This window comes from Streptococcus oralis ATCC 35037, assembly GCF_900637025.1.
Taxonomy (GTDB): Bacteria; Bacillota; Bacilli; order Lactobacillales; family Streptococcaceae; genus Streptococcus; species Streptococcus oralis.
On the sequence record NZ_LR134336.1, the window covers coordinates 486,030 to 543,700 of the forward strand.

Annotated in this window: 55 protein-coding genes, 1 tRNA gene and 1 pseudogene (2 of these 57 cut by a window edge); 44 read left to right on the plus strand and 13 right to left on the minus strand. The window is 40.6% G+C overall.

All coding sequences use genetic code 11. From position 1 onward, the window contains the following. Both EL140_RS02430 and EL140_RS02435 read right to left on the minus strand, forming a co-directional pair. Nucleotides 1–25, minus strand: the start of a protein-coding gene (locus EL140_RS02430; protein ID WP_004181102.1) for a DUF1307 domain-containing protein. 527 nt of this gene lie to the left of the window's left edge; only the first 25 of its 552 coding nucleotides appear in the window; its start codon is at nucleotides 23–25; its stop codon lies beyond the left edge, outside the window. A 290-nt stretch (nucleotides 26–315) separates the two neighbouring features. Beyond that, a complete protein-coding gene (locus EL140_RS02435) occupies nucleotides 316–867 on the minus strand; it encodes a DUF1307 domain-containing protein (protein WP_000844325.1) in 552 nt (183 codons plus the stop codon). A gap of 136 nt (nucleotides 868–1,003) precedes the next feature. Between EL140_RS02435 and EL140_RS02440 the strand changes: the two are divergent. The 17 genes and pseudogenes from EL140_RS02440 (at nucleotide 1,004) to EL140_RS02520 (ending at nucleotide 14,279) form a co-directional block, all read left to right on the plus strand. Further along, nucleotides 1,004–2,041: pseudogene (locus EL140_RS02440) on the plus strand (M42 family metallopeptidase). A 1-nt stretch (nucleotide 2,042) separates the two neighbouring features. Beyond that, on the plus strand, nucleotides 2,043–2,504 hold the full coding sequence (locus tag EL140_RS02445) for an HIT family protein (protein WP_000335642.1): 462 nt from the start codon (nucleotides 2,043–2,045) through the stop codon (nucleotides 2,502–2,504). A 13-nt stretch (nucleotides 2,505–2,517) separates the two neighbouring features. Next, nucleotides 2,518–3,234: an LD-carboxypeptidase LdcB/DacB gene (ldcB, locus tag EL140_RS02450; RefSeq protein ID WP_000747737.1), complete on the plus strand. Its 717-nt coding sequence runs from the start codon at nucleotides 2,518–2,520 to the stop codon at nucleotides 3,232–3,234. A gap of 122 nt (nucleotides 3,235–3,356) precedes the next feature. Then, nucleotides 3,357–3,782 (plus strand): 50S ribosomal protein L11, encoded by a 426-nt coding sequence (rplK, locus tag EL140_RS02455; protein WP_001085808.1) that lies wholly within the window; start codon nucleotides 3,357–3,359, stop codon nucleotides 3,780–3,782. Between the two features lie 97 nt (nucleotides 3,783–3,879). Then, on the plus strand, nucleotides 3,880–4,569 hold the full coding sequence (rplA, locus tag EL140_RS02460) for a 50S ribosomal protein L1 (protein WP_001085675.1): 690 nt from the start codon (nucleotides 3,880–3,882) through the stop codon (nucleotides 4,567–4,569). A gap of 483 nt (nucleotides 4,570–5,052) precedes the next feature. Then, nucleotides 5,053–5,811 carry a class I SAM-dependent methyltransferase gene (locus EL140_RS02465; RefSeq protein ID WP_001287223.1) on the plus strand — a complete coding sequence of 253 codons (759 nt, stop codon included), beginning with the start codon at nucleotides 5,053–5,055 and terminating at the stop codon, nucleotides 5,809–5,811. A gap of 86 nt (nucleotides 5,812–5,897) precedes the next feature. Beyond that, entirely contained in the window at nucleotides 5,898–6,410 is a 513-nt protein-coding gene (locus EL140_RS02470; protein WP_001049316.1) for an adenine phosphoribosyltransferase, read from the plus strand. Nucleotides 6,411–6,591: 181 nt separating this feature from the next. After that, nucleotides 6,592–7,536: a homoserine O-acetyltransferase MetA gene (gene metA / locus EL140_RS02475; protein WP_001122698.1), complete on the plus strand. Its 945-nt coding sequence runs from the start codon at nucleotides 6,592–6,594 to the stop codon at nucleotides 7,534–7,536. Between the two features lie 8 nt (nucleotides 7,537–7,544). After that, nucleotides 7,545–8,222, plus strand: coding sequence for a DnaD domain-containing protein (locus EL140_RS02480; protein WP_000220747.1), 678 nt, complete (start codon nucleotides 7,545–7,547; stop codon nucleotides 8,220–8,222). Nucleotides 8,223–8,318: 96 nt separating this feature from the next. Beyond that, nucleotides 8,319–9,077, plus strand: coding sequence for a triose-phosphate isomerase (gene tpiA / locus EL140_RS02485; protein ID WP_000087899.1), 759 nt, complete (start codon nucleotides 8,319–8,321; stop codon nucleotides 9,075–9,077). A 192-nt stretch (nucleotides 9,078–9,269) separates the two neighbouring features. After that, on the plus strand, nucleotides 9,270–9,788 hold the full coding sequence (locus EL140_RS02490) for a Dps family protein (RefSeq protein WP_000229895.1): 519 nt from the start codon (nucleotides 9,270–9,272) through the stop codon (nucleotides 9,786–9,788). Nucleotides 9,789–9,999: 211 nt separating this feature from the next. Continuing rightward, nucleotides 10,000–10,338 (plus strand): zinc ribbon domain-containing protein YjdM, encoded by a 339-nt coding sequence (locus EL140_RS02495; protein ID WP_001061580.1) that lies wholly within the window; start codon nucleotides 10,000–10,002, stop codon nucleotides 10,336–10,338. A gap of 2 nt (nucleotides 10,339–10,340) precedes the next feature. After that, nucleotides 10,341–10,964 carry a Pr6Pr family membrane protein gene (locus tag EL140_RS02500; RefSeq protein ID WP_000775204.1) on the plus strand — a complete coding sequence of 208 codons (624 nt, stop codon included), beginning with the start codon at nucleotides 10,341–10,343 and terminating at the stop codon, nucleotides 10,962–10,964. Between the two features lie 112 nt (nucleotides 10,965–11,076). Continuing rightward, complete coding sequence (locus EL140_RS02505; protein WP_000816259.1) at nucleotides 11,077–12,228, plus strand: MFS transporter; 1,152 nt, start codon at nucleotides 11,077–11,079, stop codon at nucleotides 12,226–12,228. Nucleotides 12,229–12,327: 99 nt separating this feature from the next. Further along, the gene (truA, locus tag EL140_RS02510) at nucleotides 12,328–13,077 is read left to right on the plus strand and encodes a tRNA pseudouridine(38-40) synthase TruA (RefSeq protein ID WP_000199174.1); all 750 of its coding nucleotides are present in this window, start codon (nucleotides 12,328–12,330) and stop codon (nucleotides 13,075–13,077) included. Then, nucleotides 13,067–13,840 carry a bifunctional hydroxymethylpyrimidine kinase/phosphomethylpyrimidine kinase gene (locus EL140_RS02515; RefSeq protein ID WP_000794789.1) on the plus strand — a complete coding sequence of 258 codons (774 nt, stop codon included), beginning with the start codon at nucleotides 13,067–13,069 and terminating at the stop codon, nucleotides 13,838–13,840. The genes truA and EL140_RS02515 overlap by 11 nt, the downstream gene beginning before the upstream one ends. Then, entirely contained in the window at nucleotides 13,818–14,279 is a 462-nt protein-coding gene (locus tag EL140_RS02520; protein WP_000814995.1) for an ECF transporter S component, read from the plus strand. The genes EL140_RS02515 and EL140_RS02520 overlap by 23 nt, the downstream gene beginning before the upstream one ends. 42 nt (nucleotides 14,280–14,321) lie before the next feature. Here the strand turns inward: EL140_RS02520 and EL140_RS02525 are convergent, their stop codons facing one another. The 4 genes from EL140_RS02525 to EL140_RS02540 all read right to left on the minus strand — a co-directional run bounded on the left by EL140_RS02525 (nucleotide 14,322) and on the right by EL140_RS02540 (nucleotide 19,073). Continuing rightward, nucleotides 14,322–15,404, minus strand: a complete 1,083-nt coding sequence (locus tag EL140_RS02525; RefSeq protein WP_000040925.1) for a M24 family metallopeptidase — start codon at nucleotides 15,402–15,404, stop codon at nucleotides 14,322–14,324. A 127-nt stretch (nucleotides 15,405–15,531) separates the two neighbouring features. Then, nucleotides 15,532–16,314, minus strand: coding sequence for a lipid II isoglutaminyl synthase subunit GatD (gene gatD, locus EL140_RS02530; RefSeq protein WP_000263174.1), 783 nt, complete (start codon nucleotides 16,312–16,314; stop codon nucleotides 15,532–15,534). After that, the gene (gene murT / locus EL140_RS02535; RefSeq protein WP_000769287.1) at nucleotides 16,314–17,657 is read right to left on the minus strand and encodes a lipid II isoglutaminyl synthase subunit MurT; all 1,344 of its coding nucleotides are present in this window, start codon (nucleotides 17,655–17,657) and stop codon (nucleotides 16,314–16,316) included. The genes gatD and murT overlap by 1 nt, the downstream gene beginning before the upstream one ends. A gap of 99 nt (nucleotides 17,658–17,756) precedes the next feature. After that, a complete protein-coding gene (locus tag EL140_RS02540) occupies nucleotides 17,757–19,073 on the minus strand; it encodes an FAD-containing oxidoreductase (protein WP_000958950.1) in 1,317 nt (438 codons plus the stop codon). Nucleotides 19,074–19,421: 348 nt separating this feature from the next. Between EL140_RS02540 and cshA the strand changes: the two genes are divergently transcribed. The 17 genes from cshA to EL140_RS02625 all read left to right on the plus strand — a co-directional run bounded on the left by cshA (nucleotide 19,422) and on the right by EL140_RS02625 (nucleotide 42,512). Further along, nucleotides 19,422–20,996 carry a degradosome RNA helicase CshA gene (gene cshA, locus EL140_RS02545; protein WP_000671080.1) on the plus strand — a complete coding sequence of 525 codons (1,575 nt, stop codon included), beginning with the start codon at nucleotides 19,422–19,424 and terminating at the stop codon, nucleotides 20,994–20,996. A 284-nt stretch (nucleotides 20,997–21,280) separates the two neighbouring features. Beyond that, a complete protein-coding gene (codY, locus tag EL140_RS02550) occupies nucleotides 21,281–22,069 on the plus strand; it encodes a GTP-sensing pleiotropic transcriptional regulator CodY (RefSeq protein ID WP_000940726.1) in 789 nt (262 codons plus the stop codon). Continuing rightward, the gene (locus EL140_RS02555) at nucleotides 22,069–22,644 is read left to right on the plus strand and encodes a cysteine hydrolase family protein (RefSeq protein ID WP_001029650.1); all 576 of its coding nucleotides are present in this window, start codon (nucleotides 22,069–22,071) and stop codon (nucleotides 22,642–22,644) included. The genes codY and EL140_RS02555 overlap by 1 nt, the downstream gene beginning before the upstream one ends. An 80-nt stretch (nucleotides 22,645–22,724) precedes the next feature. Continuing rightward, nucleotides 22,725–22,810, plus strand: a tRNA-Leu gene (locus EL140_RS02560). Between the two features lie 392 nt (nucleotides 22,811–23,202). Next, on the plus strand, nucleotides 23,203–24,480 hold the full coding sequence (locus EL140_RS02565) for an ABC transporter permease (protein ID WP_001068259.1): 1,278 nt from the start codon (nucleotides 23,203–23,205) through the stop codon (nucleotides 24,478–24,480). A gap of 12 nt (nucleotides 24,481–24,492) precedes the next feature. Further along, nucleotides 24,493–25,140 carry an ABC transporter ATP-binding subunit Vex2 gene (gene vex2, locus EL140_RS02570; protein WP_000173735.1) on the plus strand — a complete coding sequence of 216 codons (648 nt, stop codon included), beginning with the start codon at nucleotides 24,493–24,495 and terminating at the stop codon, nucleotides 25,138–25,140. A 50-nt stretch (nucleotides 25,141–25,190) separates the two neighbouring features. After that, on the plus strand, nucleotides 25,191–26,570 hold the full coding sequence (vex3, locus tag EL140_RS02575; RefSeq protein WP_000903000.1) for an ABC transporter permease subunit Vex3: 1,380 nt from the start codon (nucleotides 25,191–25,193) through the stop codon (nucleotides 26,568–26,570). 142 nt (nucleotides 26,571–26,712) lie between these two features. Next, nucleotides 26,713–27,369 carry a response regulator transcription factor VncR gene (vncR, locus tag EL140_RS02580; protein WP_000697949.1) on the plus strand — a complete coding sequence of 219 codons (657 nt, stop codon included), beginning with the start codon at nucleotides 26,713–26,715 and terminating at the stop codon, nucleotides 27,367–27,369. Next, nucleotides 27,366–28,694, plus strand: a complete 1,329-nt coding sequence (gene vncS, locus EL140_RS02585; RefSeq protein WP_000831365.1) for a sensor histidine kinase VncS — start codon at nucleotides 27,366–27,368, stop codon at nucleotides 28,692–28,694. The genes vncR and vncS overlap by 4 nt, the downstream gene beginning before the upstream one ends. A 139-nt stretch (nucleotides 28,695–28,833) precedes the next feature. Then, nucleotides 28,834–29,715 carry a class II fructose-bisphosphate aldolase gene (locus EL140_RS02590; RefSeq protein WP_001018996.1) on the plus strand — a complete coding sequence of 294 codons (882 nt, stop codon included), beginning with the start codon at nucleotides 28,834–28,836 and terminating at the stop codon, nucleotides 29,713–29,715. Between the two features lie 129 nt (nucleotides 29,716–29,844). After that, the gene (locus EL140_RS02595; protein WP_000698052.1) at nucleotides 29,845–30,777 is read left to right on the plus strand and encodes an alpha/beta hydrolase; all 933 of its coding nucleotides are present in this window, start codon (nucleotides 29,845–29,847) and stop codon (nucleotides 30,775–30,777) included. A 372-nt stretch (nucleotides 30,778–31,149) separates the two neighbouring features. After that, nucleotides 31,150–32,142 carry an ABC transporter ATP-binding protein gene (locus tag EL140_RS02600; protein ID WP_001240821.1) on the plus strand — a complete coding sequence of 331 codons (993 nt, stop codon included), beginning with the start codon at nucleotides 31,150–31,152 and terminating at the stop codon, nucleotides 32,140–32,142. 1 nt (nucleotide 32,143) lies between these two features. Further along, nucleotides 32,144–32,962 (plus strand): ABC transporter permease, encoded by an 819-nt coding sequence (locus tag EL140_RS02605; RefSeq protein ID WP_000240161.1) that lies wholly within the window; start codon nucleotides 32,144–32,146, stop codon nucleotides 32,960–32,962. A 1-nt stretch (nucleotide 32,963) separates the two neighbouring features. Then, entirely contained in the window at nucleotides 32,964–33,749 is a 786-nt protein-coding gene (locus EL140_RS02610) for an ABC transporter permease (RefSeq protein ID WP_000760737.1), read from the plus strand. A 429-nt stretch (nucleotides 33,750–34,178) separates the two neighbouring features. After that, nucleotides 34,179–40,667: a S8 family peptidase gene (locus tag EL140_RS02615; RefSeq protein WP_000750015.1), complete on the plus strand. Its 6,489-nt coding sequence runs from the start codon at nucleotides 34,179–34,181 to the stop codon at nucleotides 40,665–40,667. A 407-nt stretch (nucleotides 40,668–41,074) separates the two neighbouring features. Next, entirely contained in the window at nucleotides 41,075–41,974 is a 900-nt protein-coding gene (locus tag EL140_RS02620; protein WP_001034439.1) for a DUF6287 domain-containing protein, read from the plus strand. Nucleotides 41,975–42,200: 226 nt separating this feature from the next. Next, complete coding sequence (locus EL140_RS02625) at nucleotides 42,201–42,512, plus strand: LiaF transmembrane domain-containing protein (RefSeq protein ID WP_000734659.1); 312 nt, start codon at nucleotides 42,201–42,203, stop codon at nucleotides 42,510–42,512. Between the two features lie 31 nt (nucleotides 42,513–42,543). Here EL140_RS02625 and EL140_RS02630 read toward each other — a convergent pair whose 3' ends face one another. Further along, complete coding sequence (locus EL140_RS02630) at nucleotides 42,544–44,343, minus strand: N-acetylmuramoyl-L-alanine amidase (RefSeq protein WP_000722519.1); 1,800 nt, start codon at nucleotides 44,341–44,343, stop codon at nucleotides 42,544–42,546. A gap of 45 nt (nucleotides 44,344–44,388) precedes the next feature. Further along, the gene (locus EL140_RS02635; RefSeq protein ID WP_001222580.1) at nucleotides 44,389–45,297 is read right to left on the minus strand and encodes a LysR family transcriptional regulator; all 909 of its coding nucleotides are present in this window, start codon (nucleotides 45,295–45,297) and stop codon (nucleotides 44,389–44,391) included. 102 nt (nucleotides 45,298–45,399) lie between these two features. On the opposite strand from EL140_RS02635, the gene EL140_RS02640 reads away from it, so the two are divergent. The 3 genes from EL140_RS02640 to EL140_RS02650 all read left to right on the plus strand — a co-directional run bounded on the left by EL140_RS02640 (nucleotide 45,400) and on the right by EL140_RS02650 (nucleotide 46,357). After that, nucleotides 45,400–45,633 carry a YqgQ family protein gene (locus EL140_RS02640; RefSeq protein ID WP_002874361.1) on the plus strand — a complete coding sequence of 78 codons (234 nt, stop codon included), beginning with the start codon at nucleotides 45,400–45,402 and terminating at the stop codon, nucleotides 45,631–45,633. Next, nucleotides 45,630–46,010, plus strand: coding sequence for a rhodanese-like domain-containing protein (locus EL140_RS02645; protein WP_000158116.1), 381 nt, complete (start codon nucleotides 45,630–45,632; stop codon nucleotides 46,008–46,010). The genes EL140_RS02640 and EL140_RS02645 overlap by 4 nt, the downstream gene beginning before the upstream one ends. Before the next feature lie 86 nt (nucleotides 46,011–46,096). Next, nucleotides 46,097–46,357 (plus strand): hypothetical protein, encoded by a 261-nt coding sequence (locus EL140_RS02650; RefSeq protein ID WP_001088145.1) that lies wholly within the window; start codon nucleotides 46,097–46,099, stop codon nucleotides 46,355–46,357. 40 nt (nucleotides 46,358–46,397) lie between these two features. Here the strand turns inward: EL140_RS02650 and EL140_RS02655 are convergent, their stop codons facing one another. Continuing rightward, nucleotides 46,398–47,123 (minus strand): 16S rRNA pseudouridine(516) synthase, encoded by a 726-nt coding sequence (locus tag EL140_RS02655; RefSeq protein WP_001235083.1) that lies wholly within the window; start codon nucleotides 47,121–47,123, stop codon nucleotides 46,398–46,400. 158 nt (nucleotides 47,124–47,281) lie between these two features. Between EL140_RS02655 and typA the strand changes: the two genes are divergently transcribed. The 7 genes from typA (at nucleotide 47,282) to pyrE (ending at nucleotide 54,696) form a co-directional block, all read left to right on the plus strand. After that, complete coding sequence (gene typA, locus EL140_RS02660; RefSeq protein WP_000164125.1) at nucleotides 47,282–49,123, plus strand: translational GTPase TypA; 1,842 nt, start codon at nucleotides 47,282–47,284, stop codon at nucleotides 49,121–49,123. Nucleotides 49,124–49,142: 19 nt separating this feature from the next. Continuing rightward, on the plus strand, nucleotides 49,143–49,397 hold the full coding sequence (locus tag EL140_RS02665; RefSeq protein WP_000262665.1) for a DUF3165 family protein: 255 nt from the start codon (nucleotides 49,143–49,145) through the stop codon (nucleotides 49,395–49,397). A 117-nt stretch (nucleotides 49,398–49,514) separates the two neighbouring features. Further along, nucleotides 49,515–50,867 carry a UDP-N-acetylmuramoyl-L-alanine--D-glutamate ligase gene (murD, locus tag EL140_RS02670; protein ID WP_000863074.1) on the plus strand — a complete coding sequence of 451 codons (1,353 nt, stop codon included), beginning with the start codon at nucleotides 49,515–49,517 and terminating at the stop codon, nucleotides 50,865–50,867. A gap of 1 nt (nucleotide 50,868) precedes the next feature. Further along, complete coding sequence (locus EL140_RS02675; protein WP_000724814.1) at nucleotides 50,869–51,927, plus strand: UDP-N-acetylglucosamine--N-acetylmuramyl-(pentapeptide) pyrophosphoryl-undecaprenol N-acetylglucosamine transferase; 1,059 nt, start codon at nucleotides 50,869–50,871, stop codon at nucleotides 51,925–51,927. Between the two features lie 9 nt (nucleotides 51,928–51,936). After that, nucleotides 51,937–53,100: a cell division protein FtsQ/DivIB gene (locus EL140_RS02680; protein WP_000031123.1), complete on the plus strand. Its 1,164-nt coding sequence runs from the start codon at nucleotides 51,937–51,939 to the stop codon at nucleotides 53,098–53,100. A gap of 228 nt (nucleotides 53,101–53,328) precedes the next feature. Beyond that, nucleotides 53,329–54,030, plus strand: a complete 702-nt coding sequence (gene pyrF, locus EL140_RS02685) for an orotidine-5'-phosphate decarboxylase (RefSeq protein ID WP_001206743.1) — start codon at nucleotides 53,329–53,331, stop codon at nucleotides 54,028–54,030. Nucleotides 54,031–54,063: 33 nt separating this feature from the next. Continuing rightward, a complete protein-coding gene (pyrE, locus tag EL140_RS02690; protein WP_000170907.1) occupies nucleotides 54,064–54,696 on the plus strand; it encodes an orotate phosphoribosyltransferase in 633 nt (210 codons plus the stop codon). Nucleotides 54,697–54,758: 62 nt separating this feature from the next. Here pyrE and EL140_RS02695 read toward each other — a convergent pair whose 3' ends face one another. The 4 genes in view from EL140_RS02695 to EL140_RS02710 are tightly spaced (at most 11 nt apart) and all read right to left on the minus strand, a layout consistent with a single transcriptional unit that may run on beyond the window. After that, nucleotides 54,759–55,625, minus strand: a complete 867-nt coding sequence (locus EL140_RS02695; protein WP_000771282.1) for a cysteine ABC transporter substrate-binding protein — start codon at nucleotides 55,623–55,625, stop codon at nucleotides 54,759–54,761. 11 nt (nucleotides 55,626–55,636) lie between these two features. Beyond that, the gene (locus EL140_RS02700; protein ID WP_000004993.1) at nucleotides 55,637–56,395 is read right to left on the minus strand and encodes an amino acid ABC transporter ATP-binding protein; all 759 of its coding nucleotides are present in this window, start codon (nucleotides 56,393–56,395) and stop codon (nucleotides 55,637–55,639) included. Beyond that, complete coding sequence (locus EL140_RS02705) at nucleotides 56,396–57,073, minus strand: amino acid ABC transporter permease (RefSeq protein WP_002874363.1); 678 nt, start codon at nucleotides 57,071–57,073, stop codon at nucleotides 56,396–56,398. It lies immediately after the preceding gene. After that, nucleotides 57,033–57,671 carry the 3' portion of an amino acid ABC transporter permease gene (locus EL140_RS02710; RefSeq protein WP_002875160.1) on the minus strand. 42 nt of this gene lie beyond the right edge of the window, so 639 of the gene's 681 nt are visible here — the last part of the coding sequence; the start codon falls outside the window, past its right edge — the gene reads right to left on this strand; it ends in the stop codon at nucleotides 57,033–57,035. The genes EL140_RS02705 and EL140_RS02710 overlap by 41 nt, the downstream gene beginning before the upstream one ends.

Here is a 57,671-nt window from a genome sequence, read left to right on the forward strand (position 1 = left end):
GAGATGTTTTAAAGTAAGATTTCATATCCATTGCTTTCCTTTCCTTTCATAATCAAAGTATTTGTATTATAACACGAATGGAGGATGCAAGCAATCAGAAGAAGCTAGTAAACAATTCCATTGACAGTAAAAAGATATGCTTGGTTTTTCCTTCTTGGCTAACTTTTAGCTCTTAATCTCTATTTCATTTGATCAAGGACTTCATTTTGATTGATTCCCTCGTGATATAAAAAACACCCCAAAGATAGCTTGGTGACTATCGTATGGGGTGGCCATTATAAGGTCAGGTTTTTGTCTGCTTTTAAGGATGAAAGATTAGTTGCTTTCTTCAATGAATCCCATTCCTTCTAGTGCTTTTTTAGAGTTTGAGAAGCTGACACGATTGCCGATACCAGAATATTCTTCAGGAAGTGCTTTTCTAAGTTCGCTAATGCTTGCAACTGAGAAGTCTACTTCGAGATCTTGAACAACTTTTCCATCTTTGATTTCAATCGTTTGCTTAACACCTTTGAGTCCATTATAACCTTTGTACTTTTCTTCGATAAAACTCTTGACATCTTCTGGAGTTGCACCAAGGATTTCAGGATCAGCAATGTTATGAGCTGATTGCTTGATAACATTGTCGCCGTCTACAGTATAAACCAAGGTAGAAGTGATTCCAGAATTGCTTTTGTTGACAAAGGTATGTGTTTTAGTTGTTTCTTTCTTTTCAGAAGATTGTTCAGTGCTTTGTTTGCTTTCACTTGACTGAGTTGTTTTGTCTTCTTTGCTACTGCTGTTGGTAGGTGTTGATGCTTGTTTGGAACATCCGAGCAGGAGGACAAGTGAAGCCGCAAGGGCAAGTGAGGTTTTAAAGTAAGATTTCATATCCTTTACTTTCCTTTCATAATCAAAGTATTTGTATTATAACATGGATCCATAGTGAAATCAACTAGAAGGATAAGACCCTTTTCCAAAGGGATCCGGCTAGAAAAGTGATATAATGGTAGGAAGAGGTGAAGAAATGAATCAAACTGTAAACTATATCAAAGAATTAACCGCTATTGCATCTCCAACAGGCTTTACTCGTGAGATTTCAGACTACCTAGTCCATACTTTAGAAGAGCTTGGTTACCAGCCTGTTCGAACAGCTAAGGGTGGTGTCAATGTAACAATCAAAGGTCAAAACGACGAACAACATCGCTATGTAACTGCCCATGTGGACACACTCGGAGCCATTGTTCGTGCTGTCAAACCTGACGGTCGTCTCAAATTGGACCGGATCGGTGGTTTTCCTTGGAACATGATTGAGGGAGAAAACTGTACTGTTCATGTGGCTAGTACAGGTAAAACGGTATCTGGAACGATCCTCATCCACCAGACATCTTGCCATGTCTACAAAGATGCAGGAACTGCAGAACGCACGCAGGACAATATGGAAGTTCGTTTGGACGAAAAAGTGACCAATGAAAAAGAAACGCGTGCCTTGGGTATTGAGGTCGGTGATTTTATCAGCTTTGATCCACGTACTGTCGTGACAGAGACTGGTTTTATCAAGTCCCGTCACTTGGACGACAAAGTCAGCGCAGCAATTTTGCTCAATCTTCTTCGTGTTTATAAGGAAGAGGGGATTGAATTGCCAGTAACAACTCATTTTGCTTTTTCAGTCTTTGAAGAGGTGGGTCATGGTGCTAACTCCAATATTCCAGCTCAGGTAGTAGAATATCTAGCTGTAGATATGGGAGCCATGGGCGATGACCAGCAAACAGACGAATATACAGTGTCTATCTGTGTCAAGGACGCTTCAGGTCCCTATCACTATGACTTCCGTCAACACTTAGTAGCTTTGGCGAAGGAGCAAGATATTCCATTTAAGCTGGATATCTATCCATTTTATGGATCGGACGCTTCAGCAGCTATGTCAGCAGGAGCAGAGGTCAAACACGCCCTCCTTGGAGCTGGTATTGAATCCAGTCACTCTTACGAATGAACACACATTGATTCGGTCGTAGCGACTGAGCGTATGGTTGATGCCTATCTCAAGAGTGCATTGGTAGACTAATATGTGCTTGATTTGTCAAAGAATTGAATGGATCAAGGAAGGGGAAAATCCCTACTTTGTAAAAGAACTAGAAACAGGATATGTAGTTATTGGAGACCACCAATACTTTAAGGGCTATACCTTATTTTTAGCAAAAGATCATGTCACAGAACTCCACCATATGGAGACTTCTGTAAAACTTCGCTTTTTAGAGGAAATGAGTTTGGTCCAAGAAGCAGTCGCCAAAGCATTTGAGGCTGAAAAGATGAATATTGAACTCCTAGGAAATGGTGATGCCCACGCTCATTGGCATCTCTTTCCACGAAGAATAGGTGATATGAAGGGTCATGGATTGAATGGCCGTGGGCCAGTCTGGTGGGTGCCCTGGGAAGAAATGGCGGCAGAAGATTGCCAAGTGAAATCCCATGAGTTGGAACAAATGATTAAAGCCTTATCCGATGAATTAGAGAAGCACTTGGTCTAAGAGAGGAAGAAAAATGAAAAAAAGATACATCGTTTTATCTGGTTTGCTGGCAGTAACCCTAGCAGCATGTTCGCAAGAAAAACCTAAAAATGAAGAAAACACTCAAAAAACGGAACAAACTAGTCAACCTGAAGGAACTGTAGGAAGCAAATCCCAAGCCTCTAGTCAGAAGAAGGCAGAAGTTGTCAATAAGGGAGACTACTATAGTATTCAAGGAAAGTACGATGAAATCGTCATAGCTAATAAGCACTATCCTTTGTCAAAAGACTATAATCCAGGAGAAAATCCAACAGCTAAAGCAGAGTTGCTGAAGCTCATTGCAGCAATGCAAGCAGCTGGCTACCCAATCAGCGATCACTACAGTGGTTTTAGAAGTTATGAAACTCAAACCAAACTTTATCAAGACTATGTGAATAAAGACGGTAAGAAAGCTGCTGATCGCTACTCAGCTCGCCCAGGTTATAGTGAACACCAAACAGGTCTTGCATTTGACCTTATTGGGACAGATGGAGATTTAGTTACTGAAGAAAAGGCGGCCCAGTGGCTCTTGGATCATGCGGCTGACTATGGCTTTGTTGTTCGCTATCTCAAAGGCAAGGAAAAAGAGACTGGCTACATGGCGGAAGAATGGCATCTTCGCTACGTCGGAAAAGAAGCCAAAGAAATTGCTGCAAGTGGTCTCAGTTTGGAAGAGTACTATGGCTTTGAAGGTGGAGATTATGTCGATTAAAAAAGTAATTTTTCTCTTGCATTTTTAGATAAATAGTGTATAATGGAAAGGTATGTGTAAAGCATACTTGTGGGAGGTAAAAATCTCTAATTACCGCCAAAACCACAAAGGAGGATTTAAAAATGGCTAAAAAAGTCGAAAAACTTGTAAAATTGCAAATCCCTGCTGGTAAAGCTACACCAGCTCCACCAGTTGGACCTGCTCTTGGTCAAGCTGGTATCAACATCATGGGATTCACAAAAGAGTTCAACGCTCGTACAGCTGACCAAGCTGGTATGATCATTCCAGTTGTTATCTCAGTATACGAAGACAAATCATTTACTTTCGTTACAAAAACACCACCAGCTGCTGTTCTTTTGAAAAAAGCTGCAGGTGTTGAAAAAGGATCAGGTACACCTAACAAAACTAAAGTTGCTACAGTTACTCGTGCACAAGTACAAGAAATTGCAGAAACTAAGATGCCAGATTTGAACGCAGCAAACATTGAGTCTGCAATGCGTATGATCGAAGGTACTGCTCGTTCTATGGGATTCACTGTTGTTGACTAATCAATAACACCCCCAATATAACCCGCAAGACTTCATCATTTCGAGAAGTGACGTGGGAGATGAAAATCGATTGAACCACTTACAAGGAGAATAGAAAATGGCTAAAAAAAGCAAACAACTTCGTGCTGCTCTTGAAAAAATCGACAGCACAAAAGCATACAGTGTAGAAGAAGCTGTAGCACTTGCAAAAGAAACTAACTTTGCAAAATTTGACGCAACTGTAGAAGTTGCTTACAACTTGAATATCGACGTAAAAAAAGCTGACCAACAAATCCGTGGCGCAATGGTATTGCCAAACGGTACTGGTAAAACTTCACGCGTTCTTGTTTTCGCACGTGGTGCAAAAGCTGAAGAAGCAAAAGCTGCTGGTGCAGACTTTGTTGGTGAAGATGACCTTGTTGCAAAAATCAACGACGGTTGGTTGGACTTTGACGTAGTTATCGCTACACCTGACATGATGGCTCTTGTTGGACGTCTTGGACGTGTCCTTGGACCACGTAACTTGATGCCAAACCCTAAAACTGGTACTGTAACAATGGATGTTGCTAAAGCAGTTGAAGAGTCTAAAGGTGGTAAAATCACTTACCGTGCTGACCGTGCAGGTAACGTTCAAGCAATCATCGGTAAAGTATCATTTGAAGCTGAAAAATTGGTTGAAAACTTCAAAGCTTTCAACGAAACAATCCAAAAAGCAAAACCAGCTACAGCTAAAGGAACTTACGTAACAAACTTGACTATCACAACTACTCAAGGTGTTGGTATCAAGGTTGACGTAAACTCACTTTAATTAACAGATTTTTAAAAACGAGTACGAATGTGCTCGTTTTTTAGGTACAACGGGCATTCCGTTCATCTGAGGTGTAAGTCCTCTGTGGGTACCATATACTAATAAACCCAAAAGTGATTCCCAAGCCTGACTATTGTGAGTACCTGATCGAACGGCATTAGGATAGACTGTTTAAGTCTGACGTTGGAAACAAGAATCGGCAGAGAAAGAGATAGAGAAATCTTGGCTATACGAATAGGCACGTGACAGTAAAGCGTATATAGCGGATAAGGAGGCCAGCAACTCTAAAGTACAAATATGTAGTCGTAACCTATATGCGTAAACTACGTGAGCAATTGAATTCGAACTAGAGAGGTGATTAATAGATTTATGCTATAGTCATGGCAACTTGTATGCTTTTGATTCTAGTTTATCAAATAATAGATTAGAATTGTCAGATAATATAATTTTATGTTATAATGAAGAAAAAATAGAGGTGTTCAAATGTCAGAAGCAGGTCATAAGTTTTTAGCAAAACTGGGAAAAAAACGCTTACGTCCAGGTGGAAAACGTGCTACAGATTGGTTAATTGCGGAAGGAGGATTTTCAAAAGAAAAGAGAATACTAGAAGTTGCGTGCAATAGGGGAACCACAGCAATTGAGTTGGCACAGCATTTTGGTTGTAAGATAACTGCTGTTGATATGGATGGACAAGCCTTAGAAGTGGCTAAAAAATCTGCTGAAACGGCAGGTGTTGGTCATTTGATCAGATTTGAAAGAGCAAATGCAATGAAACTTCCTTATGAAGATGCTAGTTTTGATATTGTTATAAATGAAGCTATGCTGACTATGCAAGCCGATCAAGCTAAGAAAAAATGTGTAATGGAGTATCTAAGGGTTTTAAAACCTGAAGGTCTTCTTTTGACACATGATGTGCTTCTTAAGGAAGCTAAAGAGTCTGTCAGACAGGAATTGTCACAAGCAATTCATGTAAATGTAGGTCCTTTAACTCAAGATGGTTGGGAACAGGTGATGATAGAATCAGGTTATCGTGATGTGAAAATATTGACTGGTGAAATGACATTAATGAAATTATCAGGTATGATTTATGACGAAGGTTGGCTAGGAACTTTGAAAATTTGCGTAAATGCTTGTAAAAAGGAGAATAGAAAGCAGTTTTTAACTATGTATAAAATGTTTGCTAAGAATAAACAGAAATTGGGCTTTATTGCTATGGCTAGTTATAAATCGTCAAATCGTTAGATAATTATTGAAGTTAACTTTTCTTTTTTTCTTTCTTAAAAAATATGCTATAATAGAGAGTAAAAAACTTTGAAAGAAAGAAAAAGATGAATTTAAAAGATTATATCGCAACGATTGAAAATTATCCCAAGGAAGGCATCACCTTCCGTGATATCAGCCCATTGATGGCAGATGGCAATGCTTATAGCTATGCTGTTCGTGAAATCGTTCAGTATGCAACTGATAAGAAAATCGACATGATCGTGGGTCCAGAGGCTCGCGGATTTATTGTTGGCTGTCCCGTTGCCTTTGAGTTGGGGATTGGCTTTGCACCTGTTCGTAAACCAGGAAAATTGCCACGTGAAGTCATTTCAGCTGACTATGAAAAAGAGTACGGTATTGATACCTTGACCATGCACGCGGATGCCATCAAACCAGGTCAACGCGTTCTCATCGTAGATGACCTCTTGGCGACAGGTGGTACTGTCAAGGCAACCATTGAAATGATTGAAAGACTTGGCGGAGTTGTAGCCGGTTGTGCGTTCTTGATTGAACTTGATGAGCTTAAAGGCCGTGAAAAAATCGGAGATTACGATTACAAGGTACTTATGCATTATTAATGAAAAACAGTCCTTGGGGCTGTTTTCTCTTCATCTGCTATATAAACAAACTATAGCTAGTTAGAGAAAAACTATAATTGAAAACTATATCTTCTTGCAGTATAATAAAAGGACTAAGTGTTTGAGATTTGACTTCAAACACATTCAATTATTTCTAAAAGAGTACAGTTAGGAGAAGGTTATGCCGATTAGAATTGATAAAAAATTGCCAGCTGTTGAGATTTTACGGACAGAGAATATCTTTGTCATGGATGATCAACGTGCGGCCCACCAAGATATCCGTCCCTTGAAAATTTTGATTTTAAACCTAATGCCCAAAAAAGTGGTCACAGAGACCCAGTTGTTACGGCATTTAGCAAATACTCCTTTGCAATTGGACATAGACTTTCTCTATATGGAGAGCCACCGTTCCAAGACGACTCGTGCAGAGCATATGGAGACTTTTTATAAAACTTTTCCTGAAGTCAAGGACGAGTATTTTGATGGGATGATTATCACAGGGGCTCCGATTGAGCATTTACCATTTGAGGAAGTGGACTATTGGGAGGAATTCAGTCAGGTGCTTGAGTGGTCCAAGACCCATGTCTATTCGACCCTTCATATCTGCTGGGGTGCCCAAGCAGGTCTTTATGCTCGCTATGGAGTTGATAAACACCAGATGGAGCAGAAATTGTCAGGCATTTACCCGCAGGATACCTTGAAAGAGGGCCATCTTCTCTTTCGTGGTTTTGATGATAGCTATGTAGCTCCCCATTCTCGTTATACAGAAATCTATAAGGAAGAGATATTAGGAAAAACCAATCTGGAAATCCTCTCTGAGGGAGAACAAGTCGGCGTTTCTATTTTAGCCAGTCGGGATCTTCGTGAGATTTATAGTTTTGGTCATTTGGAGTACGATCGTGACACTTTGGCAAGAGAGTATTTTCGTGATTATGAGGCGGGACTCGACCCTCATATCCCAGAGAACTACTTTAAAAATGATGATGTAAATGAGACACCTTGTCTCTGTTGGTCTTCATCAGCTGCCCTCTTTTTCAGCAATTGGGTAAACTATGCAGTTTATCAAGAAACCCCTTTTGACTGGAGAAAGGTAGAGGATGATGCGGCTGCATTTGGATATCTATAAGAGGAATTATGACATATTTTGACGCTTTTAAATCAGGGAACTTGGTTTTACCAAGTGCCCTGCTCTTGCATTTTAAGGAACTCTTTCCTTCCAGTGAAGATTTTCTGGTCTGGCAATTTTTCTATCTACAAAACACCACAGCCCTCGGAGATGTTTCGCCTAGCCAAATAGCTGAAATCATTGGCAAAGAGGTAGCAGATGTCAACCAATCTATTTCGAATTTGACTGAAAATGGTTTGCTACAATATCGAACCATTGAACTAAACGGTGAAATTGAGCTGATTTTTGATGCTAGTTTGGCTTTTGAACGCTTGGATAGCTTACTAGATAGCCAAACTCCAGCTACAACAGTCCCAAACCCGCAGAATCAGTTGAAGGATCTGGTTGAAACTTTTCAGCAGGAATTGGGACGCTTATTAACACCATTTGAAATCGAAGACCTTTCTAAGACTGTCAAAGAAGACGGAGTTAAGGCGGATTTGATCAAGGAAGCTCTCCGAGAGGCCGTTCTCAATGGCAAGCCAAACTGGAAATATATTCAGGCAATCCTACGAAACTGGCGCCATGAAGGCATTCAATCTGTTGCCCAAGTAGAGGCCAAACGAGCAGAGCGAGAAGCGAATAATCCCAAACAAGTTCAGGCTTCGGCTGATTTTCTCGATGCCATGAATTTGTGGCAAGATTAGTCGCTTGAAAAATCTTGAAAATTAGAGTAAGGTTTGCAAGCTCCTTATAAATATGATAGAATAATAGTGAATAAAATGAAAAAAGAGGTATGTGAAATGTCACGTAAACCATTTATCGCTGGTAACTGGAAAATGAACAAAAATCCAGAAGAAGCAAAAGCATTCGTTGAAGCCGTTGCATCAAAACTTCCTTCATCAGACCTTGTTGAAGCAGGTATCGCAGCTCCTGCAGTTGATTTGACAGCTGTTCTTGCTGCTGCAAAAGGTTCAAACCTTAAAGTTGCTGCTCAAAACTGCTACTTTGAAAATGCAGGTGCTTTCACTGGTGAAACTAGCCCACAAGTTTTGAAAGAAATCGGTACTGACTACGTTGTTATCGGTCACTCAGAACGTCGTGACTACTTCCATGAAACTGACGAAGATATCAACAAAAAAGCAAAAGCAATCTTTGCAAACGGTATGCTTCCAATCATCTGTTGTGGTGAGTCACTTGAAACTTACGAAGCTGGTAAAGCAGCTGAATTCGTAGGTGCTCAAGTATCTGCTGCTTTGGCTGGATTGACTGCTGAGCAAGTTGCTGCATCCGTTATCGCTTATGAGCCAATCTGGGCTATCGGTACTGGTAAATCAGCTTCACAAGACGATGCACAAAAAATGTGTAAAGTTGTTCGTGATGTTGTAGCTGCTGACTTTGGTCAAGAAGTTGCTGACAAAGTTCGTGTTCAATACGGTGGTTCAGTTAAACCTGAAAACGTTGCTTCATACATGGCTTGCCCAGACGTGGACGGAGCCCTTGTTGGTGGAGCATCACTTGAAGCTGAAAGTTTCTTGGCATTGCTTGACTTTGTAAAATAATCTAGGTTATTCCAGACAGTCTTTTAAGACTGTCTTTTTTTAAAAAAAATTCTGTATATTTTTCTTAAATTATCAGTCTATTGCAACTTTTCTCAGATAGTACATTTTCCTTGATATCATTTTCTGGTAGTAGTATACTTGTATTATAGCTACTGTGAAGTAGTTATAAAAAAATGAAAAGAGGTAAGAAATATGGTTGAATTGAAAAAAGAAGCAGTAAAAGACGTAACAACATTATCTAAAACAGCGCCAGTAGCATTGGCGAAAACAAAGGAAGTATTGAACCAAGCAGTAGCGGACTTGTATGTGGCTCACATTGCCCTTCACCAAGTTCACTGGTATATGCGTGGTCGTGGCTTCCTCGTATGGCATCCAAAAATGGATGAATACATGGACAGTCTTGATAGCTATCTTGACGAAATCAGTGAACGTTTGATTACTCTTGGTGGAAAACCTTATTCAACTTTGACAGAATTCCTTCAACACAGTGAAATCGAAGAAGAAGAAGGAGAATTCCGTAACGTTGAAGAAAGCTTGGAACGTGTTCTAGCAATTTATCGCTACCTCATCGCTCTTTTCCAAAAAGCTTTGGATGTAACTGACGAAGAAGGTGATGATGTTACAAACGATATCTTTGTTGGGGCTAAGGCTGAACTTGAGAAAACAGTTTGGATGCTTACAGCAGAACTTGGACAAGCTCCTGGTTTGTAAGATATAGTTGCTACCCCTTTTATCATGAGGTGCTTGATAAGTGCCCATGATCAATCATCTTTTAAAAGTCATGTAACTGTAAAAAGGTGCATGACTTTTTTGTTTGCTAGCCCTTAGGAAACATTGTCAAATCTAGGATTTTACGGTATAATAGTTGCTGTTCGAGAAATTTTGATTTTCAAAGAATAGTGAAATGTTATAAGGAGAACCCATGAACAACTTACCAAATTGCCCAAAATGTCATTCAGAATATGTCTACGAAGACGGAAGTCTCTTGGTTTGCCCAGAGTGTGCCTATGAATGGAATCCTGCTGAAGTTGCAGAAGTAGAAGAAGGTGTTGTTGCTATCGATGCCAATGGAAATAAATTGGCTGACGGCGATACTGTAACCCTCATCAAGGACTTGAAAGTAAAAGGTGCACCTAAGGATTTGAAACAAGGAACTCGTGTTAAAAATATCCGTATCGTAGAAGGTGACCACAACATCGACTGTAAGATTGATGGTTTTGGAGCTATGAAACTCAAGTCAGAATTTGTTAAGAAAATCTAGCCATGAAACTGAATTATAAATTTATCTTTTATAGTCGTGTGCTCTTGTTTTTAGCGGCATTTACAGGGGTTTATTTAGAAATTACCAAGCACGGTGGCTTTGGTATGCTCCTTTACTACACAGTGTTGTCCAATCTTTTGGTAACGATTTTCACGGGCTATCTGCTCCGTGTGATGAGCCGTTCAGGTGAAAATTGGCAAAGTCCGACCTTGCTTCGTCTCAAGGGTGGCGTTACCATGAGTATCATGATTACCTGTGTGATTTACCATTTTATGCTTGCTCCGATCGCGACAGACTTTTACCGTGTGGAAAATTTCCTTTGCCACTATATCGTTCCACTCTGGTTTTTAGCCGACACCCTCTTCTTTGATAAACGGGGTCAATACAAGATCTGGGATCCAGTCTTGTGGACCATCTTGCCCTTGGTTTATATGATTTTTGCCTTGTTTAATGGCTTGGTCTTAAAACTCAATATTCCGAATTCCAAGGACAATCCCTTCCCTTATTTCTTTTTAAATGTGAACAAGGGTTGGGACGTGGTTATCAAATGGTGTTTGATCATTTTTGCGGCCTATATGGTTGCAGGCTTCATCTTCTATCTGATCAAGCAAATCAAGCGAAAATAGTCTTCCTATTAGGAAAGTTAGGACGGAGTCTCTAGTTCAATCGGGCTCCTTCTTTTCTTGCCATCTTCCTTTTAAAAGGATCAACAGTGAGAAATATACAGAAAGAAAATTCATGAAACAATATTTAGAACGGGCTAGTATTTTGGCCCTCTCCCTCGTTTTGATTACCTCCTTTTCCATTTCAAGCGCTCTGCCAGCCATGTTTGACTACTATCAAGGCTACCCCAAAGAACAAATCGAGCTCCTGGTCAGTCTTCCTTCTTTTGGAATCATGATTATGCTGGTTTTAAATGGGTTTTTGGAGCGGTTATTTCCTGAGCGTCTTCAGATTAGTCTGGGACTTCTCATCCTTTCTATCGGTGGAACTGCCCCTTTCTGGTATCAGGAATACAACTTTGTCTTTGCGATGCGGATTTTATTTGGCTTGGGTGTTGGGATGATCAATGCCAAGGCCATTTCCATCATCAGCGAACGCTATCATGGAAAGACACGGATCCAGATGTTGGGGCTTCGCGGATCAGCAGAAGTTGTCGGGGCGTCGATTTTGACTCTAGTGGTCGGTCAACTCTTATCCTTGGGATGGACAGTGACCTTCTTGGCCTACAGTGCGGGATTTTTAGTATTGATTCTTTATCTGCTCTTTGTCCCTTATGGGAAAGAAAAGAAAGAAACAAAGAAAAAAGAGACCGAAACGACTCGTTTGACAGGAAAGATGAAAGGATTAATTTTTCTATTGGCTGTCGAAGCAGCAGTTGTTGTCTGCACCAACACAGCTATCACCATTCGTATTCCTAGTCTGATGGTGGAAAGAGGTCTAGGGGATGCCCAGTTATCGAGCTTGGTCTTAAGTATTATGCAGTTGATTGGTATCTTGGCAGGTGTGAGTTTTTCTTTCTTTATCTCTCTATTTAAAGAAAGATTGCTCCTTTGGTCAGGTATCACCTTTGGATTGGGGCAGATTGTGATTGCCTTGTCTCCGTCATTGGGTGTGATGGTAGTTGGAAGTGTTGTGGCAGGTTTTTCCTACAGTGTGGCCTTGACCACTGTCTTTCAGCTTCTTTCTGAAAGAATCCCAGCCAAGCTCCTTAATCAGGCAACATCTTTTGCAGTGCTAGGATGCAGCTTTGGAGCCTTTACGACACCTTTCATTCTTGGGGCGATTGGCTTGGTGACTCAAAATGGTATGTTGGTCTTCACCATTTTAGGATGTTGGTTGATTGTCACTTCTATCTTTGTTATGTACGCACTTCAAAAGAGAGCTTAGGATTAATTTCCTAAGTTTTTCTTTCTGGGAATTTTGTACCCAGACAATTATTGGTTTTTAAACTTGTTTACACTTTTATTTCCTGATAAAATAGAAGTTATGACAAGATATAAAGCAACTATTTCTTATGATGGTTTTGCCTTTGCCGGTTTTCAGCGCCAGCCTCATGCGCGGAGCGTTCAAGAGGAAATCGAAAAAACCTTAACGAGACTCAATAAGGGGCAAGCCATCGCTGTTCATGGTGCTGGTAGGACGGATAGTGGGGTCCATGCTCTGGAACAGGTCATTCATTTTGATCTGCCCTATCAGATGGATGAGGAAAAACTCCGTTTTGCTCTGGATACTCAGTCACCAGAAGATATCGATGTGATTTCGATTGAGATTGTGGCGGATGATTTTCATTGCCGTTATGCAAAACATAGCAAGACCTATGAGTTTATAGTAGATAGGGGGCGTCCTAAAAATCCCATGCGCCGTCACTATGCTACTCACTTTCCCTATCCCCTCGATGTGGAGCGGATGCAGGAGGCTGTCAAGAAATTAGAAGGAACCCACGATTTTACCGGTTTTACAGCATCTGGAACCAGTGTAGAGGACAAGGTTCGGACCATTACAGAAGCCAGTCTTAGTGTTGATGAGACAGGGCAGTTTTTGACTTTTACCTTTTCAGGAAATGGATTCTTATATAAACAGATTCGTAATATGGTGGGGACACTGCTCAAAATCGGAAATAATCGAATGCCAGTTGAGCAGATTGACTTGATTTTGGAGAAGAAGGACAGGCAGCTAGCAGGTCCAACGGCTGCACCGAATGGCTTGTATTTAAAGGAGATTCGTTATGAAGAATAATCGTATTTTAGCCCTTTCTGGGAATGATATTTTTAGTGGTGGTGGTTTATCAGCTGATCTTGCCACCTATACCTTAAACGGCTTGCATGGCTTTGTAGCAGTGACTTGTTTGACAGCCTTGACAGAGAAGGGGTTTGAAGTCTTCCCTACAGATGATACTATTTTCCAACATGAGTTGAATAGCTTACGTGATGTCGAGTTTGCAGGGATTAAGATTGGCCTTCTTCCTACTGTCAGTGTGGCTGAGAAGGCCTTGGACTTTATCAAGCAACGTCCAGGAGTGCCTGTGGTATTGGACCCCGTTTTGGTCTGCAAGGAAACGCACGACGTGGCTGTTAGTGAGCTCTGCCAAGAGTTGATTCGTTTTTTCCCTCATGTCAGTGTGATTACGCCAAATCTTCCTGAAGCAGAATTGTTGGCTGGTCAAGAGATCAAAACATTGGAAGATATGAAAACTGCAGCGCAGAAATTGCATGATTTAGGAGCGCCAGCAGTTATTATCAAGGGAGGCAATCGCCTCAGTCAGGACAAGGCAGTGGATGTCTTTTATGATGGACAAACTTTCACTGTTCTAGAAAACCCAGTCATTCAAGGCCAAAATGCGGGTGCAGGATGTACCTTTGCCTCAAGCATCGCCAGTCACTTGGTTAAAGGGGATGAACTTTTACCAGCAGTAGAGAGCTCGAAAGCTTTCGTTTACCGTGCTATTGCACAAGCAGATCAATATGGAGTAAGACAATATGAAGCAAACCAAAACAACTAAAATCGCCCTTGTATCCCTCTTAACCGCCCTTTCTGTGGTTCTAGGTTATTACTTGAAAATTGGAACGCCAACAGGAATATTGACTCTCTTGGATGCAGGTATTTTCTTTACTGCCTTTTACTTTGGCAGTAAAGAAGGGGCCGTCGTTGGAGGACTAGCAGCTTTTCTGCTTGACCTTTTATCAGGCTTTCCACAGTGGATGTTCTTTAGCTTGGTAAACCATGGCTTGCAAGGATTTTTTGCAGGTTTTAAAGGGAAATGGCAATGGCTAGGCCTTGTCTTGGCTACTATCGTCATGGTAAGTGGCTACGCTCTGGGCTCAACTCTAATGAATGGCTGGTCAGCAGCCTTGCCAGAAATCCTTCCAAACTTCCTACAAAATACCTTGGGAATGGTTGTGGGATTTGTAGTCTTTCAGAGTGTCAAGAAGATAAAATAAAAAAGTCAGCTTCAATAGCTGACTTTTTGCTTGTCTCTATGTTTAATCAAAATAAAGCAAATCTTTGCTGGTGCTGGTAAAGAGGTCAAATCCATCCTTAGTGACAACACCGCAGTCTTCGATACGAACACCGACTTTGCCCGGGATATAGATACCAGGTTCAACAGAGAAGCACATGCCTTCTTCGATGACCATGTCGTTACCTTCCATGATAGATGGGAATTCGTGGACATCCATACCGATACCGTGACCGAGACGGTGGTTGAAGTACTCACCGTAACCAGCTTTTTCGATGACCTCACGGGCGGCGCGGTCCACTTCATGGGCAGTCACACCTGGCTTGATGAAGTCAAGGGCAGCTTGTTGGGCTTCAAGCGTCAAGTTGTAAATATCTTTTTTGAACTGGTCTGGTTTACCGACAGCGACCGTACGAGTCATATCTGAGGCATAGCCATTAACCATGACACCGAGGTCAAAGAGGAGAAGGGCGTCCTTTTCAACTTTGTTTGCACCAGGAATTCCGTGCGGATTTGCAGCGTTATCGCCAGTCAAGACCATAGTATCAAAGCTCATTTCATAGCCTTCACCTTTCATGGCAAAATCGATTTGGGCAATGATGTCTGTTTCCGTCTTATCAAGAGAAATATTGTCAAAACCAACCTTAACAGCCTTATCAGCATAGAGCCCTGCAACCATCATTTTTTGCACTTCATCAGCTGATTTGATGAGGCGCATGCGTTGAATGCGAGGAGTGAGGTTTTCAAACTCAGCAGTTTCAAAAACTGTTTTCAAACCATGGTATTTGGTCAAGATGAGATTGTCAAACTCAACAGCGACACGTTTGAAGTCGTGCTGCGGCAAAGCATTTTTGATTTTTTGCCATGGATTTTCAGAATCTACATAGCCCGCAACCGGGAAGGAAACGGTGCTACTTGCACGTTCCACTTCGAGAGCTGGGACAAAGAGGAGAGGTTCCTGATCCGCTAGGACAAAGAGGAACATTTGGCGTTCATGGGGATCACTGTAAAAGCCAGTGAGGTAATTAATAGTGACGGGGTCAGATACGACAGCGACGTCTAGTTTTTCTGATTCAAGATATGTTACGATTTGTTGTAATTTAGACATATGCTACCTTCTTTCTACCCCTCTATTTTGGCAAAAAAAGAGAGAAAATGCAAGGGAGAAGGGTAAAATAGCAGGCAAAAAGAACTCCGACAAGATAGGGGAGTTCTTTGATATAGCTTTCATTTCTTTAAGAAAAGTCAGCCTTGCTTTTGACGTCGCTGTATTCTTCAGCGATTTCTTGACTGAGAATGTCTTCATAGGCAGGGAGTTGGATGTCCTGACCGTATTTCTTCTTGAGGGCAGTAGTAACTAGGCGATAAGCTAGATTGGCATTACGAGAGAGGATAGGTCCGTGGAAGTAGGAACCAAAGACATTCTTATAATGAACCCCTTCGCCGATTTTTTCTTCGTTATTTCCATTTCCATAGACCACCTGTCCTAGCGGTTTTTGGTCATCAGAAAGGAAGGTACGTCCCTGATGATTTTCAAAGCCATAGTAGGTTTCATCGAATTCTTCATTATGGATCTTGATGTCACCGATAAAGCGGTTATTAGTCTGGTTGAGGGTGTAGTGACCCATGACACCGAGCCCTTCGATGCGTTTACCTGAAGCCTCAACATAATATTGGCCCAATAGTTGGAAACCACCACAGATAGCTAGAACCACTCCGTCGTTTTGGATGTAGTTGTCAATGCTCTCTTTTTTAGCAGGAAGGTCGCCTGCAATGATGCTTTGTTCAAAGTCTTGGCCGCCACCGAAAAAGGCGATATCATAGTGGTTTTCATCAAAGTCATCATGGAGAGAAACGATGTCAACCGTCACATGAGCTCCCAGTTTTTCAGCCACATACTTGAGCATGAGGATGTTGCCGTTGTCTCCGTAAGTATTCATGAGGTTTCCGTAAAGGTGGGCGATGTTGAGCTGATAAGGGTAGTTGCCAGCTTTTGAGGAAAGTGAAGTATAAACCATCAGTTCATCTCCTTTCTAACAATCTGACGACTAGCCAGCAGTTCGCGGAATTCTAGCATAGCAGTATAGGTAGCCAGGATATAGGCATGCTTGCAGTCTTGGTTCTCAATGGTTTTGAGAACTTGCTCCAGATTGCTTGTCTCAGTGATTTTATCAGCTGGGTAGCCAGTCACTCGAAGACGGCGTGCAATTTCAGAATGACGAACACCACCAGCGTTGATTTCAGGAATGTCCATGTCAGTGATTTGTTCAAAGTCCGCATCCCAGATCCAGCTAGTATCAATCCCATCAGCATAGTTGGCATTAAGGAGGACAGATAGGCTAAATGGATAAGGAGCTAGTTTGATCATCTCGATAGCTTGGGTCGCACCAACAGGATTTTTAATCAAGACGAGGGTGCATTCCTTGTCACCGATATGGAAGGTTTCTTGGCGTCCAAAGACAGCACGACTCTTGTCAAATCCTTGCTTGATCCGTTGCGAATCTGCGCCGAGGAAACGGGCAATAGCAACTGCAGCAAGGGCATTGTAGATATTATAGAGTCCACCGATTTGGATGCCGTATTCTTGGCCGTCAATGACAAAACGAGAGCGATTGTTGGTCAATTCAACCAAGTCTGTCAGACGGTAGTCCAAGTCAGGACGTTTGCAACCACAATTTTCACAGATATAGGCCCCCAAGTTAGCATAGGTATTGTGCTCATATTTGAGGATACCTTGACAGTCAGGGCAGAGAATACCTTCGGTATTGTAGTGAGCCAGTTGGGCTGGCCCTTTTTCCAAGTCAAAACCAAAATACTCTACAGGATTTGGAATAGCTGGCTTGTAGAAAAGCGGACTGTCACCATTGAGGAGAACTGTAGCCGTAGGCACTTTACGGATGGCATCCAAAATCATGTTATAAGTCGTGTAAATCTCACCATAGCGGTCCATCTGGTCACGGAAAATATTAGTGATGACAAAAAGGCTAGGGTGGATGTAGTCACAGATACGAGATAGACTGGCCTCGTCAATTTCTAGGACGGCAATGTTTTTTCCAGTTTTAGACGATTTGGCAGTCAAGAAGGTCGTTGCGATCCCTGTAATCATGTTGGCACCGCTTGGGTTAGTAAGAACCTGACCATAAACTTCTTTTAAAATGCCGACAGTGAGGGCAGTTGTCAGGGTTTTCCCGTTGGTTCCAGTGACCACGACAATCTCGTAGTTCTTAGCTAGATTTTGTAAAATATCTTTATCAAATTGAAGGGCGAGTTTTCCTGGGAGCGTACTTCCGCGGCCAAGACGGCTTAAAACGAAGTGGGAAGAACGCCCAGCTAGGAGGCCCAAAGTATTTTTTAATTTCATGTTTCTATTATATCATAAAAGAGGGAAAAGACAGAATTGAGATTTCGCAGAAACAAAAACAGCCCGACGAGGGCTGTTAGCTAACAAATCAGTCTCAACTTAAATCGCAAACAAGTCATTCAAGTTCTCAGCCAAAGTTGGGTGAGTGAAGATTTGTTTTGTGAAGTAAGTATAAGGGATTTTGTTGTCCATCGCAACAGTGATGATGTTGATGATTTCTTGAGAGCCTTCTGAGAAGATGCTTGCTCCAAGAATTTCTTTTGTTTCAGTGTTAACAACAGCTTTGAAGGCTCCGCGAAGGTCTCCATTTACGTGACCACGAGGCATTGCTGCAACAGGGATTTCCTTGACAGCGTATGGGAGTTTCAAATCAGCTGCTTGGCTTTCCGTCAAACCAACTTGTGAAAGTGCAGGTGTGATGAACATGGTGTTTGGCACATTGAGACGGTCTTCAAGAGTGTAGCTGCCATCTCCAGCAAGGTAGCTGTAGACAACGCGGAAGTCATCAAGTGAGATGTAGGTAAATTGAGGCCCACCGTTGACGTCTCCGACTGCAAAGACACCAGGAACGTTTGTTTGACAATGTTTATCTACTTTGATAGCACCACGTTCAGTAAGTTCGATATCTGTATTTTCAAGTTGAAGTGGTTCTACGTTTGGTTTACGTCCAGTTGCGTAGAGAAGGGCATCGAAACGGTAAGTTTCGTTTTCAGTTACGACGAGAACTTGGTCACCGTCGTTTTTGATTTCAGTAGTACGGATGTTTTGAAGCAATTCAATTCCGTCTTCTTCCATGTATTGTTTAGCAAGAGCTGCGATGGAAGGTTCTGCACGAGGTAGGAAAGTATCCAAGGCATCTAGGACTGTAACTTTGCTTCCAAGTTTGTTGTAAAGACCTGCAAATTCAAGACCGATGTTTCCGCCACCAAGAACTCCAAGTTTCTCAGGCAATTTGTCCAAGTTTTGGATACCTGTTGAGTCAAAGACGTTTTTGCTTGTAGCAAGTCCGGGGATTGGCAAGACATTAGAAACAGCACCAGTGTTGATAACGATAGTTTCAGCAGTCAGTTCTTGTTTTTCATCACCAGATTTGATTTCGATGACCTTGTTTGAAAGGAAATGCGCTTCCGCATCAAAGATATCGACACCTGTACCCGCAACAGTAGCATAGTTTTTACCATTGAGGCGACTAGTGATGGTATTTTTGGTAGCAATGACTTCTTCAAAAGACAAATCTTTCTCAGCAGCAACTAGCAAGGTTTTAGTTGGGATACAACCGATGTTGATACAAGTTCCACCATACATAGCTTTGCTACGTTCAACGAGGGCAACTTTTTTGCCAGCTGAAGCCAATTTACCAGCTAGTGTTTTCCCAGCTTTACCAAATCCAATAACGATTAAATCATATGTTAACATTTATAGTCCTCCTATTCGATTTTCATTCTAGCATAAGAAAACACTTTTTGCACAAATCTGCTACGGGAAATGAAGTGAGTTTGAAATGCTCCCTTCAAATCCTTTGAAAAACCAGTTTCGGGCTACTTTACTGCTAGAAAATCGTTTACATGATTTTCAAAAAGGATTCTACTATCTTTTGCCCCGCTCTTGTGTTATACTAGATAGGTTGCAAAGAAACTAGTACTTTTCTTTCGTGGAAAAGAAGCAACACGGTATCTCGTTTTAAAGAAGATACGTCATGAAAAGAAAAGTATAAACTAAAGCCCTATAGGGTGGCTTCGCACCACCTTTAGAAAGAAGAATAACGTGAAATTTAATGAATTTAACTTGTCTGCTGAATTGCTAGCAGAGATTGAAAAAGCTGGATTTGTAGAAGCCAGTCCCATCCAAGAACAGACCATTCCCTTGGCTCTCGAAGGAAAAGACGTTATCGGTCAAGCTCAGACTGGTACAGGGAAAACCGCAGCCTTTGGCTTGCCAACCCTTGAAAAAATCCGTACAGAAGAAGCGACCATCCAAGCCTTGGTTATCGCTCCAACTCGTGAACTCGCTGTCCAAAGCCAAGAAGAACTCTTCCGCTTTGGCCGTAGCAAAGGAGTGAAAGTTCGCTCAGTTTACGGTGGTTCCAGCATTGAAAAACAAATCAAGGCCCTTAAATCTGGTGCCCACATCGTGGTAGGAACACCAGGCCGTCTCTTGGACTTGATTAAACGCAAGGCCTTGAAATTACAAGATATTGAAACTCTGATTCTTGACGAAGCGGATGAAATGCTCAATATGGGCTTCCTTGAAGACATTGAAGCCATCATTTCCCGTGTCCCTGAAAATCGTCAAACCTTGCTCTTTTCAGCAACCATGCCAGATGCTATCAAACGTATCGGTGTTCAGTTTATGAAAGACCCTGAGCATGTGAAGATTGCTGCCAAGGAATTGACAACAGAGCTGGTGGATCAGTACTATATCCGTGTCAAGGAACAAGAGAAATTTGATACCATGACACGTCTTATGGATGTGGAACAACCAGAACTTGCTATTGTATTTGGTCGTACTAAACGCCGTGTAGATGAATTGACTCGTGGACTTAAAATTCGTGGCTTCCGTGCAGAAGGAATTCATGGTGACTTAGACCAAAATAAACGTCTTCGTGTCCTTCGTGATTTTAAAAATGGGAATCTTGATGTTTTGGTTGCGACAGACGTGGCAGCACGTGGTTTGGATATCTCAGGTGTGACCCATGTCTACAACTACGATATTCCACAAGATCCTGAAAGTTATGTTCACCGTATCGGCCGTACAGGTCGTGCTGGTAAGTCAGGTCAATCTATTACCTTTGTTTCTCCAAATGAAATGGGCTACCTTCAAATCATCGAAAACTTGACTAAGAAACGCATGAAAGGCTTGAAACCAGCGACAGCAGAAGAAGCCTTCCAAGCTAAGAAACAAGTAGCGCTCAAGAAAATCGAACGAGACTTCGCAGACGAAGCAATTCGTGGGAACTTTGAGAAATTTGCTAAAGATGCTCGTAAGTTAGCTGCCGAATTTAGTCCAGAAGAATTGGCTATGTATATCTTGAGTCTGACAGTCCAAGATCCAGACAGCCTTCCTGAAGTGGAGATTGCGCGTGAAAAACCACTGCCATTTAAACCATCAGGTAATGGCTTTGGTGGCAAAGGTAAGGGAGGTCGTGGAGGCCGTCGTGGGGACGACCGTCGAGACCGTGATCGCCGTGGTGGTCGCCGTGATGATTTCAAAAAAGGCAGTCGTGGAAATGATCGTTTTGATAAAGACAGACGTTACCGTAATAAAGACAATAAAAAACCTCGCAACACTTCAAGCGAAAAGAAAACCGGCTTTGTTATTCGTAACAAAGGAGATAAATAGAAAAAAGCGATTCACAGAGTGAATCGCTTTTATATATAAGGAGACCGATAGTAAAAGAAGATGGTGATAGTAAAGGATAGGTGAAACGGAAAGGGATTTATCATGTCATCTTCTTATAATGTTATAATATCAAAAATAAAATAGGATGTCAATAAAAAAATCGCTTTTTTTTTCTAAAATATTTTTGCTGTTCAAAATTGCAATTAAATAAGCAATTTTCAGATAATTATTGAAATAAAGACTTTTCTATGTTATAATGGAAGCGATTATATGCGAGGTAAAAAATGGCACATTTATTAGAAAAAACAAGAAAAATCACGTCTATTCTAAAGCGCTCTGAGGAGCAACTCCAAGATGAACTTCCTTACAATGCGATCACACGCCAGTTAGCTGATATTATTGACTGTAACGCTTGTATTGTGAATAACAAGGGACGTCTCTTGGGCTACTTTATGCGTTATAAGACCAATAATGACCGTGTAGAACAATTCTTCCAAACCAAAACCTTCCCTGAGGTCTATGTACAAGGGGCGAACATGATTTATGATACGGAAGCAAATCTTCCTGTTGAACATGATTTGACCATTTTCCCTGTGGAGAGCCGTGCGGACTTTCCAGATGGGTTGACAACTATTGCTCCGATTCATGTATCAGGGATTCGCCTAGGTTCGTTAATCATTTGGCGCAATGATAAGAAATTTGAAGATGAAGATTTGATCCTTGTCGAGATTGCGAGCACGGTTGTGGGAATTCAACTATTGAACTTCCAACGTGAAGAAGATGAAAAGAATATTCGCCGTCGTACGGCTGTTACCATGGCGGTCAACACCCTTTCCTATTCAGAACTGCGTGCCGTATCAGCTATTTTAGCTGAATTGGATGGAAATGAAGGACAGCTGACTGCGTCTGTTATTGCAGACCGTATTGGCATTACGCGCTCAGTAATCGTCAATGCTCTCCGTAAGCTAGAGTCGGCAGGAATCATTGAAAGCCGTTCACTAGGAATGAAGGGAACCTATCTCAAGGTATTGATTTCAGATATCTTTGAGGAAGTGAAAAAGAGGGACTACTAATGGCAAAGGCTTTAATCTCGATCGACTATACAGAGGATTTCGTAGCAGACCATGGAAAGCTAACTGCTGGAGCACCTGCTCAAGCAATATCAAAAGCCATTGATCAGGCAACCAGATTAGCTTTTGAACGTGGAGACTATGTCTTTTTCACCATTGATGCTCATGAGGAGAAGGATACATTCCACCCAGAAAGCAAGCTCTTTCCACCACACAACATCATCGGAACTAGTGGGCGTAACCTTTATGGCCCCCTAGCTGACTTTTATGCTGAGCATGAGGCGGATAGTCGCGTCTTTTGGATGGATAAGCGTCACTATTCAGCATTTTCAGGAACGGACCTGGATATCCGTTTGCGGGAACGTCGGGTTGATACAGTCATCCTAACTGGAGTCCTGACTGACATTTGCGTCCTTCATACGGCTATTGATGCCTATAATTTAGGTTATCAAATCGAGATTGTCAAGCCTGCAGTCGCCTCTATTTGGCCGGAAAATCATCAGTTTGCTCTTGGGCATTTTAAGAACACATTGGGAGCAAAATTACTGGATGAAAACCTTGCTGAAATTGAACTATAAGCCTGTTGGAAAAATGAAAAAAATCTGAAAAAAGTGTTGACAAAGATTTTGAAAGTTGATATACTAGTAAAGTAATCGACGCGGGGATGGCGGAATTGGCAGACGCGCAGGACTAAGGATCCTGTGACCGCTTTAGGTCGTGAGGGTTCAAGTCCCTCTCTCCGCATAGGGTAAGAGTTAGCTTTGGCTAGCTCTTTTTGTTTTTACAAAGAAGACTAGAGGTTACGTTTCCTATATCGAAAAATATTGGCATTAAGAACAATCATTGTATCAGAACATTTAAACTGAGTTTTCCAATTCATTCTATCAAGAATATCCTCAAAAACTAGTCAGAAAATGAAGAACTTAGGAAATGGAAAAATACTAATCAGAAAGACGTGATTATCATTTTTAAAATGAAGTAGATTTTTGATTGGTACTATTTCTCCTTATATAAGAAGGAAAGTTAGCGTTTGCTAGCTTTTTTGTTTTTTCAAAAAATAAATCAAAAAATTTTTCGATTTCATAAACATTTCATATTTGGATTTTATAATAGTCTTACAAATATGGAGGTGACAAATGAATCCAATCCAAAGAGCTTGGGCTTATGTCAGCAGAAAACGACTGAGAAGTTTTATTTTATTTCTGATTTTATTTGTCCTTTTAGCAGGAATTTCAGCCTGTTTGACTCTGATGAAGTCCAACAAAACAGTAGAAAGCAATCTTTACAAATCACTCAACACATCTTTTTCTATCAAAAAGATAGAAAATGGACAGACCTTCAAGTTGTCTGACCTAGCATCCGTGAGCAAGATTAAGGGACTGGAAAATGTCTCTCCTGAACTCGAAACGGTCGCAAAACTGAAAGACAAGGAAGCGGTGAGTGGTGAGCAGAGCGTAGAACGTGATGATTTGTCAGCATCAGACAAGAACTTGGTTAGCTTAACGGCTCTTGAGGATTCATCCAAGGATGTCACCTTTACCAGTTCGGCTTTCAATCTTAAAGAAGGGCGACACCTTCAAAAAGGGGATTCCAAGAAAATCCTGATCCACGAAGAGTTGGCTAAGAAGAACGGTCTTTTGCTTCATGACAAGATTCGCTTGGATGCTGGACAGTCAGAATCTGGAAAAGGACAGACAGTTGAGTTTGAAATTGTTGGGATCTTTTCTGGTAAAAAACAAGAGAAATTTACAGGCTTGTCTTCCGACTTCAGTGAAAACCAAGTCTTTACAGACTATGAAAGTAGCCAAACCCTTCTGGGAAATAGTGAAGCTCAAGTCAGTGCAGCGCGCTTCTATGTAGAAAATCCTAAGGAAATGGACGGACTCATGAAGCAGGTGGAAAGCTTGGCTTTGGAAAGTCAAGGTTACCAAGTTGAGAAGGAAAACAAGGCCTTTGAACAAATCAAAGACTCAGTTGCAACCTTCCAAACCTTCCTGACCATCTTCCTTTATGGGATGTTGATAGCTGGAGCTGGAGCCTTAATTTTGGTCTTGTCCCTCTGGTTGAGAGAAAGGGTCTACGAAGTGGGGATTCTACTCGCACTTGGAAAAAGCAAGATCTCAATCTTCCTCCAGTTCTGTTTAGAGGTAGTTTTGGTATCTCTTGGAGCTTTGCTTCCAGCATTTGTTGCAGGAAATGCCATCACATCCTATCTACTCCAAACTGTACTAGCCAGTGGAGATCAGGCAACCTTACAGGACACGCTGGCCAAAGCAAGTGGTCTATCAACCAGTCTCCTATCCTTTGCAGAATCCTATGTCTTTCTGCTCCTGATTGGTTGCTTATCAGTAGCCCTTTGTTTCCTATTCTTATTTAGAAAATCGCCGAAAGAAATTTTATCATCTATTAGTTAAGAAGGAGAAATCATGACTTTATTACAATTGCAAGATGTTACCTACCGTTATAAGAACACTGCTGAAGCAGTTTTATATCAGATCAAGTATAATTTTGAACCCGGAAAATTTTATAGTATCATTGGTGAGTCAGGAGCAGGAAAATCCACTCTCTTGTCCCTACTGGCTGGTCTAGATAGTCCTGTTGAAGGTTCTATCCTTTTCCAAGGAGAGGACATTCGGAACAAGGGGTATTCATACCATCGCATGCACCATATTTCCTTGGTCTTTCAAAATTATAACTTGATAGATTATCTTTCTCCGCTGGAAAATATCCGCTTGGTCAACAAAAAAGCCAGCAAGGATACTCTTCTTGAACTTGGTTTGGATGAAAGTCAGATCAAGCGGAACGTTCTCCAGTTATCAGGTGGTCAACAGCAACGTGTTGCTATTGCTCGCAGTTTGGTATCAGAAGCTCCAGTTATTCTAGCTGATGAGCCAACAGGAAATCTGGACCCTAAAACTGCTGGAGATATTATCGAACTGCTCAAATCACTTGCCGAGAAAACAGGTAAATGTGTCATCGTCGTTACGCACAGTAAAGAAGTGGCGCAAGCGTCAGATATTACACTTGAGTTGAAGGACAAGAAACTGACTGAAACTCGCAATACTACTAAATAATATGAGCTTGTTTTGATAGAATTATGAAATCAAATCTAGAAAGGGAACCTATGTTACACAACGCATTTGCCTATGTTACAAGGAAGTTTTTCAAATCGATTGTTATCTTCCTGATTATTCTCCTCATGGCGAGCTTGAGTTTGGTCGGTTTGTCGATCAAGGGAGCTACAGCCAAGGCTTCTCAGGAGACCTTTAAAAATATCACCAATAGCTTCTCCATGCAAATCAATCGACGCGTCAATCAAGGAACGCCTCGAGGTTCTGGGAATATCAAGGGTGAGGACATCAAAAAAATCACCGAAAACAAGGCCATCGAGTCTTATGTTAAACGTATCAATGCTATCGGAGATTTGACTGGATATGACCTTATCGAAACGCCAGAAACCAAGAAAAATCTCACCGCAGACCGTGCCAAACGGTTTGGAAGTAGTTTGATGATTACAGGTGTCAATGACTCCTCAAAAGAAGATAAGTTTGTCTCTGGCTCATATAAGCTGGTTGAAGGTGAGCACCTAACCAACGACGACAAGGACAAAATCCTCTTGCACAAGGACTTGGCAGCCAAACACGGCTGGAAAGTAGGGGACAAGGTTAAACTGGATTCCAATGTCTACGATGCAGACAATGAAAAAGGTGCCAAGGAAACAGTCGAAGTGACAATTAAGGGACTCTTTGATGGTCACAATAAGTCAGCAGTAACCTACTCACAAGAACTCTACGAAAACACAGCTATCACAGACATTCACACTGCTGCAAAACTTTATGGATACACAGAAGACACAGCTATTTATGGGGACGCAACCTTCTTTGTAACAGCAGACAAGAACTTGGATGACGTCATGAAAGAGTTGAATGGTATCAGTGGTATTAACTGGAAGAGCTACACACTTGTGAAGAGCTCCTCTAACTACCCAGCTCTAGAGCAATCCATCTCTGGTATGTACAAGATGGCCAACCTCCTCTTCTGGGGTAGCTTGAGCTTCTCAGTTCTTCTCCTTGCACTCTTGCTCAGTCTTTGGATCAATGCTCGTCGCAAGGAAGTGGGAATTCTCCTCTCTATCGGTCTCAAGCAGGCAAGTATCTTGGGGCAATTCATCACCGAATCGATTTTGATTGCCATTCCTGCTCTTGTTTCGGCTTACTTCCTAGCCAACTACACAGCCCGTGCCATCGGAAATACTGTTCTTGCCAATGTCACTTCAGGTGTTGCCAAGCAAGCCAGCAAGGCTGCTCAAGCCTCTAATCTTGGTGGTGGTGCAGAAGTAGATGGCTTTAGCAAGACCTTGTCGAGCCTAGACATTTCCATTCAGACATCAGACTTCATCATCGTCTTTGTCCTTGCTCTGGTTCTAGTGGTTCTCGTTATGGCGCTTGCCTCAAGCAATCTCCTTAGAAAACAACCAAAAGAGCTCTTGCTCGATAGTGAATAAAAAACTTGCTACCTATTCTCCCCTAAATGGGGTATAATATAGGTAGCATTTTTATCTATTTCATCTTGATAAGGACTCTACCTATCAGGATGAAACAGAGAAGATTTACAAGAAATTTAAAGGAATGTGAAACGTTTTTTCTATGAAAATTTTAATTGTAGAAGATGAAGAGATGATCCGTGAGGGGATCAGTGACTATTTGACGGATTGTGGTTATGAGACCATTCAGGCTGCGGACGGTGAGGAAGCTCTAGAACAATTTTCCAGCTATGAAGTAGCACTAGTTTTACTGGATATCCAGATGCCCAAGCTCAATGGTTTAGAAGTCCTAGCTGAGATTCGTAAAACCAGTCAGGTTCCTGTCTTGATGTTGACTGCCTTTCAGGATGAAGAATACAAGATGAGTGCCTTTGCTTCTCTGGCAGATGGCTATCTGGAAAAGCCCTTCTCACTCTCCCTTTTAAAAGTGAGAGTAGATGCGATTTTCAAGCGCTACTACGATACGGGACGAATCTTCTCCTATAAGAATACCAAGGTGGACTTTGAGAGCTACAGTGCAAGCCTAGCAGGCGAGGAAGTGGCTATCAATGCTAAAGAGTTAGAAATTTTGGACTATCTGGTGAAAAATGAAGGACGGGCCTTGACTCGATCTCAGATAATCGATGCTGTCTGGAAGGTGACAGATGAGGTGCCTTTTGACCGTGTTATTGATGTTTACATCAAGGAACTGCGGAAAAAGCTAGACTTGGATTGTATCCTCACTGTGCGTAATGTTGGTTATAAATTGGAGCGAAAATGAAACGAACAGGTCTATTTACTAAAATATTTATCTATACCTTCTCGATTTTTAGTGTTCTGGTTATTTGTCTTCATTTAGCCATTTATTTTCTCTTTCCATCAACTTATCTAAGTCATCGTCAGGAAACCATTGGCCAGAAAGCGACAGCCATTGCCCAGTCCCTAGAAGGGAAAGATAGGCAGAGTATCGAGCAAGTGTTGGACTTGTATTCCCAGACTAGTGATATCAAGGGGGCTGTTAAGGGAGAGATGACCGAGGACAAGTTGGAGGTCAAGGACAATCTTCCTCTGGACACGAATCGCCAGACCACCTCTCTCTTTATCGAGGAGCGTGAGGTGACAACCCAAGATGGTAGCACTATGACACTTCAATTTCTAGCTTCGATGGACCTGCAAAAGGAAGCGGAGCAGATTAGTCTCCAGTTTCTCCCCTATACCTTACTGGCATCCTTTCTGATTTCCCTCTTGGTGGCCTACATCTATGCTCGGACCATTGTTGCGCCGATCTTGGAAATCAAGCGGGTGACCCGTCGGATGATGGACCTGGATGCTCAAGTGCGGTTGCGCGTGGACTCTAAGGATGAGATCGGTGATCTTAAGGAACAAATCAATAGCCTTTACCAGCATCTTTTGACTGTCATTGCGGACTTGCATGACAAGAATGAAGCCATTCTCCAGTTAGAAAAAATGAAGGTTGAATTCCTACGAGGGGCCTCTCATGAATTGAAAACACCTCTGGCTAGTCTCAAAATCCTAATCGAAAATATGAAAGAAAATATCGGTCGTTATAAAGATAGAGACCACTATCTGGGAGTTGCCTTGGGGATTGTGGATGACCTCAGTCACCACGTTCTTCAGATACTTTCTCTTTCTTCGGTCCAGGAATTGCGAGAGGAGAAGGAAAACATCGACCTACTCCAAATGACGCAAACTCTGGTTAAGGATTATACTTTACTAGCCAAGGAAAGAAAAGTTCAGATAGACATTAGCTTGTCCCATCAGCAGGCTTACATAAACCCATCTGTCATGAAGTTGATTCTATCGAATCTCATCAGCAATGCTATCAAGCACTCCACTTCAGGTGGCCTGGTCCGCATTGGCGATAGAGAAGGAGAACTCTTTATCGAGAATAGCTGTAGTCCTGAAGAACAAGAAAAATTGGCTCAGTCTTTTTCTGGCAATGCTAGTCGCAAGGCCAAGGGTTCAGGAATGGGGCTCTTTGTGGTCAAAAGTTTATTAGAACACGAGAAATTACCTTATCATTTTGAGATGCAAGATGATCGTTTGACCTTCTTCATGTCTTATCCTAAAGTCGATCAAGACTAAGGGAAAGAAAGGGTTTACATTGATTGAGTTGGAAGAAATTCAATCTAAAGTATGGGAAAAACTAGCTTTTTTTGTCAAAAAGTGATAAAATGAACAATGTAAATGGGATGTCCCAAAAAATATATAGGAGGCCTGACAAATGGCAATCGTTTCAGCAGAAAAATTTGTCCAAGCAGCTCGTGACAACGGTTATGCAGTTGGTGGATTTAACACAAACAACCTTGAGTGGACTCAAGCTATCTTGCGTGCAGCAGAAGCTAAAAAAGCTCCAGTTTTGATCCAAACTTCAATGGGTGCTGCTAAATACATGGGTGGTTACAAAGTTGCTCGCAACTTGATCGCTAACCTTGTTGAGTCAATGGGTATTACTGTACCAGTAGCTATCCACCTTGACCACGGTCACTACGAAGATGCACTTGAGTGTATCGAAGTTGGTTACACTTCAATCATGTTTGACGGTTCACACCTTCCAGTTGAAGAAAACCTTAAATTGGCTAAAGACGTTGTTGAAAAAGCACACGCTAAAGGTATCTCAGTAGAAGCTGAAGTTGGTACTATTGGTGGTGAAGAAGACGGTATCATCGGTAAAGGTGAATTGGCTCCAATCGAAGACGCTAAAGCAATGGTTGCAACTGGTATTGACTTCTTGGCAGCTGGTATCGGTAACATCCACGGTCCATACCCAGCAAACTGGGAAGGTCTTGACCTTGACCACTTGAAGAAATTGACTGAAGCTCTTCCAGGCTTCCCAATCGTATTGCACGGTGGATCAGGTATTCCTGATGAGCAAATCCAAGCAGCTATCAAACTTGGTGTTGCGAAGGTTAACGTTAACACTGAATGCCAAATCGCATTCGCTAACGCAACTCGTAAATTTGCTCGTGACTACGAAGCAAACGAAGCTGAATACGACAAGAAGAAACTCTTCGACCCACGTAAATTCTTGGCTGACGGTGTAAAAGCTATCCAAGCATCAGTTGAAGAACGTATCGACGTATTCGGTTCAGAAGGTAAAGCATAATCTAGCTGAACAATACAGATGAAACCTGCCCATTGGGTGGGTTTTTTGGTTTGTGAATATATAGCCAATATACTGTAGAAGAACCAATCTTAAGTTGCTAAAAGGTTCTATTTTTTGTACAATAATGCTATGAAAATACTGAAAAAATGGTGTTTTGGCTTCATTAGTTTGCTTCTTTTGTTTTTACTCGCTACATTCATCTTTCACCGTATCTGTTTGGAAAAGGAAGAAGCCTCACTGACACCTATTGGGCAACAAGTTCTCGTCAATGGACATCAAATAAATGTTTATGTTGAGGGGGATGGTCCTGAGACTATAGTAGTTCTCTCAGGTGCTGGTATTGCTTCTCCTATATTGGATTTTAAAGAAGTATCGGAATCCTTATCGAAACGGTATAAGGTAGTTATCGTGGAGCGGGTGGGATATGGTTATAGTGATGATAGCAATCATTCAAGAGATGTGATGGAGGTTTTGTCTGAGACTCGCCAAGCACTTTCGCAAGCAAATATCACAGGGCCGTTTATCATTCTATCTCATTCCATGGCTAGTCTAGAGAGTTTGGCTTGGCAAGAGAAGTATCCTGATGAAGTGAAAGCCTTGATTGGTCTGGATTGGGCACTGCCGTCAAGTTATGAGAATTTAAAGGATAATCAGGCCTTGCTCACTGTGGCATATTGGAGCAGTAAGATTGGGTTATTACGTTATTTCCCTGAATCCTTTTATATAAAAAATCAAACTCTGACCGAGAGTGAACGAAAACAATATAAACTTCTAGCTTATAAGCAGTTGATGTCACAAGCTATGCTTCATGAATCCCAAACGGTAAAGGAAAATGCCAAGAAAGTTCCCTCAAACATTAATCCGAAAATTCCCACCTTACTACTGGTGTCTAACGGAAAAGGCACTGGTTTTAGCCAATTTGAGTGGCAACGTTATGCAGAGAGATTTGCAAGCGACCAGTCTAATGTTCAAGTCGTCTATATGGATGCGCCACACGATCTCTATCATTATCAAAGTCATGAAATAGTTTCGCAGATTGAAGATTTTTTAAAGAGTAATTGATGGTTTAGAGATTTTTTTAATTTTAGACTGATGACTCTAATTAAATAATGAAGGATTAACAGTAGAATCGTAAATTTTTTCGGTAAAAAAATTCTTTTTCTTACCAACAAACCTGCCCTTCTGGGCAGGTTTTCTTTGTATTATAAGGAAACGATGAAACCAGAATTTTTGATTAAAACTATTATTTTAAGAGTGAAATTTCTAATTTCATAATCCATAGGCAAACGCTTGCATTCCATTTTTTATTGGACTATAATAGGTTGGTATAAAGCCTTCTGTAATAATAAAATGTAGAAGGTGTAGAAAGTAAGGATTTAGAATGTTTGTAGTCAAAAACACAATGTTGCTATTCCTTGCGATAGGGAGATAGATATGGCAATGATAGAAGTGGAACATCTTCAGAAAAATTTTGTGAAGACAGTAAAGGAACCGGGGTTAAAGGGGGCTTTGCGCTCCTTTATTTATCCTGAAAAGCAGACCTTTGAAGCGGTTAAAGATTTGACCTTTGAAGTTCCAAAAGGCCAAATTTTAGGCTTTATCGGAGCAAATGGTGCTGGGAAGTCGACAACCATCAAAATGCTGACAGGAATTTTGAAACCGACATCTGGTTTTTGTCGGATTAATGGCAAGATTCCGCAGGACAATCGTCAAGATTATGTCAAGGATATTGGAGTTGTTTTTGGACAACGCACCCAGCTATGGTGGGATTTGGCTCTGCAAGAGACTTACACGGTCTTGAAAGAGATTTACGATGTGCCAGACTCGCTCTTTCATAAACGCATGGATTTTTTAAATGAAGTCTTGGATTTGAAGGACTTTATCAAGGACCCCGTGCGGACTCTTTCACTAGGTCAACGGATGCGGGCGGATATTGCGGCTTCCTTGCTTCACAATCCTAAAGTTCTCTTTTTAGATGAGCCGACCATTGGTTTGGACGTTTCGGTCAAGGATAACATTCGTCGGGCCATTACTCAGATCAATCAAGAGGAAGCAACAACCATTCTCTTGACCACTCATGACCTGAGCGACATTGAGCAGCTTTGTGATCGAATTTTTATGATTGATAAGGGGCAAGAGATTTTTGATGGAACGGTTAGCCAGCTCAAGGAGACCTTTGGCAAGATGAAGACTCTTTCCTTTGAGCTGACGCCAGGTCAAAGTCATCTCGTCTCTCATTATGAAGGCTTGCCTGATATGACCATTGATAGACAAGGAAACAGTCTCAATATTGAATTCGATAGTTCCCGCTACCAGTCGGCTGAGATTATCAAGCAAACCCTGTCTGATTTTGAAATTCGCGATTTGAAGATGCTGGATACGGATATTGAGGATATTATCCGTCGCTTCTATCGAAAGGAGCTCTAAGATGGTCAAATTGTGGAGACGTTATAAACCCTTTATCAATGCAGGTGTTCAGGAGTTGATCACCTATCGAGTCAACTTTATTCTCTATCGGATTGGCGATGTCATGGGGGCTTTTGTCGCTTTTTATCTCTGGAAGGCTGTCTTTGATTCTTCGCAAGAGTCTTTGATTCAGGGTTTTAGTATGGCAGATATCACCCTCTACATCATTATGAGTTTTGTGACTAATCTTTTGACCAGGTCAGATAGCTCCTTTATGATTGGTGATGAGGTCAAGGACGGATCCATTATCATGCGCTTGCTGCGACCAGTGCATTTTGCGGCTTCTTACCTCTTTACGGAGCTTGGGTCCAAGTGGTTGATTTTTATCTCTGTTGGCCTGCCATTTTTAAGTGTCATTGTGTTGATGAAAATCTTATCTGGGCAAGGTATTGTAGAAGTGTTGGGATTAACTATCCTTTATCTCTTTAGCTTGATGCTGGCCTACCTGATTAACTTTTTCTTTAATATCTGCTTTGGGTTTTCAGCCTTTGTGTTTAAAAATCTTTGGGGTTCCAATCTACTCAAGACTTCCATAGTGGCCTTTATGTCTGGAAGTCTGATTCCCTTGGCTTTCTTTCCAAAGCTTGTTTCAGATATTCTCTCCTTCTTGCCTTTCTCATCCTTGATCTACACTCCGGTCATGATCATTGTTGGGAAATACGATGCTAGTCAGATTCTTCAGGCCATCTTGCTACAGTTTTTCTGGCTCTTAGTGATGGTGGGCTTGTCTCAGTTGATTTGGAAACGAGTCCAGTCATTTATCACTATTCAAGGAGGTTAGTATGAAAAAATATCAACGCATGCATCTGATTTTTATCAGACAATACATCAAGCAAATCATGGAGTACAAGGTTGATTTTGTGGTTGGTGTCCTTGGAGTTTTTCTGACTCAAGGCCTGAACCTCTTGTTTCTCAATGTCATCTTTCAACACATTCCATCCTTAGAAGGCTGGACCTTCCAAGAGATTGCCTTTATCTATGGATTTTCCTTAATTCCCAAGGGACTGGACCATCTCTTTTTTGATAATCTTTGGGCACTGGGACAACGCTTAGTCCGAAAGGGAGAGTTTGACAAGTATCTAACTCGTCCTATCAATCCTCTTTTTCACATTCTGGTTGAGACCTTTCAGATTGATGCCTTGGGTGAACTATTGGTCGGTGGCATTTTACTAGGGACAACAGTATCAAGTATTGCTTGGACTCTTCCCAAATTCTTGCTTTTCCTAGTCTGCATTCCTTTTGCGACCTTGATTTATACTTCCTTGAAAATCGCGACTGCCAGTATCGCCTTTTGGACCAAGCAGTCAGGCGCCATGATTTACATTTTCTATATGTTTAATGATTTTGCCAAGTATCCGATTTCTATTTACAATTCGCTTCTTCGTTGGTTGATTAGCTTTATCGTGCCTTTCGCCTTTACGGCCTACTATCCTGCCAGCTATTTCTTGCAGGACAAAGACGGGCTCTTTAACATCGGTGGTTTGATGTTGATTTCCCTTGTCTTCTTTGTCATTTCTTTGAAACTATGGGACAAGGGCTTAGATGCCTACGAAAGTGCGGGTTCTTAAGAGATAAAATAGAATGAGAGTTAAAAATTAAATATGTTACAAACAACCGTTGAAAATTATTGCGGTTGTTTTTGCATGTTTATTAAGGCACGAATTCTATCCATACCCCTTTTTGCGATTTTGGTAGTTATTCCAGTTAATTGCTACTATTTTTGATGGTGTGAATGTGCTGATAATGTATCCCAGTTAACTACGAAAGTTTTGGGTTTATATTTTTTAATGTACATTAAAAAAAAAATTAATGCGTGTTAATTTTTCTTGACTTAAAATTTTTTAATTGATATACTATTTTTCAGAGAGCTAACAATTATATATAAATGTACTACTCTATCCCACTAGATAATACGTCATAAAACTTTTTATAACAAAGGCTAGCAAGGTTAAAGTTTTCTATCTATTGGGTTTAAAATAAAAAATGAAGGAATTATAATGAAAAAAAGTACGGTATTGTCATTAACTACTGCTGCAGTTATTTTAGCAGCATATGCCCCCAATGAGGTAATTTTAGCAGATGCACCTAGTTCTGAAGATGCTTTAAGAATTTCTGATAAAGAAAAAGTAGTAGCAGATGCACCTAGTTCTGAAGATGCTTTAAAAATTTCTGGTAAAGAAAAAGTAGTAGCAGATAAAGAAACAGAAAAAAATGAACAATCTGAAGAACTTCATAATGTTATAGAAACTTCAAAGGATACTGAGGAGAAGAAGACAACAGTTATTGAGGAAAAAGAAGTTGTTAGTAGAAAGCCTAAGATAGACAAAAAAACTAGTAACGAAGGAGCAAGTATCAAAGAAGACTCCAATCAATCCAAAGGAGATGATGCGAACTCATTTGTAAATAAAGATACAGAAAATCCTAAAAAAGAAGATAAACTTGTCTATATTGCTGAATTTAAAGATAAAGAATCTGGAGAAAAAGTAATTAAGGAACTATCCAATCTGAAGGATACAAAAGTTTTGTATACCTATAATACGATTTTTAATGGCGCTGCCATTGAAACAACTCCAGATAATTTGGACAAAATTAAACAAATAGAAGGTGTTTCGTCGGTTGAACGATCACAAAAAGTCCAACCAATGATGAATCATGCCAGAAAGGAAATTGGAGTTGAGGAAGCTATTGATTACCTAAAGTCTATTAATGCTCCATTTGGGAAAAATTTTGATGGTAGAGGTATGGTCATTTCAAATATCGATACTGGAACAGATTATAGGCATAAGGCTATGAGGATCGATGATGATGCCAAAGACTCAATGAAATTTAAAAAAGAAGACTTAAAAGGTACTGATAAAAATTATTGGTTGAGTGATAAAATCCCTCATGCGTTCAATTATTATAATGGTGGTAAAATCACTGTAGAAAAATATGATGATGGAAGGGATTATTTTGACCCACATGGGATGCACATTGCAGGGATTCTTGCTGGAAATGATACTGAAAAAGACATCAAGAACTTCAATGGCATAGATGGAATTGCGCCTAATGCACAAATTTTCTCTTATAAAATGTACTCTGACGCAGGATCTGGGTTTGCGGGTGATGAAACAATGTTTCATGCTATTGAGGATTCGATCAAACACAATGTTGATGTTGTTTCGGTATCATCTGGCTTTACGGGAACAGGTCTTGTAGGCGAGAAATATTGGGAGGCTATTAGAGCATTAAGAAAAGCTGGAATCCCAATGGTTGTTGCTACAGGTAACTTTGCGACTTCTGCTTCAAGTTCTTCTTGGGATTTAGTAGCAAATAATAATCTGAAAATGACAGATACTGGAAATGTAACACGAACTGCCGCACATGAAGATGCGATAGCGGTCGCTTCTGCTAAAAATCAAACCATTGAGTTTGATAAAGTTAACATAGGTGGACAAAGTTTTAAATACAGAAATATAGGTGCTTTTTTCGATAAAAATAAAATCCTAACAAATGAGGATGGCTCAAAAACTCCAAATAAATTAAAATTTGTATATATAGGCAAAGGTCAAGACCAAGATTTGATAGGCTTGGATCTTAAGGGCAAAATTGCAGTAATGGATAGAATTTATACCAAGGATTTAAAAGATGCTTTTAAAAGAGCTACGGATAAAGGCGCACGTGCCATTATGGTTGTAAATACTGTAAATTACTACAATAGAGATAATTGGACAGAGCTTCCAGCTATGGGATATGAAGCGGATGAAGGGACTAAAAGTCAAGTATTTTCAATTTCAGGAGATGATGGTGTAAAATTATGGAACATGATTAACCCTGATAAAAAAACTGAAGTCAAAAGAAATAATAAGGAAGATTTTAAAAATAACTTAGAACAATACTATCCAATTGATATGGAAAGCTATAATTCTAATAAACCAAATGTAGGTGATGAAAAAGAAATTGACTTTAATTTTGCAGCTGACACAGACAAAGAACTTTATAAAGAAGATATTATAGTTCCAGCAGGGTCTACATCTTGGGGGCCAAGAACAGACTTGCTTTTAAAACCGGATGTTTCAGCACCTGGTAAAAATATTAAATCCACTCTAAATGTTATTAATGGTAAATCCACTTATGGTTATATGTCAGGAACTAGCATGGCAACTCCAATCGTAGCAGCTTCTACTGTTTTGATTCGACCAAAATTAAAGGAATTGCTTGAAAGACCTGTCCTGAAAAATCTTAAGGGAGATGACAAAATAGACCTTACAAGTCTTACAAAAATAGCCCTACAAAATACTGCAAGACCTATGATGGATGCAACCTCTTGGAAAGAAAAGAGTCAATACTTTGCATCACCTAGACAGCAGGGAGCGGGGCTAATTAATGTTGCCAATGCTTTGAGAAATGAAGTTGTAGCGACTTTCAAAAATACAGATTCTAAAGGTTTGGTAAATTCATATGGTTCCATTTCTCTTAAAGAAATAAAAGGTGATAAAAAATACTTTACAATCAAGCTTCACAATACCTCAAATAGACCTTTAACCTTTAAAGTTTCTGCATCAACTGTAACTACAGATGCTCTAACTGATAGGCTAAAACTCGATGAAACATATAAAGATGAAAAATCTCCGGACGGGAAGCAAATTGTTCCAGAAATTCACCCAGAAAAAGTCAAAGGAGCAAATATCACATTTGAGCATGACACTTTCACTATAGGTCCAAATTCCAGCTTTGATTTAAATGCGGTTATAAATGTTGGAGAGGCTAAAAACAAAAATAAATTTGTAGAATCATTTATTCATTTTGAGTCAGTGGAAGAAATGGAAGCTCTAAACTCCAACGGGAAGAAAACAAATTTCCAACCATCTCTATCGATGCCTCTAATGGGATTTGCTGGGAATTGGAACCACGAACCAATCCTTGATAAATGGGCCTGGGAAGAAGGGTCAAAATCAAAAGCGATGGAAGGTTATGATGATGATGGCAAACCAAAAATTCCAGGTACCTTAAATAAGGGGATCGGTGGAGAACATGGTATAGATAAATTTAATCCAGCAGGAGTTATCCAAAATAGAAAAGATAAAAATACAACATCCCTAGATCAAAATCCAGAACTATTTGCTTTCAATAACGAAGGAATCAACGCACCCTCATCAAGTGGTTCTAATATTGCTAAAATTTATCCTTTAGATTCAAATGGAAATCCTCAAGATGCTCAACTTGAGAGAGGATTAACGCCTTCTCCACTTGTATTAAGAAGTGCAGAAGAAGGAGTGATTTCAATAGTAAATACAAATAAAGAAGGAGAAAATCAAAGAGACTTAAAAGTCATTTCGAGAGAACACTTTATTAAAGGAATTTTAAACTCTAAAAGAAATGATGCAAAGGGCATTAAATCTTCTAAGCTAAAAGTTTGGGGTGATTTGAAATGGGATGGACTCATTTATAACCCTAGAGGTAGAGAAGAAAATGCCCCAGAAAGTAATGACAAAAAAGATCCTGCTACTAAGATACGAGGACAATTTGAACCGATTGCGGAAGGCCAATATTTCTATAAATTTAAATATAGATTAACCAAGGATTACCCATGGCAGGTTTCCTATATTCCTGTAAAAATTGATAACACCCCTCCAAAGATTGTTTCAATTGATTTTTCAAACCCTGAAAAAATTAAGTTGATTACAAAGGATACTTATCACAAGGTCAAAGAGCAATACAAGAATGAAACGCTATTTGCGAGAGATCAAAAAGAACATCCTGAAAAATTTGACGAGATTGCCAACGAAGTTTGGTATGCTGGGGCCGCTCTTGTTAATGAAGATGGAGAGGTTGAGAAAAATCTTGAAGTAACTTATGCAGGTGAGGGTCAAGGAAGGAATAGGAAACTTGACAAAGACGGAAATACCATTTATGAAATTAAAGGTGCAGGAGATTTAAGGGGCAAAATCATTGAAGTGATTGCATTAGACGGTTCTAGCAATTTCACAAAGATTCATAGAATTAAATTTGCTGATCATGCTGATAAAAATGGGATGATTTCCTATTATCTAGTAGATCCTGATCAAGATTCATCTAAATACCAAAAGCTTGGCGAGATTTCCGAATCTAAATTTAAAAATTTAGAAAATAGAAAAGAGGATAGTCTTAAAAAAGATACAACTGAAGTAGAACATCATCAAGAAAATGAAGAGGCTACCGAAGAAAAATCTAGCTTGACTATTCATAAAACAATTTCAACAATTAGAGACTTTGAAAGCAAAGATTTAAAGAAACTCATTAAAAAGAAATTTAGAGAAGTTGATGACTTTACAAGTGAAACTGGTAAGAGAATAGAGGAATACGATTATAAATACGATGATAAGGGAAATATCATTGCTTATGACGATGGTAGTGCCTTAGAATATGAAACTGAAAAACTTGATGAAATCAAATCAAAAATTTATGGCATTCTAAACCCATCTAAAGATGGACACTTTGAAATTCTTGGAAAGATCAGTAATGTTTCTAAAAATGCCAAGGTATATTATGGCAATAATTATAAATCGATAGAAATCAAAACGACCAAGTATGATTCACATTCAAAAACGATGACATTTGATTTATACGCTAATATTAATGATATTGTGGATGGATTAGCTTTTGCAGGAGATATGAGATTCTTTGTGAAAGATGATGATCAGATAAAAGCTGAAACTAAAATTAGAATGCCTGAAAAAAATAAGGAAACTAAAGCAGAATATCCGTATGCATCAAGTTATGGGAATGTAATAGAATTAGGAGAAGGAGATCTTTCAAAAAACAAACCAAACAATTTAACTGAAATGGAATCTGGTAAAATCTATGCTGATTCAGAAAAACAACAATATCTGTTAAAGGATAACATCATTCTGAGAAAAGGCTATGTACTAAAAGTGACTACCTATAATCCTGGAAAAACGGATATGTTAGAAGGGAATGGAGTCTATAACAAGGAAGATATAGCAAAAATCCAAAAGGCCAATCCTAATCTAAGAGTTTTATCAGAAACAACAATTTATGCTGATAGTAGAAATGTTGAAGATGGAAGAAGTACTCAATCAGTATTAATGTCGGCTTTGGACGGCTTTAACATTGTAAGGTATCAAGTGTTTACATTTAAAATGAATGATAAAGGGGAAGCAATCGATAAAGATGGCAATCTTGTAACAGATCCTTCTAAACTGGTATTATTTGGTAAGGATGGTAAAGAGTACACTGGAGAGGATAAGTCCAATGTAGAAGCTATAAAAGAAGATGGCTCTACGTTATTTATTGATGCAAAACCAGTAAATCTTTCAATGGACAAGAACTACTTTAATCCATCTAAATCTAATAAAATTTATGTACGAAATCCAGAATTTTATTTAAGAGGTAAGATTTCTGATAAGGGTGGTTTTAACTGGGAGTTGAGAGTTAATGAATCAGTTGTAGATAATTATTTAATCTACGGAGATTTACACATTGATAACACTAGAGATTTTAACATTAAGCTTAATGTTAAAGACGGTGACATCATGGACTGGGGAATGAAAGACTATAAAGCAAACGGATTTCCAGATAAGGTAACAGATATGGATGGAAATGTTTATCTTCAAACTGGCTATAGCGATTTGAATGCGAAAGCGGTTGGAGTACACTATCAATTTTTATATGATAATGTAAAACCAGAAGTAAACATTGATCCTAAGGGAAATACTAGTATCGAATATGCTAACGGAAAATCTGTAGTCTTTAACATCAATGATAAAAGAAATAATGGATTCGATGGTGAGATTCAAGAACAACATATTTATGTAAATGGAAAAGAATATAAATCATTTGATGATATTAAACAACTAACAGATAAGACACTAAACATTAAGATTGTTGTAAAAGATTTTGCAAGAAATACAACCGTAAAAGAATTCATTTTAAATAAAGACACGGGAGAGGTAAGTGAATTAAAACCTCATAGGGTAACTGTGACCATTCAAAATGGAAAAGAAATGAGTTCAACGATAGTGTCGGAAGAAGATTTTATGTTACCTGTCTATAAGGGTGAATTAGAAAAAGGATACCAATTTGATGGTTGGGAAATTTCTGGTTTCGAAGGGAAAAAAGACGCCGGCTATGTTCTTAATCTATCAAAAGATACCTTTATAAAACCTGTATTCAAGAAAATAGAGGAGAAAAAGGAGGAGGAAAATAAACCTACTTTTGATGTATCCAAAAAGAAAGAAAAAACACAATCTGATTCAACTAATGATGTCAACAGCATTGTTTCTGATGAAAATGATAAAAACTTTGAAATTGACAAGAACGTTTATCTAAATGAACAAGGAAACGTAACTAATAAAAATACCAACATCAATAGTAAATCAACTATTAACAATCCTAATGAGTTGCCAAAAACCGGAACAGCAAGCGGAGCCCAGACACTATTAGCTGCCGGAATCATGTTTATAGTAGGAGCTTTTCTTGGAATGAAGAGAAAAAATAAAGATTAAGACAAAAGCTATAGAAAAAATGGTTTATGTACTGAGATTAGATAGTGAGGTGATGACATAGTTTTGTGAAAGTATTGATTTATAAATATATTATTTAGATTTCTATGAAAATGGGAGATTTAAAAGAGATATATGTAAAAGCCTTGTCTCAGGACAGGCTTTTTCTAATGGAGATGGGTTCTGTTTAACGTCTGTGTCTCCTGCTTATAAATAAAAACTAAAATTTATATTTTTGTGGTATAATATATATTAACAAGTACTTGTTTTCGTTCCGTTTTAGAGGACTATAGGCTGTTAATCATTTTAGAATTTTTTGCATAGATTTTCTAAAAATTATAAAAATCCATGGATAATAACGGATGAAGTCTCGTAAGCTTGGCTGAATAGAAATCAAAAAGGAGAAAATTATGAATAAGAAAGAATGGGTAAAACAATTTGAGGAGGTCAATGGCCGCAAGCCGACTGCATCAGAATTAGCAGAGGCGCAGTCAACTAAAAAGTTTGCGAGAGGAACTAGAAACATTAAAATCTATATTGGGTTAGTCCTCGGTATTTTGGTTGCTATAATCCTAGTAAGTGTTTTCTCGCATTCTTTGATTGGAAAGAAAGAGTCAAATCAAGCATCGTCTGCTGTTTCAACTACAGAGTCAACAAGTCAATCGTCTACAAGCCAAGGAAAAACAGATGAGGCTGATAAGGATAAACAAGAGGAAATTCAGAAACTCAAGGATCAACTGACTGCTTTAGATACCAAAATTACTGAAGCAGAAGCACTTGTTAGCAAGTTAAAGAAAGAAACTACCGTTCCAAAACTAGATATTGAAGCAATCAAGAACAATGATTTGTCTAGTTTAGAAGGCACTTGGCGTAGTCAATCTGGTAATGAATACATTATTAAGAATTCTGGAGAAGTAGATGCGACTTGGTTTACAAATGATCAAAAGTACGAATCTGTAGTTGGATTAAAGGTATCAAAAGGTCAAGATAGTCGTAACCCTGAGACAGCTTCTATCAGCGCGTGGGTAAAAGATTCTGTTGCTGGAGGATTTGTAGTAGTTGCTGTTCCAAGTGGAGTTGTTATGCAACCTGCTGATGATGGAAAGATTACGGATAAAAGCAATCATGCTGAAGAAAGACTACTTTCGGGCCAAGATTATGGATCGATGTTAATGAAACCAGAAGATGTTTACTATCGTGTGAAACCAGATACCAGTAAACTTGAGGAAGCAGAAAAGAACTTAGCTCAACTGCAAGCTGATCGTGAAGCAATCAAATCTTCTCTAGAATCTAAGGAAAAGAAAAACTAGTTTAGAATCTAACTTTAGATTCCCTTGTACTTGGTAAAATCAAGAAGCTCAAATGAGCTTCTTTTCTTTTATCACTACTATTCAACCTCTTAGACAGAGATATTGACCAGATAGGCAAAAGGGCTTGTTCTTGAAAAATTCCTCTGCTATAATGGTTCATGTAAGTGACGTGAGGGGTCAGTATCAGACAACTCAAGTTAATAAAAAAGAAAATGGAGACATAAAAATGAAAAAATTATTGGGACTTGTATTTTTAGTAGCTGCAGCGCTGGTATTGTATTTCGGTTCTGTTGGTTGGCCAAGTTTGGATATCAACCTCTGGTCACTGATTCCAGTTGGCTTGTTCCTCTATTTTACTCTAGAAAATCTTTTGAAAAAAGACTACAAGGCTAGTCTGATGTGCTTGATTATTGCCTTTATCATTGCAAATGCTATTTTGGATCTCTTACCAATTTCAAGTGGTTTGGTGATTGGTGCCGGTGTGTTAGCTTGTGTAGGACTTGGCTATCTCTTTCCAGATAAAAAAGAAGACAAATAGAAAAGTCTCGAGGTTTCTCGAGACTTTATTTTTATTTACCAGCGTAATATTTTTGAATCCCTTTTACGATGCCTGCGACCAGTTTATCTTGGTAGCGACTATCTCTGATTTGTTGGCTTTCAGTGAAATTATCCATATAACCAAGTTCAAGGAGGACGGCTGGTTTGGCTGTTTCGCGTAGTACGGCAAAACTTCTTTCTAACTGACCAGCATCCTTAGCCCCTGTTTCGGCTAAGAGAGAGGAGTGGATAGCAGCAGCGAGGCGCTTACTTTCACTAATGCGATCAGGATGGTTGTGCCAGTATGGATTAATCTTACTTGGATAATCAGGTTCATCGCTATAGGAGTAGGTTTGAATACCGCTCGCTTTTGAATATGCGTTTCCAGTTGCATTGAAGTGGATACTGATAAAAATGTCAGAGTTGGTTTTGTTGACCATACGGGAACGTTCTGTAATGAAATCTACATCAATATCACTATCACGTGAGGTGAGAACCTTGTAGCCTAGTTCTTCTAACTTGGTGCGAAGTTTACGGTAGATTTGCATATTGAGATCTTTTTCAGCTACATTGTAGTAAAAGGCGCCAGAATCTCGACCACCGTGTCCGGGATCGAGGAAGATGGTGTTACTGTATTGGCCTTTTACAAATCCACCCTCAGTTGAAACTTCAGAAATCCATTTCCCATCTTTTTGGAAGAGATGGTCTTTTCCAGAAATCTTGTGAATTCCTGTAACATAGCGACCATTTTCATCCAAATAGTAACGCCCTTTGTCTTGACTATCATCGATCCACTCGTTTTTGGCCATATAGCCACCAGACTTGAGATAATAAGCTCCAATCCACTCCTGATTTGCATAATGCCCATTCGCTTTTAGATAGAACCAGCTCTTATAAGTCTTGTCGAAGATCCATTCTTTTTCAGCCATGGCCCCACTGGTCTTGAGGTAGTAGCTTCCTTGCCATTTATCTGCTAGCATTCCCCCATCATGAGTAAAAGAGTACCAAGAGCCCTGGATTTTTTGCCACTTGTCTTGGACGTATCTGCCTGAATCGCTAGCATAGAACCAAGTATCCTTGATTTTGACCCAGTTGTTTTCTGCCATAGCTCCACTCTTCTTAAAGAGGTAGCCCTTGAAGGTTGTTTCGCTCAACATCCTTCCTTCTTTGTCAAAATAGTACCAAGTACCCTTGATTTTCTCCCATTTGTCTTGAGAGATTTTTCCTGACGGCAGAACGTAGTACCAAACGTGATTGACCTCTTTCCAACCTTGAGATACCATGGCTCCACTTTGACCTAAGAAATAGCCATCAATGCTTGTATTGCTGAGCATGATTCCAGTTTGGTCAAAATAGTACCAAGCACCATTGATTTTTTTCCAAGCATTTTGAGTTAATCGTCCAGAAGGAGCAGCGTAATACCATTGATTCTCCAATTTGGTCCAGCTATTTTCCACCATAGCACCCTCTTGGTCAAAGGCATAACCTTTATAGATAGTGGACTGGAGACGGTCACCATTTTGGTCGAAGTAGTACCATTTGCCTTGAATTTTTTTCCAGTTCACTGCAGGTTGGTCATCTTGGTAGAAGCGCCAGTGATGATTTTCTTGGTACCAGCCCTCCTTTTTGGGCTTGTCTTCTTGCACATCTACTTTCGGAAGAGTTTCTGATTTAGAGTTTTCCTCAATACTTGATTCTTTCTTTTCTTCTTTGGCAATTGCTTCCTTGACAGCAGGTGTGGCTTGAGTTGTATTTTCTTCTCCTAAGACGGATGCGGGTGCTAATCCTGCGATTGAAAGGATTAAAGCACTGGTCAGTAGTATCTTTTTCACTTTCCATTTCCTAACTTTTTCTTTTTCTCTTTTTCATTTTTCCTATTAATTATCGAATTGAACTTCTTCTAGTAGATACTCGATAAAGCGTTCGCCCATCTTAGACAGGCTGGTTTTTTCATGCTGGATATAGACTAGTTCAATCGGGTCGTCAATGTCCAGTGGAATGGAAACGATATTGTCTCCGTTAAGGTTGCTGTTCAAAATCCCTGTTGCAATCGTGTAACCATCCAAACCAATCAAGAGATTAAAGAGGGTGGCACGGTCGCTGACTACGATAGATTTTTTGTGGTATTCCTGAGAGAGAATCTCTTCAGAGAAGTAGAAGGAGTTGTGAGTCCCTTGGTCATAGCTGAGGTAAGGGAAGTTCTCCAAGTCTTCTAGTTTAACCTTATCTTTCTTTGCCAGAGGATTGGTCTTGCTGACGAAGATATGGGGCTGGGCTGTAAAAAGATGGTGGGCCAAGAGGTGGTTGTCATCCAGCATTTTCGTTAAAACATCACGGTTATAACTATTCAAAAAGAGGACACCGACTTCACTACGGAAGTTCTTGACATCGTCGATAATCTCCCAAGTCCGAGTTTCACGAAGGAAAAGTTCGTATTTTTCCATATCACTTTTTTTGAGCAAGGAGACAAAGGCATTGACTACAAAGGCATAGTGCTGAGAGGAAACACTGAAAAGTTCGCGGTGGGCGATAGGATTTTTATAGCGTTCCTCAAGAAGCTGAGTTTGCTCAACGACCTGACGGGCATAGGAGAGAAACTCCATCCCATCACGGGTTAAGGTAATGCCCTTGGGATTGCGGATAAAGATTTCAATGCCCATTTCATTTTCCAAGTCTCGAACGGCATTGGAGAGACTAGGTTGGGTGATAAAGAGTTGCTTGGCTGCTTCATTCATAGAGCCAGTTTCGACGATTTTGATAATATAGTGTAATTGTTGAATTCTCATGCTTTTATTGTACCATACTTGCGGAAGAATGGGCAATGAAGACGAAGAAAATAGGGGGAAAGAGCCGGTCCAGTATTGAAAAAAAGTCTAAAATCTGTTAGAATGAAAGCTATGAAAACATTCTATGATGTGCAGCAATTTCTCAAACAGTTTGGCATTATTGTCTATGTGGGGAAGCGCTTGTATGATATTGAACTGATGAAGCTCGAACTCTCTCGGATTTATGATGCAGGTCTGATGGACAAGCTAGACTATCTAGAGGCGGAAGCTGTTCTTCGTAGAGAGCACAAGATAGAATTAGACTACATAGAGAAAAATGGAGATAAGAACTTATGACAATTTGGATTTTGTGGGGAATCGTACTAGCGATGGCGGCTTGGATGGGGTATAACTACCTTCGTATTCGTCGTGCGGCTAAGATTGTAGACAATGCAGAATTTGAAGCCTTGATTCGGAAAGGACAGTTGATTGATGTCCGTGATGCAGCAGAATTTCACAGAAAACACATTCTTGGTGCGCGCAATATTCCTTCAAATCAGTTGAAGTCAAGCCTTGCAGCCCTTCGCAAGGATAAACCTGTCCTTCTCTACGAAAACCAACGCGGACAACGAGTGACCAATGCAGCACTTTATCTGAAAAAACAAGGTTTCTCTGAAATTTATATCCTTTCTTATGGGTTGGATTCTTGGAACGGGAAGGTCAAGACGAGTTAACATTCTATTAAAATCTGTCGAATGGTAGATAAAGCTAGTATCTTAAGGTATCATCATTTATATTAAATTTAAGGAGATTTTATAATATGAATTCACAACAAAAGAAAAAAACTTCACTTATTTTAGGTATCTTATCTATCGTCCTTGGTTTGCTATTTCCAATAGTAGGTCTGATTTTGGGGATCATAGGATTGGTCTTGGCTTTTTCATACCAAAAAGAATCTGGACTAGACTATAAAACAGAAAAAATTCTCAACATCGTAGGACTTGTGGTTTCTGTACTTAACTGGATTGTAGCTGTCGCAGTATTTTTTAGAATTGTAGCTGTTGCAGTATTTTTTAGATAAGCAAAAAATAAAAAAGCTTTAAATTTAAAGCTTTTTTATTTTATCGACTCATCTCTAAGTAGTTTTTTATGATTTCCAATTCCTCTGGATTCAAAGGACGGTATTGCCCTTCTGCAAGTTCTGAATCTAACGTAAAATCACCGAACTGAACTCGTTTGAGAGTGGTCACCTTGACACCAACTGAGAGGAACATTTTTTTAACCTGATGAAATTTGCCTTCTGAGATGGTGATGGAGGCACGGCTCTCTGTTGGGCTTGCGGACAGAATATCTAGTTTTGCAGGTTTACAAGTGGTCCCATCTAAAAAGACAATCCCCTCTTTGAAGTACTGAATATGGTCTGGTGTGAGCAGTCCGTTGACCACCACTTGATAGGATTTATCGACATGGTACTGGGGATGAAGGAGTTGAAAACCAAGAGGTCCATTGTCTGTCAAAAGCAGTAGTCCCGTCGTATCGCGGTCTAGTCTGCCGACAGCATAGAGTTGGTCAGACTGGATGTCCGGAGGAAGGAGGTCCATGACGGTTGGTAGGCCCTTATCCTTGCTAGCTGTAACGCTTCCGTTTGGTTTATGAAGCATGAGGTAGGTGTGCTCGTATCCTTGAATCTGCCGTCCTTGAAAGACTAGTTTCTGCAATCCAGTGTCGACATTTTGAGCGAGAGAGCGAGCTGGACAATCGTCCACTAGGATTTCTTTTTTCAAAAGTGCCTGTTTCATAGCCTTGCGACTGACCATTTCTTGGGCTAATAATCTATCTAAACGCATACCAGCTTATCTTATCATAAGTCTCTGACTTTGAAAAGAGTTGCCTTGACTAGAAAAGCAGAGTGAAAACATTTACACTTAGCTGAACTGTGATTTTTGAATGAGACTGTGGTATAATTGTTCAGTTAGAAATAAAAATTTAAATATTAGAGGAAATCATGACAAAATTAAGAGAAGATATCCGTAACATTGCGATTATCGCCCACGTTGACCACGGTAAAACAACCCTCGTTGACGAATTATTGAAACAATCAGAAACGCTTGATGCACGTACTGAATTGGCAGAGCGCGCTATGGACTCAAACGATATCGAGAAAGAGCGTGGAATAACCATCCTTGCGAAAAACACTGCCGTTGCCTACAACGGAACTCGTATCAATATCATGGATACACCAGGACACGCGGACTTCGGTGGAGAAGTTGAGCGTATCATGAAAATGGTTGACGGTGTTGTCTTGGTCGTGGATGCCTACGAAGGAACCATGCCACAAACTCGTTTCGTATTGAAAAAAGCCTTGGAACAAAACCTTGTTCCAATCGTGGTTGTCAACAAAATCGATAAACCATCAGCTCGTCCAGCAGAAGTAGTGGACGAAGTCTTGGAACTTTTCATCGAGCTTGGTGCAGATGATGACCAGCTTGATTTCCCAGTGGTGTATGCTTCAGCTATCAACGGAACATCTTCATTGTCAGATGATCCAGCTGACCAAGAAGCTACGATGGCACCAATCTTTGACACCATTATCGACCACATCCCAGCTCCAGTAGACAACTCAGATGAGCCTTTGCAATTCCAAGTGTCACTTTTGGACTACAATGACTTCGTTGGACGTATCGGTATCGGTCGTGTCTTCCGTGGTACTGTTAAGGTTGGGGACCAAGTTACCCTTTCTAAACTAGATGGTACAACGAAGAACTTCCGTGTTACAAAACTCTTCGGTTTCTTTGGTTTGGAACGTCGTGAAATCCAAGAAGCCAAAGCTGGTGACTTGATTGCCGTTTCCGGTATGGAAGACATCTTTGTCGGTGAAACCATCACTCCGACAGACGCAGTTGAAGCACTTCCAATCCTACACATCGATGAGCCAACTCTTCAAATGACTTTCTTGGTCAACAATTCACCATTTGCTGGTAAAGAAGGTAAATGGGTGACTTCTCGTAAGGTGGAAGAACGCTTGCAGGCAGAATTGCAAACAGACGTTTCCCTTCGTGTTGACCCAACGGATTCACCAGATAAATGGACAGTTTCAGGACGTGGAGAATTGCACTTGTCAATCCTGATCGAAACCATGCGCCGTGAGGGTTATGAACTTCAAGTATCTCGTCCAGAGGTTATCGTAAAAGAGATTGATGGTGTTAAATGTGAACCATTTGAACGTGTTCAAATCGATACTCCAGAAGAATACCAAGGATCTGTTATCCAAAGCCTTTCTGAACGTAAGGGTGAAATGTTGGATATGATTTCAACTGGTAATGGTCAAACTCGTTTGGTCTTCCTTGTTCCAGCGCGTGGTTTGATCGGTTACTCAACTGAGTTCTTGTCAATGACTCGTGGTTACGGTATCATGAACCATACCTTCGACCAATACTTGCCATTGATTCCAGGTGAAATTGGTGGACGTCACCGTGGTGCCCTTGTTTCCATCGATGCTGGTAAGGCAACAACATACTCAATCATGTCTATCGAAGAACGTGGTACAATCTTTGTCAACCCAGGTACTGAGGTTTACGAAGGAATGATTATCGGTGAAAACTCTCGTGAAAACGATTTGACAGTTAACATCACTAAGGCCAAACAAATGACCAACGTTCGTTCTGCAACCAAGGACCAAACAGCGGTTATCAAGACACCTCGTATCTTGACCCTTGAAGAGTCTCTTGAGTTCTTGAACGACGATGAGTACATGGAAGTAACGCCTGAGTCAATCCGTTTGCGTAAGCAAATCCTCAACAAGGCAGAGCGCGAGAAAGCCAACAAAAAGAAAAAATCAGCTGAATAAGAGCTAGAAAGAGATAAAGATGGTCTATTTAATCATAGGGATACTCTTATTACTACTCTATGTATTTGCGACACCCCAAAGTATCAAAGGAACAGTCAACATCGTTATCTTGGTCTTTGTAGTTGTTGCTCTCTTGATTTTGCTGATGTTGTCCATCTTGCAAATCTTCCAATTACCGACAGAATTCTTTGTCACAATAGCCATGCTTGCCCTAGCCTACTTTAGCTTGAGGGACATTACGCTCATGTCTGTAAAAAAGAGCAAAAGAAGATAAATAGAAAGAGAGCTATGGCTCTCTTTTTCGATGTCAGAATGAGGACTAGAGCATTTTCGTTTAGTATTATTTCCATAAAAATGGTAAAATAGTAGGAGTAGAAATGGAGTTTGAGACATGAAAGTAATCGATCAATTTAAAAATAAGAAAGTTCTTGTTTTAGGTTTGGCTAAGTCTGGTGAGTCTGCGGCCCGTTTGCTAGACAAGCTAGGAGCTATTGTGACAGTAAATGACGGCAAGCCTTTTGAGGAAAATCCTGCTGCTCAAAGCTTGCTAGAAGAGGGAATCAAGGTTGTCACTGGTGGGCATCCTTTGGAGCTCTTGGATGAAGATTTTGCTCTGATGGTGAAAAATCCAGGTATCCCGTATAGCAATCCCATGATTGAAAAGGCATTGGCAAAGGGGATTCCAGTCTTGACTGAGGTGGAATTGGCTTATTTGATTTCAGAAGCGCCAATTATCGGTATCACTGGTTCAAATGGGAAAACCACTACAACGACGATGATTGGGGAAGTTTTGACTGCTGCTGGTCAACGCGGTCTCTTGTCAGGGAACATCGGCTATCCTGCTAGTCAAGTGGCTCAAACTGCAACAGCCAAGGACACGCTCGTCATGGAACTTTCTTCTTTCCAACTGATGGGTGTTCAAGAATTCCATCCTGAGATTGCGGTTATTACCAACCTCATGCCAACTCATATCGACTATCATGGTTCTTTTGAGGAGTATGTGGCAGCTAAGTGGAATATCCAGAACAAGATGACAGCAGCTGATTTCCTTGTCTTGAACTTTAACCAAGACTTGGCAAAAGAATTGGCTACCAAAACACAAGCTACTGTTGTACCATTTTCAACACAGGAAAAGGTTGATGGAGCTTATTTGGAAGATGGTCAACTCTACTTCCGTGGAGAAGTGGTCATGGCAGCTAGTGAAATCGGTGTTCCAGGTAGCCACAATGTAGAAAATGCCCTTGCGACTATTGCTGTAGCCAAGCTCCGTGGTGTGGATAACCAAACCATCAAGGAAACTCTTTCAGCCTTTGGTGGTGTCAAACACCGTCTCCAATTTGTGGATGAAATTCAGGGTGTCAAATTCTATAACGATAGCAAATCAACCAATATCTTAGCGACTCAAAAAGCCTTGTCAGGATTTGACAACAGCAAGGTCATCTTGATTGCAGGTGGTTTGGACCGTGGTAATGAGTTTGACGAGCTGGTGCCAGACATTACTGGACTCAAGAAGATGGTTATCCTTGGTCAGTCTGCAGAACGTGTCAAACGGGCAGCGGATAAGGCTGGTGTGGCTTATGTAGATGCGACAGATATTGCAGATGCGACCCGCAAGGCTTATGAACTCGCGACTCAAGGAGATGTGGTTCTCCTCAGTCCTGCCAATGCTAGCTGGGATATGTATGCTAACTTTGAAGTACGTGGCGACCTCTTTATCGACACAGTAGCGGAGTTAAAGGAATAATATGAAAAAAATTGTCTTTACAGGTGGGGGGACGGTTGGACACGTGACCCTCAACCTTTTGTTAATGCCCAAGTTCATAGAAGATGGCTGGGAAGTCCACTATATCGGGGACAAGCGTGGGATCGAACACCAAGAAATCCTCAAGTCAGGTCTGGATGTGACCTTCCATTCCATAGCGACAGGGAAATTGCGTCGTTACTTCTCCTGGCAAAACATGCTAGATGTCTTTAAAGTTGCCTGGGGTATCGTCCAATCTCTCTTTATCATGTTACGACTGCGTCCACAGGCTCTTTTTTCAAAGGGGGGCTTTGTCTCTGTACCGCCTGTTATCGCAGCGCGTGTGTCAGGAGTACCTGTCTTTATCCACGAATCGGACCTATCCATGGGCTTGGCCAATAAAATCGCCTATAAATTCGCAACCAAAATGTACTCTACTTTTGAGCAGCCTGCTAGCCTTGTTAAGGTAGAGCACGTGGGAGCAGTGACCAAGGTAACAGGTCAAGAGACGCCAGAACCAGACGAGTTGGTGGATATCCAAACTCACTTTAATCCTAAATTGCCAACGGTATTGTTTGTCGGTGGTTCTGCAGGAGCTCGTGTATTTAACCAATTGGTGACAGACCATAAAAAAGAGTTGACAGAGCGCTACAATATTATCAATTTAACTGGAGATTCTAGCCTCAATGAGTTGAGTCAAAATCTCTTTCGTGTTGATTATGTGACGGATCTCTATCAACCCTTGATGAAGATGGCAGATGTGGTGGTAACGCGTGGCGGTGCTAATACGATTTTTGAGCTCTTGGCCATGGCGAAACTCCATCTCATCGTACCATTGGGTCGTGAAGCAAGTCGAGGAGATCAGATTGAAAATGCCGCCTACTTTGTAAAGAAAGGCTATGCAGAAGAACTTCAAGAAAGTGACTTGACCTTGGAAAGCTTGGAGGAGAAACTCAGTCACTTGCTTAGTCACAAGGATCAATACCAAGCTAGCATGAAGGCTTCGACTGAATTGAAATCTCTTGCAGATTTTTACGATCTACTAAGAAAAGACCTAGCATAAGGAATATCAATGTCAAAGGATAAGAAAAAAGAATCAAACCAGAAGCAAGAATTGTCTGAATGGCAGAAACGAAACCAGGAATACCTGAAGAAGAAGGCTGAGGAAGAAGCTGCCCTTGCTGAAGAGAAGGAAAAGGAAAAACAAGCTCGAAAAGAAGCCAACTCGAAACTATTGGAGGAATCCAAGAAATCATCGAGTGAGTCAGATGAGGAAGTCTCAAGTCCGAGCAAGGAACCATCCGAAAAAGAAGAAAAATCTCAAAAGGATAATCCTAAGGTCAAAGAAGAAAAAGAGAAGAAGAAAAAAGAAAAACCAGAGAAACCAGAAAAACCTGCTAAGCCTAAAATTGCGCCTGTTCATATTTGGCGAGCTGTGAGTATCTTGGTACCGAGTGTCCTGGTCCTCCTTCTTTCAGTCTATCTGTTGACTCCGCTTTCGACCATCAAAAATATCGAGATTAAGGGAAATAGTAACACGCAGGCGGATGACATCAAACAGGCTTCTGGAATTCAAGATAGCGACTATACCTTAGCTCTATTGTTGGATAAGGAAACATACGCTGAGCGAATCAAGTCCAACCATTGGATAGAATCAGCGAAGATTGACTATCAATTTCCGACTAACTTTACAATTGAGGTTAAGGAATTTGATATTGTCGGTTATTATGTGTCTGGTGAAGAACATTATCCTATTCTGTCTAGTGGTACAGTAGAGTCAACTCCTGTTGATCGCTTAAACTTGCCTGAGACTTATCTGACAGTTACCTTTAACGATGAGCAGCAGGTGAAAGAACTGATCAAAGGATTGTCTACCATCAGTGAGGATATCAAGAGCCAAATCCAGAAAATCGAATTAGCGCCGAGCAAGGCAACAGCAGATCTTTTAAAAATTACCATGCTGGATACAGATGAGATTTTGGTTCCCCTATCAGAATTGAGCAAGAAATTGCCTTATTACAGCAAAATCAAGCCCCAATTGTCAGAGCCGAGTGTAGTCGATATGGAAGCTGGAGTATACAGCTACACGATAGCGGATAAACTGATAGAAGAGGCTGAGGAAAAAGCCAAACAAGAGGCCAAGGAAGCTGAGAAGAAAAAACAGGAAGAAGAAAAGAAAAAACAAGAAGAACAGGGAAATCAAAACCAAACGAGCCAGCAATCACAGAGTCGTTAGACTAACTTTTCCTCTTGATTTTGAATGGTATAGAAGTCCAGTTTCGAGTTTTTGCTTGACAAGTCCTACTATAAATAATAGAATAGAAAAAAACCTTTAAAGCAGTCCAGAGAGGCAGCTAAGGTTAGACGGTGAAAGGGTGGAGACTACCCATTTTTCGTGGAACCTTGCTGTTGGCAGGTTCCTTTTTTCATGCTCTCTAGCTTACAAAGGTAAAAGGAGAAAGGTATGCGTGAACATCGTCCAGTTATTGCTCTTGATTTTCCTAGTTTTGAGGCAGTCAAGGAATTTTTATCTCTTTTCCCAGCAGAAGACAGTCTTTATCTAAAAGTAGGGATGGAGCTTTATTATGCGGAAGGTCCAGAAGTTGTCCGTTATTTGAAGTCACTGGGGCATAGTGTCTTTCTGGACCTCAAGCTACATGACATTCCCAATACAGTCAAATCTGCTATGAGGGTCTTGTCTCAGCTTGGTGTAGACATGACTAACGTTCATGCAGCTGGTGGTGTGGAGATGATGAAGGCTGCGCGTGAAGGTCTGGGGACACAAGCCAAATTGATCGCTGTGACCCAGCTTACCTCAACGTCGGAAAGCCAGATGCAGGATTTTCAAAATATCCAAACCAGCCTGCAAGAGTCTGTGATTCACTATGCCAAGAAGACAGCTGAAGCGGGCTTAGATGGTGTCGTTTGCTCAGCTCAGGAAGTGCAACTCATCAAGCAGGCCACCAATCCAGATTTTATCTGCCTGACACCGGGAATTCGTCCAGCGGGCGCTGCGGTTGGAGACCAAAAACGCGTCATGACACCAGCGGACGCCTACCAAATCGGTAGTGACTATATCGTAGTGGGACGTCCTATTACCCAAGCTGAGGATCCTGTTGCAGCTTATCATGCTATCAAGGATGAATGGAACCAAGACAGAAATTAAAGAAATAGATTATAAAAACAAAAGGAGAATACTATGACACTTGCTAAAGATATCGCTAGCCACCTCTTGAAAATCCAAGCCGTTTACCTCAAACCAGAGGAGCCTTTTACTTGGGCATCTGGGATCAAATCGCCGATTTATACTGACAACCGTGTGACGCTTGCCTATCCAGAAACTCGTACCTTGATTGAAAATGGTTTTGTGGAAGCTATTAAAGCAGAATTTCCAGAAGTAGAAGTGATTGCAGGAACTGCGACAGCAGGAATTCCACACGGAGCTATCATTGCTGACAAGATGAACTTGCCTTTTGCCTATATCCGCAGCAAACCAAAAGACCACGGAGCTGGTAATCAAATCGAAGGTCGCGTAGCTCAGGGGCAAAAGATGGTTGTTGTTGAAGACCTCATTTCAACTGGTGGGTCTGTTCTTGAAGCCGTAGCAGCTGCTAAACGCGAAGGGGCAGATGTTCTTGGTGTCGTAGCGATTTTTAGTTATCAACTACCAAAAGCAGATAAGAACTTTTCGGATGCTAGTGTAAAATTGGTGACGCTTTCTAACTACAGTGAACTCATCCACCTAGCCCAAGAAGAAGGTTACATCACACCAGAAGGGCTCGACCTCCTAAAACGCTTTAAAGAAGACCAAGAAAATTGGCAAAATGCCTAAAACATAGAAAATCAGGTAGTCACTAGGATTACCTGATTTCTTTTTGTTATGTTTATTAGATGTTAGTCGACTTTTCCACCTTCAACAACTAGATCATCTGCTTTAGCAGCGTCACCGTAGGTTGGGTGAAGTGTCTTTTCATAAGCCTTGTGGAAGAAGTTTTCTTTACCAAGTTTTTCGATTTCTTGGTTGATGTAGTCAAGAAGTTCTTGATTACCCTTTTGAACTGCTGGTGCGATGGTATCTGGGTCACCGAGGGAAGAAATTCCTACTTCAAATCCTTTATTTTCGAGTGCCCAAGCTAGGACTTCCGTATTGTCAGTAGAGAAGGCATCTCCACGTCCGTCAAGAAGGGCTTGATAGGCATCGCTATATTGGTCGTATTTTTGGAGTTTTACTTCTGGGTGATTTTTTTCAAAGTAAGTTTCAGCAGTCGTTCCCTTTGTAACAATCAAAGTTTTGCCTTCTAATTCTTTAACGTCTTTGATGACTTTATCTTTTGGTGACACAACACCGAGTGATACTTTCATGTAAGGAAGGGCAAAGTCAACTTGTTTCTTACGTTCGTCAGTAACTGTGAAGTTGGCAAGGGTGATATCCACCTTGTTTGAAATCAAGTATTCAGCACGGTTGGCAGCATCAACGGAAACGTATTTAACTTTCACACCAAGGTCTTGTGCCAGTTGGTTCCCAAGTTCAATATCGTATCCTTGGTAAGAACCGTCGTTGTCAATATAACCAAACGGTTTTTTGTCTCCAAATACGGCGATTCGAAGCTCACCGCTTTTTTTGATTTCGTCAATAGTGCGGGCCTTGGCGGTTTTTTTTCCTGATGAAGCATCAGAGCTTCCACCTGAGCTACAAGCTGTGACAAAGATAAGCGCAAATGCTAGAGCAAAAACAGTTAGAATTGGTTTGAGTAGTTTCATAAAAATCTCCTTTATAGATATGAGCCGAACTGGCTAAAGTCAAAGACGTTTAAAAATTCCTGTGCTCGTTTGGTTTGTGGATTGGTGAAGAATTCCTGAGCCGTTCCTTCTTCAGCGATTTTCCCTTGGTCGAGAAAGATAATGCGGTCTGCAATAGCTTGGGCAAACTGCATTTCGTGGGTTACCAGAATCATGGTGCGCCCTTCTTGAGCCAAGTCATTTATGAGTTCCAGAACTTCACGCACCATTTCTGGATCCAGTGAAGCCGTCACTTCGTCAAAGAGGATAATTTCTGGATGCATGAGAAGGGCACGGACAATCGCCACTCGTTGTTTCTGTCCCCCAGATAATTGGCGAGCAAAACTGTCTTTTTTATCGAGCAAACCCACACGTTCCAGTAGTTGTAAAGCTTCCTCCGTTACTTCTTTCTTGTCTCGTCCCTGAGCTTTGATAGGGCCTAGGATGAGGTTTTGAAGGACATCTAGGTGAGGAAAAAGTTCATAACTTTGAAAGACCATGCCAATCTTTTGGCGAACCAGGTGAAAGTTTTTCTGATTGCCAACAATAGACTGGCCATCTAGAAGAATATCTCCACCTTGTATGGTTTCTAAGCCATTGAGGCAACGAAGGAGAGTGCTTTTTCCGCAACCAGATGGTCCTAGAATGACAACGACTTCCCCCTTTTTGATATCCAGAGAAAGGCCTTGGAGGATGGGATTGTCTCCAAAGGATTTTTTTAAGTCCTTGATTTCTAAAATAGTTTCAGACATTTAGTTCCTCCAATGTTTTTCTAAGTGAGTGGATAGTTTGGAAATAGGAAAACAGACTGCGAAATACAGGACCAGAATGGTTCCATAAATCCAAAAGGAAGCGGTTGGGATGGTCAAGCGATTGCTATCGATGATTTGTTGTCCAACCTTGGTCACTTCCACAACCCCAATCAAGACAACTAATGAAGTGGTTTTAATCATCCGAGTAACAAGGTTGATGGCTTGCGGTAGTAGTCTTCTCAAGACCTGTGGAATGATAATGTGATAGTAAAGTTGGAAGTTGGTCAAGCCCAGAGCCTGTCCGCTTTCAAACTGATGTTTAGGGAGGGAAGTAATGGCCCCACGAACCAAGTCCCCCATTTCAGCTGTTCCCCAGAGGGTAAAAACAATAATAGCCGAAGTCTCGCCTGAGATATTGATATTAAAGTTTCGAGCTAAGCCGAAATAAACGATGAAAAGTAGTACTAGCTGGGGCATGATACGGATAAATTCCAGATAAAAGCGTGTTAAAAAACGAATAACTCTAGAATGGGAGGTCATGATGATTCCCATGACTGTTCCGAAAATCATTGATAGAAGGACGGAGAGAATGGAAATTCCAATCGTGACACCCAATCCCTGTAAGATTCGCAGGAGATTATTTCCCTGAAAGAGTACTTGCATTCCCGAATCCTGCATGGCGGAGCCTCCTTTCTATCCAGCTAAAGACTAGAGAGATGGGTAACAGCATGATCAGGTAAGCAACTACCAACATGGCTAGTGCAATGTCTGTCTCATAATAGAGTCCAATCAAGTCCTTGGCGACATACATGAGATCGGCTAAGGCTACCGCAGAGAAGACAGAGGTTTCTTTGATGAGGAAAATGACATTGGCACTAAAGGACGGTAGGGCTACCGCAGTCGCTTGCGGAAAAACCACATAGCGAAAGACCTGTACAGACGTTAGACCAATGGCTAGACCAATCTCGTGCTGGGTTTGACTGACTGCTTCCAGTCCGCTTCTGAAAGATTCAGCCATGTAGGAGCCACCTAAAAAGATGAGTCCGACTGTTGCACAGACTTCTGAAGAAAGAACAATCCCTATTCGGGGAAGCCCGAAGTAGAGGAAGAAGAGCTGAATCAAAAGGGGCGTGTTTCGTGACAATTCGATGTAGGCTGTTGCTAGCTGTGAAAAGATAGGAACGCGATAATGCCGAATGACACTAACGATTAGACCAACAAGAAAAGAACCCAGAATTCCCCAAACTGCGATATGTAGGGTCAGAAAAAAAGCCTT

Bases quoted from the DNA above. Each gene is read 5' to 3' on its own strand.
- EL140_RS02595 (WP_000698052.1), top strand. From the start codon at position 29,845: ATGAAAATACTGAAAAAATGGTGTTTTGGCTTCATTAGTTTGCTTCTT.
- EL140_RS02700 (WP_000004993.1), bottom strand. From the start codon at position 56,395: ATGTCTGAAACTATTTTAGAAATCAAGGACTTAAAAAAATCCTTTGGA.
- EL140_RS02655 (WP_001235083.1), bottom strand. From the start codon at position 47,123: ATGCGTTTAGATAGATTATTAGCCCAAGAAATGGTCAGTCGCAAGGCT.
- EL140_RS02665 (WP_000262665.1), top strand. From the start codon at position 49,143: ATGGTCTATTTAATCATAGGGATACTCTTATTACTACTCTATGTATTT.
- EL140_RS02555 (WP_001029650.1), top strand. From the start codon at position 22,069: ATGGCAAAGGCTTTAATCTCGATCGACTATACAGAGGATTTCGTAGCA.
- EL140_RS02590 (WP_001018996.1), top strand. From the start codon at position 28,834: ATGGCAATCGTTTCAGCAGAAAAATTTGTCCAAGCAGCTCGTGACAAC.
- typA (WP_000164125.1), top strand. From the start codon at position 47,282: ATGACAAAATTAAGAGAAGATATCCGTAACATTGCGATTATCGCCCAC.
- murD (WP_000863074.1), top strand. From the start codon at position 49,515: ATGAAAGTAATCGATCAATTTAAAAATAAGAAAGTTCTTGTTTTAGGT.
- EL140_RS02435 (WP_000844325.1), bottom strand. From the start codon at position 867: ATGAAATCTTACTTTAAAACCTCACTTGCCCTTGCGGCTTCACTTGTC.
- EL140_RS02565 (WP_001068259.1), top strand. From the start codon at position 23,203: ATGAATCCAATCCAAAGAGCTTGGGCTTATGTCAGCAGAAAACGACTG.
- EL140_RS02645 (WP_000158116.1), top strand. From the start codon at position 45,630: ATGACAATTTGGATTTTGTGGGGAATCGTACTAGCGATGGCGGCTTGG.
- EL140_RS02640 (WP_002874361.1), top strand. From the start codon at position 45,400: ATGAAAGCTATGAAAACATTCTATGATGTGCAGCAATTTCTCAAACAG.
- EL140_RS02675 (WP_000724814.1), top strand. From the start codon at position 50,869: ATGAAAAAAATTGTCTTTACAGGTGGGGGGACGGTTGGACACGTGACC.
- EL140_RS02615 (WP_000750015.1), top strand. From the start codon at position 34,179: ATGAAAAAAAGTACGGTATTGTCATTAACTACTGCTGCAGTTATTTTA.
- EL140_RS02600 (WP_001240821.1), top strand. From the start codon at position 31,150: ATGGCAATGATAGAAGTGGAACATCTTCAGAAAAATTTTGTGAAGACA.
- EL140_RS02500 (WP_000775204.1), top strand. From the start codon at position 10,341: ATGAAACTGAATTATAAATTTATCTTTTATAGTCGTGTGCTCTTGTTT.
- ldcB (WP_000747737.1), top strand. From the start codon at position 2,518: ATGAAAAAAAGATACATCGTTTTATCTGGTTTGCTGGCAGTAACCCTA.
- EL140_RS02480 (WP_000220747.1), top strand. From the start codon at position 7,545: ATGACATATTTTGACGCTTTTAAATCAGGGAACTTGGTTTTACCAAGT.
- EL140_RS02525 (WP_000040925.1), bottom strand. From the start codon at position 15,404: ATGTCTAAATTACAACAAATCGTAACATATCTTGAATCAGAAAAACTA.
- metA (WP_001122698.1), top strand. From the start codon at position 6,592: ATGCCGATTAGAATTGATAAAAAATTGCCAGCTGTTGAGATTTTACGG.
- codY (WP_000940726.1), top strand. From the start codon at position 21,281: ATGGCACATTTATTAGAAAAAACAAGAAAAATCACGTCTATTCTAAAG.
- EL140_RS02650 (WP_001088145.1), top strand. From the start codon at position 46,097: ATGAATTCACAACAAAAGAAAAAAACTTCACTTATTTTAGGTATCTTA.
- EL140_RS02695 (WP_000771282.1), bottom strand. From the start codon at position 55,625: ATGAAACTACTCAAACCAATTCTAACTGTTTTTGCTCTAGCATTTGCG.
- EL140_RS02470 (WP_001049316.1), top strand. From the start codon at position 5,898: ATGAATTTAAAAGATTATATCGCAACGATTGAAAATTATCCCAAGGAA.
- vex3 (WP_000903000.1), top strand. From the start codon at position 25,191: ATGTTACACAACGCATTTGCCTATGTTACAAGGAAGTTTTTCAAATCG.
- EL140_RS02520 (WP_000814995.1), top strand. From the start codon at position 13,818: ATGAAGCAAACCAAAACAACTAAAATCGCCCTTGTATCCCTCTTAACC.
- gatD (WP_000263174.1), bottom strand. From the start codon at position 16,314: ATGGTTTATACTTCACTTTCCTCAAAAGCTGGCAACTACCCTTATCAG.
- tpiA (WP_000087899.1), top strand. From the start codon at position 8,319: ATGTCACGTAAACCATTTATCGCTGGTAACTGGAAAATGAACAAAAAT.
- EL140_RS02465 (WP_001287223.1), top strand. From the start codon at position 5,053: ATGTCAGAAGCAGGTCATAAGTTTTTAGCAAAACTGGGAAAAAAACGC.
- EL140_RS02495 (WP_001061580.1), top strand. From the start codon at position 10,000: ATGAACAACTTACCAAATTGCCCAAAATGTCATTCAGAATATGTCTAC.
- pyrF (WP_001206743.1), top strand. From the start codon at position 53,329: ATGCGTGAACATCGTCCAGTTATTGCTCTTGATTTTCCTAGTTTTGAG.
- EL140_RS02490 (WP_000229895.1), top strand. From the start codon at position 9,270: ATGGTTGAATTGAAAAAAGAAGCAGTAAAAGACGTAACAACATTATCT.
- rplA (WP_001085675.1), top strand. From the start codon at position 3,880: ATGGCTAAAAAAAGCAAACAACTTCGTGCTGCTCTTGAAAAAATCGAC.
- EL140_RS02635 (WP_001222580.1), bottom strand. From the start codon at position 45,297: ATGAGAATTCAACAATTACACTATATTATCAAAATCGTCGAAACTGGC.
- EL140_RS02515 (WP_000794789.1), top strand. From the start codon at position 13,067: ATGAAGAATAATCGTATTTTAGCCCTTTCTGGGAATGATATTTTTAGT.
- pyrE (WP_000170907.1), top strand. From the start codon at position 54,064: ATGACACTTGCTAAAGATATCGCTAGCCACCTCTTGAAAATCCAAGCC.
- EL140_RS02705 (WP_002874363.1), bottom strand. From the start codon at position 57,073: ATGCAGGATTCGGGAATGCAAGTACTCTTTCAGGGAAATAATCTCCTG.
- vex2 (WP_000173735.1), top strand. From the start codon at position 24,493: ATGACTTTATTACAATTGCAAGATGTTACCTACCGTTATAAGAACACT.
- truA (WP_000199174.1), top strand. From the start codon at position 12,328: ATGACAAGATATAAAGCAACTATTTCTTATGATGGTTTTGCCTTTGCC.
- EL140_RS02605 (WP_000240161.1), top strand. From the start codon at position 32,144: ATGGTCAAATTGTGGAGACGTTATAAACCCTTTATCAATGCAGGTGTT.
- EL140_RS02445 (WP_000335642.1), top strand. From the start codon at position 2,043: ATGTGCTTGATTTGTCAAAGAATTGAATGGATCAAGGAAGGGGAAAAT.
- vncR (WP_000697949.1), top strand. From the start codon at position 26,713: ATGAAAATTTTAATTGTAGAAGATGAAGAGATGATCCGTGAGGGGATC.
- EL140_RS02680 (WP_000031123.1), top strand. From the start codon at position 51,937: ATGTCAAAGGATAAGAAAAAAGAATCAAACCAGAAGCAAGAATTGTCT.
- vncS (WP_000831365.1), top strand. From the start codon at position 27,366: ATGAAACGAACAGGTCTATTTACTAAAATATTTATCTATACCTTCTCG.
- EL140_RS02610 (WP_000760737.1), top strand. From the start codon at position 32,964: ATGAAAAAATATCAACGCATGCATCTGATTTTTATCAGACAATACATC.
- EL140_RS02505 (WP_000816259.1), top strand. From the start codon at position 11,077: ATGAAACAATATTTAGAACGGGCTAGTATTTTGGCCCTCTCCCTCGTT.
- EL140_RS02625 (WP_000734659.1), top strand. From the start codon at position 42,201: ATGAAAAAATTATTGGGACTTGTATTTTTAGTAGCTGCAGCGCTGGTA.
- murT (WP_000769287.1), bottom strand. From the start codon at position 17,657: ATGAAATTAAAAAATACTTTGGGCCTCCTAGCTGGGCGTTCTTCCCAC.
- EL140_RS02540 (WP_000958950.1), bottom strand. From the start codon at position 19,073: ATGTTAACATATGATTTAATCGTTATTGGATTTGGTAAAGCTGGGAAA.
- rplK (WP_001085808.1), top strand. From the start codon at position 3,357: ATGGCTAAAAAAGTCGAAAAACTTGTAAAATTGCAAATCCCTGCTGGT.
- EL140_RS02620 (WP_001034439.1), top strand. From the start codon at position 41,075: ATGAATAAGAAAGAATGGGTAAAACAATTTGAGGAGGTCAATGGCCGC.